This is a genomic window from Rahnella perminowiae (genome assembly GCF_019049695.1).
GTDB lineage: Bacteria > Pseudomonadota > Gammaproteobacteria > Enterobacterales > Enterobacteriaceae > Rahnella > Rahnella perminowiae.
In genome coordinates, this window is record NZ_JAFMOT010000188.1 from 229,692 (window position 1) to 287,362 (window position 57,671).

The following is a 57,671-nucleotide window of genomic DNA, read 5'->3' on the forward strand; positions in this document are numbered from 1 at the left end:
CTGCTGGGTATCAGCTTCCAGCCTGAGCAGTTCCAGGCGCTGAATCCATTCTGGATCATGGTGGCCAGCCCGGTTCTCGCAGCTATCTACACCAAGGTCGGCGACCGCATGCCAATGCCACACAAGTTTGCGATGGGTATGGTGTTATGTTCCGGTGCGTTCCTGGTGCTGCCGTGGGGTGCGAGCCTGGCGAATGAGCAAGGCATCGTGTCAGTAAACTGGCTGGTACTGAGCTACGCGCTGCAAAGTATTGGCGAGCTGATGATTTCCGGCCTGGGTCTGGCGATGGTGGCTCAGCTGGTTCCACAGCGTCTGATGGGTTTCATCATGGGTGCCTGGTTCCTGACCACCGCAGCCGCGGCGATTATCGCAGGATATGTTGCCAACCTGACAGCCGTGCCTTCTGACATTGATGACGCCCATGCCTCACTGGCCATTTACAGTCACGTCTTCCTGCAGATTGGTATTGCAACAGCTGTGATTGCTGTGCTGATGCTGGTGACTGCATCTAAACTGCACCGCATGACGCTGGATCGCGAAACTGACGAGAAGCAACCTGAACTGGCTTCTGCTCAGTAAACACAGAAGCCTCTGCCGATAGTTTATCAACGCCTCCTCCGGGAGGCGTTTTTGCAACATAATCATCCAAACCTAAGAAACGCCGATCTGTACAGACTTTTACCCTAAATAATATCGCCCTTTCCCACTTTGTTTTGCGCGGTACATCGCGGCATCGGCCCGCGCCATCAGCGTATCCGGCAGCAAAGGCCGGCGTGCGCGGCCTATCGCCACACCGATACTGGCAGACAATGCCACCGGGACGCCTGCGACATGCTCGATTGAGTGCAATGCATTCATCAGACTGACGCAAATGCGGCTGACGTCATTTTCAGTATTGTTCAACTGACTCAGCAAAACGGTAAATTCATCTCCCGCCAGACGTGCCACAATATCTTGCGAACGCAGATTATCGCGTAAGGTATGACCGAAAAACTTCAGGATCAAATCACCAAATTCGTGCCCGTAGGTGTCGTTATAGACTTTAAAATTATCAATATCCAAAAAGAGCAATGCGATGTCGGTTTCTGCTTTTTCCTGATGTCCGGCGGTATAACTCAATGATTGCTGGAAGGCGCGCCGGTTCGGTAATCCGGTCAGCGGGTCGTGATTTGCTTCAAATTCCAGCTGAGCCTGCAGCGCTTTTATTTCGCTGATATCGGTTGAAAGGCCGTAATAACCATTACGGATATCGTCGCAAGGGATCAGCGTGGTATGCAAAACGCCGCCTTTGCCATGGCGGTAATAATCCGGCAATTCGATTTCGTAACTCACCGTCATGCCCTGCAACACCTGATGAATATAGGGTTTAATCTTGTCATAACTGTGCTCCCCCACGACCTCCCTGACCTGCTTCCCGCAGACCTGTGTCTCTTCGACGCCATACCAGTTGGCGTGGAAATGATTCACAAACGTGTATTGCTCATTCGCATCAACATGGCAAATCAGCGCGGGGATATTATCAGTGATGGCCCTGAGGCGTTTTTTGCTTTCCGTCAGCTCCTGTTCACGGGTCAGACGCCGCGCAATTTCCTGATGGAGCTGTTCCATTGTCACCTGTAACTCATGCGTGCGGTCAGCCACACGGCGTTCCAGATCCTCCTGCAGCGAATACAGCGCCTGTTCGATATGTTTACGCTCAGTAATGTCACTGATAACAACAATGTAGTGATGGGCTTCGCCGGTCACATTACGCACCAGTGAGGCCGTCAGCGTCACCCAGAGCGTACTGCCGTTCGCCCGCTGTAAAAGTTTTTCTACGCTGAAGCTGTTGATTTCACCGGAAAGCAGACGGGGAATCAGCACGTTTTCGGCATAAAGATCATCGCAATGGGTCACGTCCTGCAACAGACAATCACGCAACTGATGTTCGGCATATCCCAGCATATTACATACCTGCGGATTGATGCGCAGCCAGCGCCAGTCGAGTCCGACTAAGGAGAACCCGACGGCAGCGTGAGCAAATGTCTGTTCAAACAAAGCTTCACTTTTCGCCAGATTGTCTTCTACCCGCGCCGTATACTGCCGGTTTTCGAGGTGCAAAATATAACTTTGAACCAGCGCTGTCATATCCAGCAAAGTTTGCTGATCTTCCTCACACCATTCCCTGGGGCGGTCATCAACCAGACATAATGCCCCCAGCGCCACCCCTTCTTTCGAATGCAGGGCGCAACCGGCATAAAACACGATATGGGGATTACCGGTGACCAGCGGATTATCGTGGAAGCGCAAATCGAGCCGGGCATCCCTGACAATCAGCGGGCCGGATTCGAGAATGGTATGACCGCAAAATGAGATATCACGGTGAGACTGTTTAATGTCAACGCCGGTGTGTGAAAGGAACCACTGCCGGTCCGCGTCAATCAATGAAACAACAACAGCCTTGGCCTGAAACTGCCGGGCAGCCATCCGGGTAATACGGTCAATCTCCTCAATTCCGGGAGAATCCAGAATGCCCAGGGAAGCCAGTATGGCAAGACGAGCCGGTTCATCAACTGCCGGTTGAGGGAATAACATAATGCACTCTCAAAGATTATTGATGACTATTCCACCGAGTCTACGCGTTTGGCTGGAAAAACGGCTCTGATTCCGCCCTGCGGAGGAAAAAATCAGAATAGTGACAGATCACTAAACACGTAAATATTTAACACTTTCTGAGCAATTATTGGCAAATCAGATCATTAAAGCGAAGCCACCCAATTCACATGGGTGGCATCTATCTGCCCGAGTTGTTCAGCATCACGGCGGAATTTCTCCCGCATTTCGGAAGGCGTTGCGCCATAGAATTCATGGAAATAGCGACGTAAGGCGCTGAGTTCCAGGCCACACTGTCTCGCAATAGCAGCCAGACTTTGATCAGACATAGAAGAGGTACGCAGGAGTCGCTTCGCCAGCAATAACCGACGGCTGCGAATAAACTGCGCGATACCACCAAGCGGTTCAAACAGGCGATATAACCCGGAGCGCGAAATAGCAAAATTTTTGCACAGAATATCAATACTGATCGGTTTGCCGAGATGCTTTTCGATATACAGACAAATGCGCTCAAGACGTGCACTTTGCTCAAACGGATGTTCCACCTTTTTCCCCGCCACCAGGTGCAGGGTTTGCAGGAATACCGACGCCGCACCCTCACCGGTGCTCAGCACTTCCTGTTCGGTCATCTGATCAAAAACCTGCACCATCGTCGCAAAATGGTTGCGCAGAATAATGTTCACCGGAGAGGCAGCAGGAATGCGCTTCCCGTGTAACGAGGCGATATCAACATTAAAATGCAGGCTGTGCTTGGGCATAATAATGTATTGATATGAACCGAGACGCGGTTTCTGATCGCCCGGATACACATGGATTTTAATCGGCTGGGACATATCCTGGATCAGAATATCCCCCTGATTCAGCATGAACCGCTCGCCGAAGCACTGACACGCCATCCCGCCGACGATCACAATGAAAATGACGATATGATCAGGCATTGAGAACAGATTGCCGTACTGACGGTTGATATCATGCTCACTGACAGTCAGCACACCGCCAATCACCCGACCGAAATTGTAGCCGGTGACGCCCCAGTCAAACTCTTCCCGGTGGCGATCGGGCAGTTCAAGTTTGAAACCTGCGCTGGACATTCCGTCTTCCCATTCGTAAAAACGGGTATCGAAATCCTGATAAATGTTCGCACTATCAACGATCTTTCGTGATGATGAATCGCCCATTTTCTCACCGAAAATTAAGATAATTCCGAAACGATAATCCACTACAGGCTGTGAAATCAATCCTCAGCAGCAATTGGTAATACTTTTACACCAAAAAAATCTATTTTTGAGTGGGTGCTGGCGTTCTAAAAGTGTGCAAAAACAGCCAGTAAACCGTGCTATTTGACAAATCAGACTGACATGTTGTTCGCGATAATAATTCCGGGATCAGTTAATATTACGCAGCAGAAACCCGTTTTCTGTTTGCTATTCTTAATTAATTGTCAGTCACATTATTGGCTCAACTCAAACCGGGGGCGTGCGATGGTAAAAAGAAAAGTCCTGGATGAGGGACGCCAGCTAAAAAGAATGAATGCAGAAACCCGCAGGCAGTCGCACATGCATAAATGGTTCGCGATTGTGGCGGCTCTCGACTGTGTGCTGGTTATTTTTTATGATCAGGATATGCGTAACATTGTTTTCTCAGCGGGCGTCTGTGTAGTGTGTACTTTCCTCTGGCTGAAAGGTCGTAAACAATCCCGCAGTTACCGACGCGAATGGGATGAAAAATTTGGGACTAAAAAGCATCTCTGATACTTCATTCCAGGCTGTTTTTATTTCTCCGTTTCACCGTTTATAAAGTCGTTCCTCAATAGGATAAAAGTGCCTCTGTCCGGTCCCCATGATTGTTCAGAATAACCGCCTGCATACCTGTAATATTCTTTCATTGCTTATTTCTGACACACTTGCTCAGCGAATTTTTGCGGGATCTTAACTGACGACATTTTCGCCTGCTTCTGTCAGCGTTGGTTAGCCCTGAATTCGCAGCATAATATGCTGGTAACGCTCAGTATCAGTATGGCATCCGGTGATACCTGATCAGGATGCGAGCCCGCACTTATTCATTCAGGCAGATCATGCTTTGTAACTGCTAAAATTCGTCGCTAAAAAACGCATTGAACTAAGTTGATCGTTATTCACCCGAATAATATATCGAATACCTTACTTAGTGCGTGATAACCAATTGAATTTTAAAATTTAAAAACAACGGTAATATTCTCATCCAATTGTGAGTAATAATTGGAAAAAACAATCTTATGAGTTTACTGGTTAACATACAGTGCCACATCACACTCATTTTCTGCCCGGGGTATTTAACTCATGCTTACAGATATTGCGATATGCCAGGCAGTTCTTGATGCGCTTCCCGAAGCAACAGTCCTTAAAGATAATGAGCGTAAACTGGTATTCCTTAATCAGAAAGCCAGCGAATTTTATGGGCGTTCACGGGAAGAATTGATTGGTCAGGAGGTTTCTTTTTTTACGGATCCTGAACAAGCGGCACGGCAGCGTGAACGCGATATCGAAGTTCTGGAAACCGGCGAAAAAACGGTCAACGAAGAAACGCTGGTTGACCCATCAGGTAACCGCCGCAATGTGCTGGTGCGTAAATCGCGCGTTACGCTGGAGGCACGGCATTTCATTCTGACCTCCATTATGGATATTTCGCTTTTGCGCAATTCAGAAGCGCAGATCCGCTACCTTGCCCGTCATGACGTATTGACCGGCCTGCCCAACCGGACGGCGCTCAGTGAGGAGCTTAGCCAGATTGCCGCCCAGCGCATGTATCGCCCTGAACCTCACGCCCTCTTCCTGCTCAATCTCAACGACTTCAATTACATCAACGACACATATGGCTATCAGGCAGGTGACGCCATTCTCTGTGAATTCGGCCAACGTCTGCGTAATGAAGTCGGCAGCAGCGGAACGGTTTCGCGCATTGGTGGCGATGAATTCTCGATTATTCTGCGCAATAGTCCGACCAGTGAAATGGCCAATAATCTGGCGCTGGAAATACTGGTGATGATGCGCCAGCCGTTTACGCTGACGCGGGCCAATCCGATGATGACAATTTCATTCGGCATTGTGATGTTTGGCGCAGAGAATATTACCGCCGGCGAGATCATGCGCCGCGGCAATACGGCGCTGCTGGAAGCCAAGCAGCGCGGCAAAAATATGTTTTCGTTTTATTCTGAATTACTTGATGCCAGCAGCGTCAGTAAACGCATTATGGTGAAAGCGCTGGCGGAGTCGCTGGCCAGAGAAGGCGATCTGACCTGCGTTTATCAGCCTATTTTGCGCAGCCGTGATGAGAAGGTCGTTTGCGTTGAGGCGCTGGCACGCTGGAACCACGGCGTGCTCGGACAGGTCTCGCCGGTACAGTTTATCGCTCTGGCCGAAGAAACCGGGCTGGTAATTCAGCTCGGTGAAATCGTTTTGCGTCAGGCATGTCGCGATATCAGAAATTTTGAGCGGCTTAATCTGGCGATCAATGTTTCAGCCGTTCAGCTCGGTGAACAGGATTTCGGGCCGCGTATTCTGGCGGTTTTGGCTGAGGAAGATTTCCCGCCTTCTCGACTCGAACTTGAACTGACCGAAACGTCCGTCATGAATGCCAACGAGACCAGCCTCAGCCATCTCGCTAAATTACGTAAGGTTGGGGTTAAGGTTTCGCTGGATGATTTCGGTACGGGTTATTCCAGCCTCAGTTTGCTGAAAGATATTTCGGTAGACAGCGTGAAAATTGACCGTTCATTTGTGCAATATGTCACAGAAGTGAATGATACCGCCGCGATCGTTTCTGCCGTATCCCAGCTTGGTAATAAAATGCATCTCAACGTCATTGCCGAAGGCGTCGAAAATCAGTTGCAGAAATCCTTTTTAGTATCAGCAGGTTGCTCACATCTCCAGGGCTATCTGTTCTCCCGCCCCGTGCCGGTTGATGTGTTAAAAACTTTACTGAGCGATGAAATGAACATGTTATCCCGTATCTGGCTCAACGATTTATAAGCACCATAGATAACTCAAAACACCTTATTAATTCATTCAATTGGCGCTCGTCCCTGTTTTACTGACATGATCCGAGGCTGATAAACCACGCCGTTTAAGGAATCACATCATGTCATCGTTTTCAGGTATCTGGGTCCCGCTGGTCACGCCTTTTCATCAGGGTGAGATTGATTTTACTGCGCTGAAATCATTGTGCACCCGGCTGCTCAAACGGGGCGTTGACGGCGTCGTGGTGTGTGGTACAACCGGTGAGGCCCCTATGCTCACCAAAGAAGAACAACTGCAGGTTCTGGATGCGGTGCTGGAGGTGGTGCCAGCCCGTCAGGTGATCATGGGACTATCAGGCACGCATATGCCCGTTATCCGTGAAATGCAGGAGGCGATTTTACGCCGTCCGGTTGCCGGTTTACTGATCCCCGCGCCCTATTATATTCGTCCCTCTCAGGCCGCGCTGGTCGCCTGGTTTACAGAAATTGCAGATCACGCCACAGTGCCGGTGGTGCTTTACAATATTCCTTATCGTACCGGCGTACAGATGGAGCTGGACACATTCCGCCAGCTGGCCAAACATCCCCGTATTACAGCCGTCAAAGATTGCGGCGGGAGCATAGATCTGACGCTTTCACTGATTGCTGACGGAGAACTTGACGTGCTGTGTGGCGAAGACGTACAGATATTTTCCACCCTGAGCCTGGGCGGTACAGGGGCGATTGCCGCGTCGTCGCATATCTTCCCGGAAGAGTTTGTTCAGCTGATAAAGCAGTTCAAAGAGCAGGATATGGCTGCGGCGCGTAAAACCTTCTTTAGCTTACTGCCGATGATCCGGCTGATGTTTTCTGCTCCCAATCCGGCTGCCATCAAATACGCGTTATCACTGGACGGGTTAATGGATAACGAACTGCGTTCTCCTATGCTGCCTGCACCGGAAAATGTTGAACGGGCGGTGCGGGACTTTCTGAATCAGCACTCGCGCTGAGAACTGACGGTTGAGTTCATCAGAAGATGAATCACCGGACGCACTGTCACAATTAAAACACTGACTTTTGCTCCCGCCGGTTCTAGGATAGAAGCAGTTTTTATATAGCCCTGTTGCGTCCCTATGAAACTGCGGGGTGAGATGTGTTGCCCATTCAATGGAGTGTTTATGAAACTGTATTATAAATCCGGTGCGTGTTCCCTTTCCCCCCATATCGTCTTGCGTGAAGCGGGTCTGGACTTCAGCATTGAGAAAGTGGACCTGGCAACCCGGAAAACCGAAACCGGTGATGATTTTCTGGCAGTGAATCCAAAGGGGCAGGTCCCCACTCTGTTGCTCAATGATGGCAGTATTCTGACCGAAGGTGTGGCTATCGTGCAGTATCTGGCAGACCAGAAACCAGACCGCCAGCTGATGCCGGAAGCCGGCACACTGGCCCGTTATCACGCGCTGGAATGGCTGAACTACATTGCAACTGAGCTGCATAAAGGTTTCTCGCCATTGTTTAATCCCAAAACGCCGGAAGAGTTCAAGACATTAACCCGCGAAGCACTGAGTAAAAAATTTGCTTACGTGAATGCCTGCCTGAAAGACAATCATTTCCTGCTGGGTGCGCGTTTCAGCGTGGCAGATGCTTACCTGTTTACCGTGATGGGCTGGGCCAAAGCGCTGAAATTTGATCTGAGCGCACTGACTGAACTGAATGCTTATCTCGAACGCGTTGCCGCACGTCCGGCTGTTGATGCCGCGCTGTCGGCTGAAGGCCTGAAATAATCGCTTTCGCGATGTGATCACAAAAAACGCCCCGGCTGCAACAGCACGGGGCGTTTTTGTGTATTCAGGAAAAGAGGTGTTCAGGCAGTGCTTACAGTTTTACCGCCGGGAAGTGATGCTCAGGTTTAACCATTTTGTCCTGCGCCGCCACGATTTGCAGCTCGTATTCACCCATTGCATGCGTGGCAAGCATGACTTCATAAACAGCAGCGGTCACATGCTCCAGCGCTTTATCTGGTGCTTCACCTTTGAGCAGATTCACCAGCAATAAACCACTGGTCAGATCGCCCACGCCAACCGGCTGACGGACACCGAAATCAACCAGCGGACGGTCGATATGCCAGGCTTCATCTGCAGTCACCAACAGCATTTCAAAGCGGTCACTGTGATAGCCTGCACGACTCAGGTGTTTCACCAGCACAATTTTCGGGCCCTTGCTGATCAGCTCCCGCGCTGTGGCGACGGCTTCGTCAACGCTTGCCACCGCGTGGCCGCTTAGCAGTTCAAGTTCCAGCAGATTTGGGGCGATTATGTCGCAGTTAACCAGCGCCTGGTTGCAGTGGAACTCAGCAACGCCCGGCGCCACAATACAGCCCTTTTCAGGATGTCCCATCACCGGATCGCAAAAATACCAGGCGTCCGGATTCGCAGCCTTCACCCGACGGACAATCTCAAGAATGCTTTGTCCTTGCTCCGGTGAACCGATATAGCCGCTCAGTACCGCATCACAATCCTTCAGACGGTCAATTTCTGCAATCCCCTGCGCGATTTCGGTCAGATGGGCGGCCGGCATCACGCAGCCGGTCCAGTGTCCGTACTGCGTATGATTAGAAAACTGCACTGTATTCAGCGGCCAAACGTTTGCGCCCATACGGCGCATAGGGAACTCCGCCGCGCTGTTACCTGCGTGTCCGAAAACCGTATGTGACTGGATAGAAAGAATGCTTTTCATGAAGAACTTCCGATTGTAACGTCATCGGGGAGATGGCGGGATTACTGATATCAGTGAACGAAAGCGGGAGGCCTCACAGCCCCCCGTTCTACCGACCGGAGGCTTATGCCCAGAGCAACAGTGTGTAGTTCTTTTTACCGCGACGCAGCAAAGTATAGCGACCAAACAGGCGGTCACTGTCAGCGAAGCTGTATTCTGTATCCGTCTGCTTTTCGCCGTTTACAGAAACCGCGTTAGACGAAATCAGGGTACGTGCCTGGCCTTTCGACGGTGCCATACCGGCGATGACCAGCGCCTGTTGCAGATCCGTATCGCGTGGCACTTCAAACAGCTCCAGACCATCCTGCGCCAGCTGGCCGAAGTCGACCTCTGTCATTTCGCTCAGGGAGCCGGAGAACAGGCTTTGCGTGATGCGTTTTGCAGCCGCCAGACCTTCTGCACCGTGGACCATACCGGTCACTTCTTCGGCCAGAACGTACTGCGCGCGTGGCGCTTTGCCGCTGGTTTTGTCTTCTTCTTCCAGCGCATTGATGTCTTCAATGCTCATGAAGGTGAAGAACTTCAGGAAGCGGTAAACGTCGGCATCTGCGGTGTTGATCCAGAACTGGTAGAATTTGTACGGGCTGGTTTTCTTCGGATCCAGCCAGACTGCGCCGCCCTCGGTCTTACCGAATTTGGTGCCATCAGATTTAGTGATCAGCGGAACGGTCAGGCCGAACACTTGTTTCTGGTGCAGACGACGGGTCAGATCGATACCTGACGTGATGTTGCCCCACTGGTCTGAACCGCCGATTTGCAGCTCAACTTTGTGCAGATCGTAAAGGGATGCAAAATCGTAACCCTGCAACAGGTTGTACGAGAATTCGGTGAAGGAGATACCGCTGTCATCGCGGTTCAGACGCTGTTTCACCGCTTCTTTGTTGATCATCTGGTTAACAGAGAAGTGTTTGCCGATGTCACGCAGGAAAGTCAGCACGTTCATGCCGCCGAACCAGTCGTAGTTATTGGCAGTGATAGCGCTGTTATCGCCACAGCTGAAATCCAGGAACGGCGAAACCTGCTGACGGATTTTTTCCACCCACTCGTTCACGGTTTCATTGGTGTTCAGCTTACGCTCGGTGGCTTTGAAGCTCGGGTCGCCAATCAGACCGGTGGCGCCACCCACCAGCGCCACAGGCTTGTGGCCGTTCAGCTGGAAGCGTTTCAGGCAAAGCAAAGGCACCAGATGTCCCAAATGCAAGCTGTCTGCGGTAGGATCGAAACCGCAATAGAGTGCAATTGGCCCTTGCGCCAGTCGCTCTGCTAACGCTTCTTCATCCGTCACCTGGGCAATGAGGCCCCGCTCTTGCAATTGTTTAATCAGGTTGCTGCTCGCCATCAAAGACTCCGTTTGTTTGTACTCAGAAATAGGTACTGAATGTGTGCAGATTCATGTCTGACATCATGCCGCGCATGTGCCCTTTCTCTCACCTTTACGGGAAACGACATAGAATAAAGCGCTCGTCGCCCGAGCGCTAGGGAATCGCGTGTTTTTTCGTGGTTAAGGTGCGAGGCGGTCTATTTTCCAGCCAGTTTCTGTCTCAGCTTCATCACGCTGATAAATGAACCGGTCGTGCAGACGATGTTCACCGCCCTGCCAGAACTCCATCGAATCCACTTTGACGCGAAAACCACCCCAGAAACTTGGCAGTGGCACTTCCCCATTGCTGAATTTCTGTTTCAGTTCGAGGAATTTGCTTTCGAGTACACCGCGCGCCGAAATACGACTGGACTGCTGCGATACCCACGCGCCGATCTGGCTATCTTTCGGCCGGCTGGTGAAATACTTCATCACTTCCAGCGTCGACAGACGTTCGGCCTGACCGAGCACAATGACCTGACGGTCCAGCATGTGCCACGGGAATAACAGGCTGATGCGCGAGTTATTCGCGAGTTGCTGCGCCTTACGGCTGCCCAGATTGGTGTAAAATACCAGTCCTTTTTCGTCGTAGTGCTTGAGCAGCACAATGCGCTGGAAAGGTTGTCCGCGCTCATCAACCGTCGCTACCACCATCGCCGTCGGGTCAGCGAGACGGGCATCGCAGGCCTGTTTCAGCCAGTGTTCAAATAAAGGCAGGGGTTCAGGGGTTAAATCAGCACGACGCAGCCCGCCACGGGTGTATTCGCGGCGCGAGTCCGCAATATCAAACTCTTTGTTATCAGGCATATGGATTCAGTTGCGTATCTTAGGAAGGTAAACGCATTGTGCACCCGCCGCGTCAGGATCTCAATGTTCCTGATGCAGCGAAGAGAAAGGAAGGCTATCAAAAATGACGCTGCCCACGATAATGCAGCATGGCGGCAAAGTGGGGATCCCCGGGAGCATAGATAACTATGTGACCGGGGTGAGCAAATGCGGCTAACGCATCTGCAGTCTGAAATATAACGGAGAGGTTTATTTTTGAACGCAATCGTCGATGATGACGTTCTCACCGCGCTGCACAAAAGCCTGATCACCTTTAGACCAGAATGTGTAACGGCCATCGCTGTATTGCGTGCCGGAAGCGGCGTCAATCTGTTTCAGTTTCAGCTGTTCACCATCGAGAACCATATTGACCTGCTTAGCCGGTTTATCCAGCGTAACCGTTAACGGTAAGGTGCCGCACTGGTAGTGTAATTCTTCAGTGGGACTTTCGGTCTGGTGGCTGAACTGGCTGCATCCTGCCAGGGTCAGACCTGCTAACGTCGCGATAATTGCCTTTTTCATTCGGTGCTCCCGGGTGCTCTTGATTTATCCCTTTTATTTACCATGCCAGCGCACGCAACACATTGAGATAAAACCGAGAACGCATCAGGGACGGGTTGAAACAACCGGATAAATCGCACCAAGCAGGGTTTCACGACTTGCGCCAGTGACCGATGGCAGATTCCCCGGCTGACCCGATAACGTACGGAATGCCAGCCAGGCAAAGGCCAGCGCTTCCATGTCATCACCGCTGATACCACAGGCATCGGTGGTGCAAACTTCCGTGCCCGGCAACATGGCGGAGAGCCGCGCCATCAGTAACGGGTTACGCGCCCCGCCGCCGCACACCATCAGCCGGTCACATCCACCGGCCAGTTGCACCTGCTCGGCGATACTTACCGCAGTCAGTTCAGCCAGCGTCGCCTGCACATCCGCCGGGGAGATTTCACAAGCACGCGCCAGTTGTTTTTCCAGCCATCCCATATTGAAGTATTCACGACCGGTACTTTTCGGTGCCGGTTCGGCAAAGTAAGGATCAGACAGCATCTGCTGAAGCAAACGTAAATTCACCCGCCCCTGATGTGCCCATTCAGCCCCTTTATCATAGGGCTGGGCGAGATGGCGCCAGATCCACGCGTCCATCAGCATATTGCCGGGGCCGGTGTCATAACCCCGCACCGGCTGGCCCGGCAGTAACATTGAAAGGTTGGCGATGCCACCGATATTGAGGATCATACGGCGCTCGGCCGGGTCGGCCAGCAATGCCTGATGGAAAGCAGGCACCAGAGGCGCGCCCTGCCCGCCCCATGCCATATCCCTGCGACGAAAATCGCCCACGGTAGTAATGCCGGTCATGGCTGCAATACGGTTATTATCCCCCAGCTGCATGGAAAAGGTCGCCTCCCCTTTTGGCTGATGCCAGACCGTTTGCCCATGGCAACCAATGGCAGTCACTTCTTCCGGCGAGACTTTGGCGCTTTTCAGCAGACCTAAAACCGCTTCACCGAACAAAATTCCCAACTGGGTATCCAGCGTCCCGACCTGCTCAAGCGTGACCTGTTGCCCCTGACACATGCCAAGGATGGCGTTTTTCAACGTAAGAGGAATAGGATGTGAATAGCTGGCCTGCTGCGCGACCATGTGCTCATCTATGGCGGCCAGCACCACGTCAACACCGTCCAGACTGGTGCCGGACATCACACCGATATAACGACCTGACTTCATAGATAACATCCTCAACTCTCCGGGAAAAATGTCAGACAAAGTAATCACCACAGAGTAATCGGTATTTGAAGGGCAGCGCCATGTGTAACTGAATTTTTATTACAGCGTGTGATGACTTCGTGTTTTTCTTGTTACGTTTTTTATCACTGAAAATATCCGTGTACTAAAAGCCACCAATAACAACATGACATGCCGGTATTTTGATTGAGCCATTCGCTGTCTAAAACGTAAACCTGCGTTTATTATTAGTTGAACAGGCCTTCTGTATACTAGGTGAAAGTGAAACAAATATGTTATATGACACCTTCGACACTGATGTTGAACTTGTGTACTGTTTTTTCTCTGTTGGTGCCGCTACTCTGAAACGTGTGCAGCAGCATAATAAAGGAGCTATTTATGATTAAGCGTTTACTCGTCATCGGACTTGCCGGCGTTTCCCTTGCTGGCTGCGTCAGTGATAACTCTCTGTCCGGCGATGTTTACTCCGCATCCCAGGCGAAGCAAATTCAACAAGTGACCTACGGTACCATCGTGTCCACCCGTGCAGTGCAAATCCAGGGAGGAGATGATTCAAATATCGTTGGTGCGCTCGGAGGGGCTGTATTAGGCGGGTTCCTGGGCAATACCGTCGGTGGTGGTACCGGCCGTAGTCTGGCAACTGCGGCAGGAGCCGTCGCCGGTGGTGTAGCAGGTCAGGGGGTGCAAAGTTCGCTTAACCGTTCTAACGGTGTAGAACTGCAAATTCGTCGTGATGACGGTACAACCATTCAGGTGGTTCAGAAAGCCGGTCCAACCAAATTCAGCGTCGGCCAGCGTGTGAGCATGGCCAGCAGCGGCAGCACCATTACGGTGTCCCCTGGCGCCTGATTTTTACAGCCTCAATGCAAAAACCGAAGCCACTGGCTTCGGTTTTTTTATGGGTAATTCTTTTCAGTCCGATCAAAAACAACGCTGTGTGACGTAATAAAAAATCGATTTTTATGATTTGCTTTGCAGGGAAGCAATATTTTTTTCCAGCCGTGACAACATTCCGCCCAGCAGTTCGATTTCGGAAGAAGACATGCCGGATAAAATTTCTTTACGTGTGGAATCAATAACGGATTCCATTTCATTGATGATCGGCGCGGCTTCTTCAGTCAGCCTGATACGCTTGGCACGGCGATCACTCGCACAAGTCTGACGGGTAATCAGCTTCTTTTCTTCCAGCTGATCGAGTGTACGGACCAGAGACGGTTGCTCAATTCCAATGGCTTTCGCCAGCTGAATCTGAGACTGCTCCGGAGGTAACATATTGATATTATGAAGTGTTACCCAATGTGTTTGCGTGAGTTCCAACGGTTTTAGCCGATCGTCAATCAACGCACGCCAGGCACGAACTAATCGTGCGAGATCTGATCCCAGATTCGATTCCAATTATCCCCTCCTTATAATTAGCATGCTAAGATAACTCCCCAGAGTTTAGCTTAGTTTTAGGAACATTAATCGAGAAATTACAATTCTATATATAATGATAGGTACTATTGCATCCGGAAGCAGCGTCTTTGCTTCCAAAGGTAAGCTTGTTTATAACACAATCACCGGCAGAGATTAATATTGTGAATGCGCAAATGTTTCACTCAGGCTTCCCGCTACCGGATCTGGTCCTGGGTGCCTCACTTTATTTCCCCCCGATGTTCAAAGCATTTTTACTGGGGTTAGTGTTCTGGCTTTTGATACATCGCCTGCTGCGTGACTGGATTTATTCCGGTGAAGTCTGGCATCCCACTCTGATGGATTTATCTCTTTTTGTGATCTCTATTTGTGCCGCCCTGATGCTGATGGTGACCCTCTGAAATGAAATTTAAGACACTGAAATACTTCTCTACCGTACTGGTTTTCGCGGTCGCCATTTGCGCAGGCTGGTGGATGTGGAATTATTATATGCAATCGCCCTGGACGCGTGACGGCAAAGTCCGTGCAGAGATTGTCAATATCACGCCGGAAGTGTCCGGGCGCATTATTGAAATAAATATCCATGATAACCAGTTTGTTAAAAGTGGAGATCCGCTGTTCAGTCTGGATCCTGTGCCTTTTAAAATCGCGGTAGATAATGCCGAAGCTGCGGTAGCTAAAGCCGCGGCCGACCTGGCCAAAGCCAGTCACGAAGCCCGGCGTCGCAGAGGGCTTGGCACCAATGTTATTTCCGCCGAATCGCTTGATGAATCCAATATCAACGCCAAAGCCATGCAGGCGGCTTATCAGGCGGCGCAGGCGTCATTAGAACAGGCCAAATGGAACCTGAGTAAAACCACTCTTGTTGCACCGGCCGACGGTTATATCACCAATCTGCAAACCCGCCGCGGAGACTATGCCACGTCCGGAACGCCTCTGGTCGGGCTGGTGGATATTCATTCTTTCTACATTCTGGGATATTTCGAAGAAACAAAACTCAAAAATATTCGCGAAGGCAACGTGGCGGATATCACGTTATTTAACGGTAATATTCCTTTGCAGGGGCGGGTCGAAAGTATTGGGCGGGCTATTTATGACCAGAGTCTCGATACCCCTGAAGATTTACTGATGAATGTGAAACCGAACGTGCCATGGGTACGTCTGGCACAGCGTGTGCCCGTTCGGATTAAACTTGAAAATGTGCCGGAACATGAAGTGCTGGTTGCCGGTACGACCTGTACCATTTCGATTCGCAATTAAGGCTGCGCAGTGAATCTTTCCTGGCTGGAATGGAAAAATACCCCGTGGGGAAAAGCCACATGGGGACAATGGCGCTACGCCCTGCGTAACTCCATCGCAATGATACTTGCGCTTTATATCGCTTTTGAATTTCAGATGGACGAGCCTTACTGGGCCCTGACCTCGGCGGCGGTGGTGAGTTTCCCAACCGTGGGTGGCGTTATCAGTAAAAGTATCGGGCGGATCATTGGCAGCCTGCTGGGCGCGGCGGGCGCGGTGTTTATTGCCGGACATTGTCTGAATGAACCCTGGCTCTTCACGTTTTCCATTGCCGCATGGCTGGGGATTTGTACGTATGTCTCCAATCATTATCAGAACAATGTCTCATATGCTTTTGCGCTGGCGGGTTACACGGCAGCCATCATCGCGTTCTCCACCGTAGACGTCACCGATACGACACAAATTTTTGATATCGCACAGGCGCGTGTCGGTGAAGTTATCACCGGTATTTTGTGCGGTGGTTTTATGATGATGGTGCTGCCCAGCACCTCCGACGGCGACGCCCTGCTCACCTCGCTGCGCAAAATGCATACTCAGTTGCTTGAGCATGCGCAATTGCTGTGGCGGACAGAAATTTCTGATCAGATCAGAACATCCCATGAAGGGGTGATCGGACAAATCCTGACCATGAATCTTTTACGTATTCAGGCATTCTGGAGCCATTACCGCCTGCGCCGCCAAAATAATGTGCTCAATTATCTGCTGCATCAGCAATTACGCATGACCAGCTACATTTCCAGCCTGCGCCGGATGCTGCTGAACTGGCCCCATCCTCCTGAAAACTTACAGGAGGTACTGGCCGTTTTGCTTAATGAACTGCGTAAACCGGATACGGATAAGTACCAGCTGTCCAGAATTTTGCTGCATATTCAGCCGCATGATACTGCTGACTTCCGCCATCAGGCTTTCTGGCTACGTTTACGCGATTTTTGCTGGTTGTATCTTCGCAGCGAACGTTGGTTACAGCGGGTAGAACATGCCAACGTGGCAGAAGCCGAAACACTACAGACACCGAAAATCAGCCGCCTTGCCCAACACACCGATACCCTCGAGGCTGCGTATAACGGGCTGCGGACGTTTTTGTGTATTGTGACCGGTTGCGCATTCTGGATGACGACACAATGGGATGCCGGTGCCGGTGCGGTGGCGCTGACTGCCGTCAGCTGCGTACTTTATTCCTCTACGGCCTCACCGATCAGCAGCATCACGCTGTTAATAAAATCACTGGGATTATTATTTGCTGGCTGTTTCCTGCTGAAGTTCGGGCTGATGGTACAAATCGACAATTTTTGGGTGTTCTGCGCCTTCTTCCTGCCGATGTTGGTGACGATGCAGATGATGAAACTTCAATACAAACAATATGCAGGTTTATGGGGGCAGATGATTGTATTTATGGGATCATTTTTAGCGGTCACGAACCCGCCGGAGTATGACTATCAGTCCTTTATGAATGACGGCGTGGCAAAAATTGCCGGTGTCATGCTGGCAGGGATTGCCTTCCAGGTGTTAAGGCCAAGCTCTGATAAGCGTAAAAGCCGCCGCATTATTCGCGCCCTGCGTCGTGATTTTATGGATCAGCTTAGCCGCAGACCCTCGCTGAGCCATTTTCAGTTCGAATCCCTGATTTATCACCGGATGAACCAGCTCAATCAAAGTAAAGATCACATCTCGCGAACCTGGTTATTACGCTGGGGTGTGGTGCTGCTCAATTGCAGCCACATTGTCTGGCAGTTGCGCGAATGGGAAACCCGTTCAGATCCCCTGTCTGCGGTACGGGACGTGTGTATTCATTGTCTGAAAGGGGTGATGACGGAGCGCGGCGTCAGCCATGAAAATCTTGACGCCACACTGGCTGAACTCATGCGGATGAGCAATTCACTGGCGCACCATCCGGAACCTGCGGCGCGTGAACTGGCGGGCGTGATCTGGCGTTTATACTGCTCGCTTTCACAATTACAACAGGCCATCTCAACAGAAGACGGCCCGGCGGTCAGTACCACAAAACCCGCGTAAAGGCGTTAAGGAACATCAAATCCTAATGCTGCTTTACGAATGCGGAACCATTGCTGACGGGTCATTTCCAGAGACAATGATTTCAGCGCTGACTGAACACGCTCAATTTTACCCGAGCCGATGATCGGCAGCGGCTGAGACGGCAGGCGCATGACCCAGGCGTAAACCACCTGTTCAATGGTGTCTGCACCCATTTCATTCGCAACAGCCTGAAGTTCCTCACGCAGCGGCTGGAATTGCGTCTCGCTAAACAAACGCCCGCCCCCCAGACAGGACCAGGCCATCGGTCTGATACGCAGCTGCTGGCAAAGATCCAACGTGCCGTCAAGGATGGCCGGCTGATGGATTGGGGAAATTTCTATCTGATTAGTCACCAGCGAAAAGGGCAGACGCGACTGCAACAGGCTGAACTGCGCCGGGGTGAAGTTAGACACACCGAAATGTTTTACTTTGCCGCTTTTGTGCAACTGCGTAAACGCTCCGGCGACTTCATCCGCATCCATCAGCGGATCCGGACGGTGGATCAGTAATAAATCCAGATAATCGGTACGCAGATTGCGCAATGATTTCTCCGCCTGCCCCACGATGTACTGCGTATCCGTAATGTAATGGCCAATTTTGTTGTCGGGGTCTGCCGTGGTGGCGATACCGCATTTACTGACCAGTTGCATTTGTTCCCGCAAAGAGGGTTTAAGGCGCAATGCCTCACCGAATGCCGCTTCGCACTGATAGCCGCCATAAATGTCTGCATGATCGGCCGTTGTAATGCCCATCTCAATGTGCTGTTCCATGAACGCCAGAACCTGCTGCGGCGTCATGTTCCATTCCATCAGTCGCCAGTAACCACAAATCAGCGTGGAGAATACCGGCCCTTGCGGAGAAATCGGGGTACGTGCTTGCATTATAAATCCCTTATGTTTTTGATTTTCGACCCACAGAATACACAACGCCTGTGGCGCTGTATTGATGCGATGCGCAAGAATAGTAAAGAAGCGGACCGCCGTCACGACAACGGTAAAAGACAGGTGAAATCAGAACAACTCTGGTTGCTCCGGTGAGGGTTCGTCCGGTTGTTTTCCTGTGCGTTGCTGGCGCAGCAGGCGTTGCTGACATAACCGCAGCACATGGCGTTTTTCTGCGTCAGTCATTTTCATCCAGCCGAAACGCTCCTCGCGGCTGCGCAGACAGCCACGGCAATATCCGCGTTCATCCGCCTGACAAATGCCACGGCATGGACTGGGGATGTCAAAAAATTCGAGTTGCTGAGCCACATGCCCTCCGCAAATAACGGTGAATATTTATTCAAGACGCTTTCCTGCTATCCCGCAAGGTGATTTGCGCCTCAATGTTTCATCCTTCAAATATCTGCAACACAGACCTGTTACCCTTCCTTTCGCCATTTTCACCTGTCGGAAAATGGCCCTACTGTTTCGCAAGCCTTCACCAAGAAAACAGATGTTTGCCCTCACCTCAGCCGGCACCCGCCGGCTCTTTTTCAATTTTTTCTGTCCGTTAAGTATGGATGCAAAGCTGAAATCAGACTGTGTTTCGCGAAAAAGCACCGTGCGCGTAGTCACAGGCAGGTCAGATGCGATAGAAAGGTGGCATTAAGAAAAGGTCGTCTGACGTGAATATAATCCCTGAACGTCTTACCGATCAGTCCATTAACTTCGGAGTTACTGAAATGACCAAGCTTTTCACCCCTATTGTTGTCGGTAAAAACACGCTACCTAACCGTGTTTTTATGGCTCCGCTTACCCGTCTGCGCAGCATCGAACCCGGTGACATCCCGACACCGCTCATGGGCGAATATTATGCACAGCGCCACAGTTCTGGCCTGATCATTACTGAAGCCACTCAGGTTTCATTCCAGGCGAAAGGGTATGCCGGTGCACCGGGCCTGCACACGCCGGAACAAGTTGCTGCATGGAAAAAAATCGTGGACGGCGTTCATCATAAAGACGGACGCATTGCGGTTCAGCTGTGGCATACCGGACGCATTTCACATAACAGCGTTCAGCCCGACAACCAGACACCCGTTGCGCCTTCCGCCGTCAATCCGAACACCCGCACCAGCTTGCGTGATGAACAGGGGCACGCCATCCGTGTCGATTGTCCGACACCGCGTGCCTTAGCGCTCAGCGAAATTCCGGGGATCGTGAACGATTTTCGTCATGCCGCCGCCTGCTCCGCTGAAGCCGGTTTCGATTACATTGAACTGCATGCCGCGCACGGCTATCTGCTGCACCAGTTCATGTCTCCGGCATCAAACCTGCGTGAAGATGAATACGGCGGCAGCATTGAAAACCGTACCCGTCTGACGCTGGAAGTCGTGGATGCCGCCATTGACGCTATCGGCGCTGATCGTGTGGGCATACGTATTTCACCTATGGGACCCTTCAACGGGCTGGATAATGGTGAAGACCAGGAACAGGCTGCGATTTATCTGCTCGATGAACTGAACAAACGCAAACTGGCGTACCTGCATATTTCCGAACCGGACTGGGCGGGCGGCAAACCTTACAGCACAGAATTCCGTGCAGTGATCCGTGCGCATTATCAGGGCGTGATTGTCGGTGCTGGTGCTTACACCGCAGAGAAAGGCGAAGAGCTGATCGAAAAAGGTTATATCGATGCCGTGGCATTTGGCCGCAGCTATATTGCAAACCCTGACCTGGTTGAGCGACTGAAATCTCACGCGCCGCTTAACGAACCCAAACCGGAAACCTTTTATGGCGGCGGTGCTCAGGGTTACACCGATTATCCGACACTGTAATAATTAAAAAAGAGTCATTGACTCCTTGCAGCAGAAGTGGCCCTCCTTCTGCTGTTTTTTTTGGGTCAGTCATTCAACAATCGGTTGCCCTTTTACAGACAAAGTGGCTGCTATCAGTTAGTCTTGACCCGTTAATTCTCATCCTGCAAATAAAGAGGAACCTATGCGTTTACTCCACACCATGCTTCGCGTTGGCGATCTGCAACGTGCTATCAGCTTCTATACCGATGTTTTAGGTATGCGTTTGCTGCGTACCAGCGAAAACACTGAATATAAATATTCTCTGGCTTTCGTCGGTTACACCGAAGAAAGTGAAGGTGCAGTGATCGAACTGACCTATAACTGGGGCGTCGACAGCTACGACATCGGCACCGCTTACGGTCATATCGCATTGGGCGTTGATAACGTTGCGCAAACATGTGATGACATCCGTAATGCGGGTGGGAAAGTGACCCGTGAAGCGGGCCCGGTCAAAGGCGGCTCCACTATTATCGCGTTTGTTGAAGATCCGGACGGTTACAAAATCGAACTGATCGAATCCAGACACGCAGGACAGGGGCTGGGTAATTAAATTTCCCCGACCACCGACTGGGGCGCAATCGCGCCCTTTTTTATTGCCTGATTTTTGCCACAACCCTGCAAGCGGCGGCAAAATTTGTCATAATGCGCGCTGAATTCGATGAAGATAAGAAACTAATGGCCGAGAATAGTGACATTAACGCCCTGAGAGGCCGTTTTCGTGGTTTTTATCCCGTGGTTATCGATGTAGAAACCGCCGGATTTAATGCCAGAACCGATGCGCTGCTGGAAATTGCAGCGATCACGCTGAAGATGGATCAGGACGGCTGGCTGCAAAGCGATGAGACCGTGCATTTCCACGTCGAGCCTTTTGAAGGTGCGATACTGGTGCCGGAAGCGCTGGCATTTAACGGTATCGATCCGACCAATCCGTTACGCGGCGCAGTCAGTGAATATGAAGCTCTGCATGAGATTTTCAAAGTCATCCGCAAAGGAATGAAAGAGCAGAACTGTAACCGTGCGATCATTGTGGCGCACAACGCGAATTTTGATCACAGTTTCCTCATGGCAGCGGCCGAACGTGCCGGGCTGAAACGTAATCCGTTCCACCCTTTTGCTACGTTTGATACTGCCGCGCTAAGCGGGCTGGTACTCGGGCAAACGGTGCTGGCAAAAGCCTGTATCAGTGCGGGTATCGATTTTGACAGCAGCCAGGCACATTCTGCGTTGTATGATACCGAGCGCACGGCCGAGTTGTTCTGCGAACTGGTAAACCGATGGAAACGCCTTGGCGGCTGGCCTCTGGTGCTTTCAGACGAACAAGCCGAAGACGAAACGGCGTCTGAAGAAAATCAGTAATGACGACTTTCCGGCGGACTGAAAACAAAAAAGAGCGACATCATGTCGCTCTTCATATTTTCCGGTCGAAAAGCCGGTGATCTTCCGTAGTATTACTCTTCAGAAGATTTGTATTTCTCAGCAGTTTCTTTGATCAACTGCTGCAGCTCGCCGCGCTGGAACATCTCAACCACGATGTCGCAGCCGCCAACCAGTTCGCCGTCCACCCACAATTGTGGGAACGTTGGCCAGTTAGCAAACTTTGGCATCTCAGCACGGATGTCCGGGTTCTGCAGGATATCCACGTAAGCAAAACGTTCGCCACAGGCAGAAAGCGCCTGAACAGCCTGAGCAGAGAAACCGCAGCTTGGCAGTTTTGGCGAACCTTTCATGTACAGCAGAATCGGGTTTTCAGAAACTTGCTTCTGAATCTTTTCAATAGTTGGAGTAGTCATTTCTTGCTTCCTCAAGCCGGTACAGGCTGTCACGATCATTGCTCTTCACGCGCAGCACAAAGAGACGGTGTACAATCACAATACCTTCTATTGTAACGACGGCAGCCATCAGATAAAAACGCCATTTTTTGTGGGGTCTTTCTCAGTGCTGACAATTTATTTAACCATTTTTAGCGGGTGCGCTCAGGCTCACATATTTAAACATTCATCGGGAATAACATTTCCGGCGTTCATCAATCCGATCTAATTTGCAGAATTCCACTGATTAACTCAAATATTAACATCATGAAAAACGGTCATTTTTTTGACTAAAAATGGCGGTTATTTCGACATAAAAAAAGCTATTAACTTTTTCTCACAATATGATCTAGAATCGAGGCAATTCGTGCTTTTTTGTCGGGTTCTTTTAGGCAATACTCTGACATCCCTGATGTTTAACCTACCACTCATGGTAACGAAGCTATGCGCTTACTGTTCACGCTTTTTGTGCTGCTCTTTACCCAGCTGTTTTTAAATATGGCACATGCGTCGCCACAGACTCGTGTCTCTGCCGATCAGCGTAAAAGTCATGTTAATCAGGCTGCGCCGGAAGAACGACGAAAGCGAAAAACGGTTGCTGCGAAAAACAGTAAAAAAACGAAAACCGCGCCCGTCACAGAACAAAAAACTCAGGATAAGAATTCGAAGAAGAAAGTGAAAAGCACCGAACTGGTTAAACGAAAGACCACGACGGAGAGAAGCGCCAAAACGCGGGCCGAAAGTAAAAAAGAAAAGACACTCAAGACCACGCGGGCCGAGAGCAAAACAGAGAGACATAGCAAAACCCGTACCCTCGCGAAAAACAGCACGGAAAAGGCCGGTAAAAAAGAAGCCTATGGCCGGCACCGTAAAGGTAAGAAATTCGAAGAAGACAGCAAACCGATTACGCTAAGTGCAACACATAAAAAACGCTATCAGCATGCTCAGCAAACGGCCATGACCAAACTGATGCACCAGGTAGGAAAACCGTATCGCTGGGGCGGAACCTCGCCGAATACCGGTTTTGATTGCAGCGGCTTAGTTTATTATGCCTACAAAGATTTGATCCGTATAAAAATGCCACGTACAGCAAATGAAATGTATCACCTGCGCGATGCCGCTCCGGTCAAACGCGGCGAACTTGAAAGCGGTGATCTGGTGTTCTTCAGAATCAATAACCGCGGCGCGGCAGACCATGTTGGGGTTTACGTTGGCAACGGCAAGTTTATTCAGTCTCCAAGAACGGGCGAAGACATTAAAATTACTTCTCTTGGCGATGATTACTGGCAAGACCACTATGTAGGCGCACGTCGGGTAATGACCCCTAAAACGATCCGATAATAAACAATTCGTTAAGTCTGAAGGTTCGCTAATCAGCCATTGAATAGCATTTAACGAAGCGTTTCTGCAGGGAAGAACATCGGCGGTAACGGTCACTGCGTAACATTGAAAAGGGCGACGCCTGTGACAGGCGTCGCCCTTTTTTATGGCGGATCACTTATTGAATCAGTTCATTATTGCAGTGAAGCTGAAAGCGATAATCATAAGCAAAGCGCATACCGTGGTGATCAACGATAATTTCAGGTTGCTGTCCATCAAACCCCCTTTCGGATCAAATTGTGGCATTTCTTAATACCACACTCATTGTGTGCCAACGCATTTTCTCATAATTAACCTTTAAAATCTTGTGTTGAATGACAATGCGTTCCTGAGAATTTTGCTTCCACTTTCCTGCATTATAAGAGAAAATTGTCGGTTAACACGTCTGTGTGCCGGTCGATTTCACCCGAGAGCATTTCGCGCCTCATTCTGAAGAATCCACCCAATGATTTCACTGCCCTTTGAGAAGCCAGCAGTTAAATCCTCGCAGGCAAACGATTAACATAATGCTAACGTGCTGAAGCACGTGAGTTCAGGAGTCATTGTTTACATGGCAACGATTAAAGATGTCGCAAAGCGCGCTGGCGTTTCCACTACAACCGTGTCGCACGTCATCAATAAAACACGTTTCGTCGCCGAAGAAACCAAAGAAGCGGTTCTCCTTGCAATCAAAGAGTTACATTACTCTCCGAGTGCTGTAGCCCGCAGTCTGAAGGTCAATAACACTAAAACCATCGGCCTGCTGGCCACCTCAAGCGAAGCGCCCTATTTTGCCGAAGTGATTGAAGCCGTGGAAAACAGCTGCTTCTCCAAAGGCTATACGCTGATTTTGTGTAACTCGCATAATAACCTGGAGAAACAACAGGCCTACCTGCAAATGCTGGCGCAAAAACGCGTCGACGGCTTGCTGGTGATGTGCGCGGAATACCCTGATGAATTGCTCAATATGCTCGAAGAGTACCGCTCGATTCCCATGGTGGTCATGGACTGGGGTGAAGCACGCAAGAACTTTACCGACAGCATTATCGATAACGCTTTCGAAGGTGGTTACATGGCCGGTCGTTATCTGATTGAACGCGGTCATCGTGATATTGGCGTGATCCCCGGGCAACTGGCGCGTAATACCGGCGGCGGCCGCTTCCAGGGTTTTGTGAAAGCACTGACTGAAGCCAATATTCCTCTTCGTGACGAATGGGTAGTTCAGGGTGATTTCGAACCAGAGTCTGGCTACCAGGCAATGCATAAGATTCTGATGCAAAAGCATCGTCCGACTGCCGTGTTTTGCGGCGGCGATGTGATGGCAATGGGTGCAATTTGTGCCGCAGACGAACTCGGCCTTCGCGTTCCTCAGGATATTTCCGTGATCGGGTACGACAATGTGCGTAACGCCCGTTACTTCTCCCCGGCGCTGACAACCGTGCATCAGCCGAAAGAACGTCTGGGTGAAATGGCCTTTACGATGTTACTGGACAGAATTGTCAGTAAGCGTGAAGAGTCCCAGACCATCGAAGTGCATCCGAAACTGGTCGAGCGCCGTTCAGTCGCCGACGGCCCGTACCGTGATTACCGTCGTTAACAAATCACAAACGCCTGCCTGTGCAGGCGTTTTTTCTAATCGCGCAGCCATTCCTGATTCATGGTGTCTGTATCGCCCATGTATTCCAACAGCCAGCTCAGTGAAGGTGAAGGATTGCTTTGATCCCACGTCAGGCAGCACGGGCTGTCAGGGAATATATTCTCCAGTGCCAGCACCTGTAATTTTCCCTGTTCAATCCACGGCATGACCTGGTGAACCGGCATCATACCCACGCACAATCCTTCAGTCAGGCATTCCAGCGCACAGGTCCAGTCCGGCACGACCAGACGCCGCTGGTTATCGAGCGTCCAGGTATCACGCTTCGGCAATGTCCGGGAAGTATCTTCCAGGCACAATGCCGGATAAGGTCGCAGTTGATCATCGTTCAGCGCACCGGATAGCTGCGCCAGCGGATGTTGCGGGCTGACGACACAATGCCAGTCCATAAATCCCATATCACGAAAACTGAAGCGCCCGCCAACCGGTATCGCGCGCGTAGCGCCGATCGCCACGTCTGCACGCCCGTCGACCAACGCATCCCAGACACCGTTAAACACTTCCGAGTGAATAATGAGTTCGGTATCCGCAAAATGGCGATAAAAATCGAGCACCAGACGCCGTGTCCGTGCGGGTTTGACAATCCGGTCGACCGCCACACGTAATTCGCCGCGCCAGCCGTTCGCCACCTGCTGACACTGCCGGCGGGTGGCTATCATTTTTTTTGTCATAACCCGTGCTTCATCGACAAAAACCTTTCCCGCTGGCGTCAGCACTACGTCACGATGTCGACGCTCAAACAACGGCACGGCCAGCCATTGTTCAAGCTGGCGGACGGTGTAACTGATGGCAGAAGGCACACGGTGTAAGTCCTGCGCAGCTGCACTAAAACTGCCGGTTCTTGCGACAGCATCAACCACTTCGAGAGCGTATTCTGACCACATAATCCAGCCTTCAATTTTTTTGATAGCAGAGTGCAAATATTAACGTTTCACAAGCCTGTTATCAAAGCGTTAAACTCCGCCCCCGGTATGAAATCTGCGTCACATCATCTGCAATAAATAAATTAACGAGACAATAATGAAACCCTCCTTTGGATTTATGCTCTATCTTGCGGGTCTGAGCATGCTGGGCTTTTTAGCCACCGATATGTATCTGCCTGCGTTCAGTGCCATGCAAACCAGTCTGATGACCAGCCCCGGGATGATCAGCGCAAGTCTGAGCATTTTTCTCGGTGGATTTGCTGTTGGTCAGTTGCTGTGGGGGCCACTGTCGGACAGAATCGGCCGTAAACCGGTATTGCTTCTTGGTCTGATACTTTTTGCGTTCGGCTGTCTGGGTGTTATCTGGGTTGAGAATGTACGCGCTCTTCTGGCTCTGCGTTTCTTACAGGCCATAGGCGTGTGTGCTGCCGCAGTCACCTGGCAGGCTATCGTTGTTGACCGTTTTTCTGCCGATGTGGCAAAAAAAACTTTTGCCAGCATTATGCCGTTAGTGGCGCTTTCTCCGGCTCTTGCACCGTTGCTGGGTGCCTGGGTGCTCAATCATTTTGACTGGGAAGCTATTTTTGCCCTGCTGACCGTCGTTGCCATCGCTTTAGTGCTGACGACGCTGACTCTGCGTGAAAACAAACCGGCAAAAGACGCAAAGGCAGATAAAACCGGCTTTACGACTTTATTGAAATCGCCTGTTTACAGCGGGAATGTCATGATTTATGCCGCCTGTTCAGCGGGTTTCTTTGCGTGGCTGACGGGCTCACCGTTTATCCTGAGCGATATGGGCTATTCACCCGGTGCCATCGGGCTGAGCTATGTTCCGCAGACTATCGCTTTCCTGCTCGGTGGTTTTGGTTGCCGTGTTCTGATCAACAGGCTGGACGGCAATAAAATTCTGCCATGGTTACTGACTGGTTACGGCATCAGTATGGTGGCCTTGTTCTGTGTGGCTATGTTCACAAATGCCGGGCTGACAAGTTTGCTGATCCCTTTCTGTCTGATGGCTTTGGTGAATGGTGCAACCTATCCAATTGTTGTCGCAAATGCATTAATGCCATTTCCTGCTAATACAGGTAAGGCGGCAGCGTTGCAGAATACCTTGCAGCTTGGGCTTTGCTTTCTTGCCAGCATGCTGGTTTCCGCATTTATTGTGCACCCGCTCATGGCGACAGTCACGATCATGCTGTCTACACTATTGTTGGTAGTTTTGGGCCGCTGGCTCTCTTTACAGCATAAAAATGTGCGAGACGATGAGCAGCCACCGGAGCAGGAAACTCAGACTCTGCATGCAAATCAACAGTGATAATACCCTAATGTAACAGTCACTTAGCGGGCATTTTCATTGATTACGATTTACTATTGAGAATGCCTGCCAGCGAGCCTATACTCAACAAAACTAAATAAAATAGCATTTTTACAAAACTTTTATTACATACTTAAGCCAGACGCGCGGACGGTGTCACACTTATTTTTTGAATACTTTTCACGGATGATTTTCCTGCCCGTCTTCCGGCGCGCAGGCGTTCTTCTTAATTTCCTCTGTTGGTGTCGAATATCGGGCGAGACGCTAGTCGTCTGTTCTCATAAAGACCTGCAAAAATAGCCTTTGCTTTTCCCGGCAGGTTAATAAGTCAGAAGAGAAAGTGATGGAGAAGCTATGAGTTCATCGTGTATAGAAGACCAAAGCATTCAGGACAATCAATGGTATCGGATCGCCAGTGAGATGCTGGCGATGGCAGATATTCAGGTAAACGGTAATCGTCCTTTCGACCTTAAAGTAAAAAACACTGACTTCTTTAAGCGTGTTTTACAGGAAGGTTCTCTGGGCCTCGGTGAAAGTTACATGGACGGTTGGTGGGAATGCGACCGTCTGGATATCTTTTTCCAGCGTGTTATCCGTGCCGGTTTGGAAAATAAACTGCCCCACCATTTCAAAGATACTTTACGTGTCGCCGCAGCACGCCTGACTAATTTGCAATCGCGCAAACGGGCGTGGATTGTCGGCAAAGAGCATTATGATCTGGGCAACGATTTATTTACGCTGATGCTCGACCCCTACATGCAATATTCCTGCGGCTACTGGAAAGAAGCCACTACGCTTGAAGAAGCGCAGGAAGCAAAACTCAAAATGATCTGCGACAAGCTGCAATTAAAACCGGGACAGCGCCTGCTGGATATCGGTTGCGGTTGGGGTGGGTTATCTGAGTACGCCGCCAAAAATTATGGCGTAAGCGTTGTAGGTGTCACGATTTCTGCTGAACAACAAAAACTGGCTCAAAAACGCTGTGAAGGGCTGGATGTCACTATCCTGCTGCAGGATTACCGTGACCTGAATGATCAGTTTGACCGTATTGTTTCTGTCGGGATGTTTGAACATGTGGGTCCGAAAAATTATCAGACCTATTTTAATGTCGCCAAACGCAATATTAAACCTGACGGTATTTTCCTGCTGCACACCATTGGTTCTAACAAAACAGACCTTAATGTCGACCCGTGGATTGATAAATACATCTTTCCCAACGGCTGTCTGCCCTCTGTTCAGCAAATTGCACATAACAGCGAGTCACTGTTTGTGATGGAAGACTGGCACAATATTGGCGCTGATTATGATCGCACACTGATGGCATGGAATGAACGCTTTCAGAAACACTGGCCGGAACTGGCGGAAAAATACGGTGAACGTTTCCACCGTATGTTTACCTACTACCTGAATGCCTGCGCCGGGGCTTTCCGCGCCAGGGATATTCAGTTGTGGCAGGTTGTCTTCAGCCCGGAAGGCGTTGATGGGGGCATCCGCGTACCACGCTGATGATCTTCGGTTTGCCAATAAAAAAAACCGGACATTTATCGTCCGGTTTTTTATGCACGCCATTTTTTATTCGAATAAAAAGCCTGAGATGCTATTGCGCTTTATCGATCATCGCCTGCGCCGTGGCGATAGCCGCTTCACGGCTGGCTAATACACGTTCTACCGTATCGACAATCGCCTGGGTTTGCGGGTCGATTTCGATATTAATTTTGTCACCCAGACGTTTTGTGCCCAACGTCGTGCGTTGCAATGTTTCCGGAATTAAATGCACACAAAAACGGGTGCGGGTCACTTCACCGATAGTGAGACTAATACCGTCAATACCGATATAACCTTTATGTAATACATATTTCATCAAATCTTCATGCGGCATACGAAACCAGATCTGACGGTTATTTTCTGAGGTCAGGATTTTTGCCACTTCTGCCGTGCAAATAATATGACCAGACATTAAATGCCCGCCAATTTCATCATTAAATCGCGCTGCACGTTCCAGATTAACCGGATCACCCTCTTTCAGTTCACCGAGATTCGTCAGACGCAAGGTTTCTTTCATCAGATCAAAACTGACCAGATCACCGTTAACCTCAGTGACGGTCAGGCAGCAACCATTGTGTGCCACCGATGCGCCAAGCTGCAGGTTATCCAGCATATTTTCAGGTAAACGAACCACATGGGTACGGAAGTTAGGTTTCTCGTCGATCGATACGACCGTGCCGGTTCCCTGTACAATTCCGGTAAACATAGCCTTTTCCTCAATGTTTAAAACTGCTGTATTAAAACGTCACTCCGGTCAGTTTGCCGCAGAATTAATTGAAAGCCAATTCTCTGCGATAAGAAATAGCACCGTCTGCTTCAATTTCATTATTTAACTGACCATTAACAGCTTTGTTTGCTTAAAAATACCGACAATGTACAATCTTCGGACTATTTCCCTCTGTTCCATGCCATCTGTCATGGCATTTTTTATTCAATATAATCAAATAAAAAGGTGTATCTGTGCAGAAGTACCTTGCAGAAGCGCGGGTTCTGTTAGCGCTTGCCATCCCGGTCATCCTTGCGCAAATTGCGCAGACATCCATGGGCGTAGTGGACACAATAATGGCGGGTTCGGTCAGTGCCACGGACATGGCTGCCGTGGCTGTCGGCACCTCAATCTGGTTGCCGGCGATTTTATTCGGACACGGTTTACTGTTGTCACTGACCCCCACTGTCGCGCATTTAAATGGTGCCGGGCGTCGCGATAAAATTGGTCATCAGGTTCAGCAAGGGTTCTGGCTGGCTTCGGGTGTTTCGGTGCTGATCATCGCGGTGCTGTATCAATGCGACCATATTCTTAGCCTGATGCATAACATTGATCCTGAGCTGAAAGCAAAAGCCGTCGGCTACCTGCATGCCATTATGTGGGGCGCGCCGGGCTATTTATTTTTCCAGGTGCTGCGTGACCAGTGTGAAGGTTTGTCAAAAACCAAACCAGGCATGGTATTCGGCTTTATCGGCCTGCTGGTCAATATTCCCGTTAATTACATTTTTATATACGGGAAGTTCGGCGCCCCCGCACTCGGGGGTGTCGGTTGTGGTGTCGCGACGGGCACAGTGTATTGGGTCATGTTCTTCATGATGCGGATTTATGTCCGCCGCAATCGTGCACTGCGTGATACTCAGCCACATTCACGGTTTGCGAAACCCGACTGGCCGACACTGCGTCGCCTTATCCAGCTGGGTATGCCTATCGCACTGGCATTATTTTTCGAAGTGACACTGTTTGCGATCGTTGCCCTGCTGGTCTCCCCGTTGGGGATTGTTGCCGTGGCCAGTCACCAGATTGCGCTGAACGTCGGTTCGCTTATGTTCGTTATACCGCTGTCTTTAGGTGTTGCAGCCACTATTCGCGTAGGGTCGCGTTTAGGTGAATCTTCGGTTGAAGGCGCAAAGGTTGCAGCCTATACCAGTATCGGAACGGGGATAATGATGGCCTGCTGCACAAGCGTGACGGCCATCATTTTTCGCGAGCATATCGCCTCACTTTATAATGACAGCCCGGAAGTCGTCACGCTGGCTTCCCATCTGCTGATCTTTGCTGCGTTGTTTCAGATTTCAGATGCGATTCAGGTTATCGGCAGTGGCATTTTGCGGGGCTATAAAGATACACGTTCGATCTTCTACATTACGTTCGTCGCTTACTGGGTGCTGGGTCTGCCGGTAGGGTACACCCTCGGACTGACGGATATTCTGGTTCCGCGAATGGGGCCAAGCGGTTTCTGGTGCGGGTTTATTTTGGGGCTGACTTTTGCCGCGCTGATGATGACATTGCGGATGCGCTGGTTACAAAAACAACCCTCTTATACTATTTTGCAAAAAGCGGGCCGTTAATCCCGCGGCTTTTCCGTGCGCTGTGCATATGTGTACCGGCGCACGGATTTTTCAGCCTTTGTGCTGGCTGTTATGTCTAAAAAAACAACGCAATGCACATAAGGTCGGCAGTCACACACATTATGACAGGAAAATGTCTTTTTTCCCTTGCCAGTACTCAGAGAGGTCGTTAATATTCGTCCCCGTCGCCAACACTGGCTGACGAAAAAGAAAAACGATGCGTCCGTAGCTCAGTTGGTTAGAGCACCACCTTGACATGGTGGGGGTCGGTGGTTCGAGTCCACTCGGACGCACCATCTTTCTTAGCAAGACCATTGCATATTGTGCGTCCGTAGCTCAGTTGGTTAGAGCACCACCTTGACATGGTGGGGGTCGGTGGTTCGAGTCCACTCGGACGCACCAAAGCAATCTTCTGAACCTTCCCTTCTGCCGTAAACTCCCTGAACAATCTGAAATCACTTCTGACGACACTTTAGATTCGTGCGTGAATTTATGTTAAGTCATCCGTTTGTATTATTTGAGATTATTTCCTGTCTGTTCCTTTTTTTGCAATAGCGTGAACAAACCGTTATCTCTTCCGCTTTCCACCCTGCCCGCATTGGATAATTTCAAAACAACGTTCCGAAATCTGCCCTAAGCTTGCGCCGCATCACGTTTTTTATTTGGTTTCCCACCCGGTTCCCCTCTATAATACGCATCGTCTCTTCGATTGAATGGTTTCAGCCCCTTGATCTGTCGATATCGCAATTACAAAAGCGTGATCACTCCGGTAGCGATGATAAATCGCACAAATCGCTATGCTTTGGCTGAACTTACTACACCATTCCTTTCACAGTCTTCTACGCTTAGTAATGATTTGATTCAACCAGGCAAGACCTCAATTCCGCGCGGGCAGCACCGCTGTCAGGCAAACGCTTTTCCAATCCATCACAACTTGTAGATAAAATCGTCATGAAAAAGACCAAAATTGTTTGTACCATCGGTCCGAAAACCGAATCCGAAGAAATGCTGACCAAACTGCTTGATGCAGGCATGAACGTAATGCGTCTGAACTTCTCTCACGGTGATTATGAAGAGCACGGCCAGCGCATTCAAAATATCCGCAACGTGATGGTGAAGACCGGTCACAAAGCGGCCATTTTGCTGGACACTAAAGGTCCGGAAATCCGCACCATGAAACTGGAAGGCGGCAAAGATGCTTCCCTGGTTGCGGGTCAGACTTATACTTTCACCACCGATCAAAGCGTTATCGGTAACACCGAACGCGTAGCGGTTACTTATCAGGGCTTTGCTGCTGACCTGAAAATCGGTAACACCATTCTGGTCGATGACGGCCTGATTGGTATGGAAGTGACAAATGTCACCGAAACCGAAGTGACCTGTAAGGTACTGAACAACGGCGATCTGGGTGAGAACAAAGGTGTCAACCTGCCAGGTGTTTCTATCGCACTGCCAGCGCTGGCTGAAAAAGATAAACGTGATCTGATCTTCGGCTGTGAGCAAGGCGTTGACTTTGTCGCGGCTTCTTTCATCCGTAAACGTTCTGACGTTCTGGAGATTCGTGAGCACCTGAAAGCACACGGTGGCGAACACATCCAGATCATCTCCAAAATCGAAAACCAGGAAGGTCTGAACAACTTCGACGAAATTCTCGAAGCCTCAGACGGCATCATGGTTGCACGTGGTGACCTGGGCGTTGAAATCCCGGTTGAAGAAGTGATCTTCGCGCAGAAGATGATGATTGAGAAATGTAACCGTGCACGCAAAGTGGTTATCACCGCAACGCAAATGCTCGATTCCATGATCAAAAACCCACGCCCTACCCGTGCAGAAGCTGGCGACGTAGCGAACGCCATCATTGACGGCACCGACGCAGTGATGCTGTCTGGCGAAAGTGCGAAAGGTAAATACCCGCTGGAAGCTGTCACTATCATGGCAACCATCTGTGACCGTACTGACCGCGTGATGCAGAGTCGCATTGATGGCCAGAATGACAACCGTAAGCTGCGTATCACAGAAGCTGTATGCCGTGGTGCTGTTGAAACTGCTGAGAAACTGGACGCGCCATTGATCGTCGTTGCCACCAGCGGCGGTAAATCAGCAAAAGCCGTGCGTAAATACTTCCCGCATGCGACTATCCTTGCCCTGACCACTAACGAAATCACTGCACGTCAGCTTATCCTGACCAAAGGCGTTGTGACTCAGCTGGTCAAAGAGATTGCTTCCACTGACGACTTCTACCGTATCGGTAAAGAAGCGGCTATCGAAAGCGGTCTGGCACAGAAAGGTGATATCGTAGTGATGGTTTCTGGCGCCCTGGTTCAGAGCGGCACAACCAATACTTCATCGGTGCATGTTGTTTAATTAAAAACGTGACCACGAGCATTAATAAACGCCACGAAATGTGGCGTTTATTTATTCAAAAAGTATCTTCTTTCATAAAAAGTGCTAAATGCAGTAGCAGCAAAATTGGGATAAGTCCCATGGAATACGGCTGTTTTCGCTGCAATTTTTAACTTTTTCGTAAAAAAAGATGTTTCTTTGAGCGAACGATCAAAATATAGCGTTAACCGGCAAAAAATTATTCTCATTAGAAAATAGTTTGTGTAATACTTGTAACGCTACATGGAGATTAACTTAATCTAGAGGGTTTTATAATGAATCGCACTAAACTGGTACTGGGCGCTGTAATCCTGGCTTCAACTATGCTGGCTGGTTGTTCAAGCAATGCTAAAATCGACCAACTGTCTTCAGACGTTTCTACTCTGAACTCTAAAGTTGACCAACTGAGCAACGACGTGAACGCAATCCGTTCTGACGTTCAAGCAGCTAAAGACGATGCAGCTCGCGCTAACCAACGTCTGGACAACCAAGCTCACGCTTACAAGAAGTAATATTTACTTCTCTAGTTCAATGGCGCACTCAGTGCGCCATTTTTTTTATCTGCTATTTGTGCTTTTCTCCTCCCCTGACGACTTTAAATCATCATCAAACCTCCCCTTTAAAACGCGCTCTATCGCTCAGGTGAATGTCAGACACAAAAAAGGGACCCTACAGGCCCCTGGAGTTTAAATCGTTTCTGCTGTGGTTCTGCGAACGTTTACTGGGTGCTGGCTGTATTAACCGCCGGTTCCCCCGAATTCGCCATTTGTGGCGGGTTGACAGCAGGTGGTGTGTTTCCTGCTTTAGCGCCGACACTGACCACAACCGGCATACCAGAACGCCGTGTAATCGCTTCTTTTACCATCGCGGCGTTGGTGTCATCGTGTTTAATGAATTTCTTCATTGCAGCGGTCAGTGGGATCGGTTTGGTTTGCGGATCATCTTTCTCTGTGTGAGACAACGGCTGATGTACCTCGATATAACGTTTACCATCCGGTTCGACATCAAACTTGATAGGCTGATTCACAATTTGTACACGCGTCCCTTTTGGCACCGAGTTAAACAGCGCTTCGATATCGTCTGGACGCAGACGGATACAACCGGAACTCACACGCATACCAATGCCGAAATTCGCATTGGTCCCGTGGATCAGATACTGTCCTGAGCCTGCCGACAGACGCATTGCAAACAAGCCCATCGGATTATCCGGCCCGGCCGGCACCATCCCCGGTAATGTAATCCCCTCTTTCAGATAGGCTTTACGAATATTGGCGGTGGGCGTCCAGGTAGGATTCGGGATCTTCTGGCTGACAGAGGTCACCATCTCCGGTGTGTTACGCCCTAACTGGCCGATACCGATCGGATAAACAATGACTTTATTCTCGCCCTTCGGATAGTAGTAAAGGCGCAGCTCCGCCAGGTTGACGACAATCCCTTCACGTTTGGTATCCGGTAACAGCATTTGCGATGGGATAGTCAGCACGGTGCCCGCTTTGGGCAAATAAGGGTCTGTTCCCGGATTCGCTTCCAGCATCGCGATCAGCCCAATTTGGTATTTGGCCGCCACATCTTCCAGCGGTTTACCGTCGTTGGGCACCACATATGTCGTATTTTCACCAATCAGGCGGCTATTATCCGGCGGCAGTGGATATTCTGCCGCACTTGCGGTCATGGAATGCGTTGCTACCAGTGTGCCAACTAACATTGCCAGAAGGGGTAATGCGCGTCTCATACTCAGTCCTTTTTCGGCCTGCACTCAGCGAATCTGAGGCAAGGCAATGATCTTGTCAGGTAATAGTAGCAGCGCAGAATTTCATGGCAATCAAACCACTGTAAATCAGAAAGTTACCTTACAGAAGTCAGGATAAAACCCAGAAGGATAGTGAATTGAAAAATCAGGAGTAAAAGGAAATAAACGGGGGGAAATAAGCGTTCTGCCTTGCTCATTAGCAGACAATTCCTAATGAGCAAGACAATGCAGCAGCACCAGTATTAAGAGAGCTCTGCTGCTTTAGCGCGGATAGAGCGAATCATCGCTTCCAGCCCTTGTGAGCGTGAAGGCGTCAGATGCTGACTCAGTTCAAGCTCAGTGAAAAAAGGACGTACATCCAGTTCCACCACATCGCGAGGCGTCAGGCCCTGATACAGGCTAAAGACAATCGCGACCAGGCCTTTAACAATGGCTGCATCACTGTCACCTTCGAAAGTCAGTGCCCCCTTCTCATCGGTACGCATGACAATCCATACCTGGCTCTGACAACCGGAAATCAGGTTTTGGTCCTGACGGTGTTCTTCCGCTAAGGCGGGTAACTGGCCACCCAGCTCAATCACGTACAGATACTTTTCTTCCCAATTCGGGCATCGGGAAAAATTTCTGACTAACTTGTTTTTATCTGGCAAAGCCATAAAGACATCCTGATCTGGGCTGTCAGGATTAACCCAACAACCGGTGAATACGTTGCAGCCCCGCGACCAAACGGTCGACTTCTTCACGGGTATTGTACATCGCGAGTGACGCACGGCACATAGCCGGAACACCGTAGAAGGACATTAATGGCATCGCACAATGGTGACCGGTGCGGATGGCAATACCGTATTGATCAAGGAAGCTGCCGACATCGTACGCATGGTGTTTACCCAGATTAAACGCGATAACGCCTGCACGGGTAGCCGGGCCGTAAATCTGAATATCTGGCACCTGTGCCATCGCATTGAGCGCATAGCTCATCAGGTCCTGTTCATAAGCATGGATATTTTCCAGCCCCAGAGCAGTGACATATTCCATTGCCGCACCCAGTCCCATAATACCGCCGGTATTGGGTGTGCCGGCTTCAAAGCGCCATGGAGCTGCCGTGAATGTGGTGCCTTCTGTCAGGCTGACATGCTTGATCATCGAGCCGCCACCTTCCCACGGCGGCATCTGATCCAGCAGGGCTTTGCGCCCGTACAGGATACCAATACCGGTCGGGCCGTAGAGTTTATGCCCTGACCAGACATAGAAATCACAGCCCAGCGCCTGCACATCAACCGCCTGATGCATGACCGCCTGCGCACCATCGACCAGAACGGTCAGGCCGGCAGCTTTAGCCTGCGGAATGATTTTTTCGATCGGGTTAACCGTGCCTAATACATTGGAAACATGCGCTAACGTCAGCAGTTTTGTGCGTGGCGTGATCAGTGATTCAAGCTGTGATAAATCCAGCTCACCTTCCGGTGTCAGGTGCCAGACATCAATATGAAGCTCACGTTCTTTCGCCAGCATCTGCCATGGCACGATGTTCGCGTGGTGTTCCATTTCAGTCAGAATGATGTGGTCGCCGGCGTGTAAAAACTCACGCCCCCAGGTATTGGCGACCAGGTTAATGGCTTCCGTGGAACCTTTGACGAAGACAATTTCTTCCGCTGATGCGGCATTCATGAAACGGGCGGCCTGAGTGCGGACGTTTTCCATCTGCTCCGTCGCTTCCGCGCTCATGGTATGAATGCCACGGTGAACCGCAGCATAACCTTGCTCGAAGAAAGCCATTTCACGTTGAATGACCTGATGCGGTTTCTGTGCGCTGGCCGCGCTGTCGAGATAGGCCAGCGGCTGGCCGTTAACTTCACGGCTCAGCACAGGGAAATCGCTACGTACTTTTTCCAGTGGAAAACTCATTACTTACCTCGATTTAGTCTGCCTGCAATACGGGCAATGACGACTTCACGCAGGGTTTCATTCTCAATGGCTTCCGTCAGTTCAGCGGCAAAAGCAAAGATGATCATTTGCTGAGCATCCTGCCCGCTAATCCCACGGGTACGCAGATAGAAAAGCTGTTCGTCATCAATACGACCCACTGTCGCACCGTGGCTGCACTTCACGTCATCGGCATAAATTTCCAGCTGAGGTTTGGTATCAACTTCAGTGTGTTTGCCCAGCAACAAGTTGTTGTTGGTCATTTTTCCGTCCGTTTTCAGTGCGTGCTGAGCCACTTTGATCATGCCGTTAAAAATCGCTTTAGCACGATCGTTGACAATCACTTTATGCAACTGGTTGCTGTTGCAATAACCTTTGTTGTGTTCGAGATATGTGCGTGTATCGGCAATTTCAGAATCAACCGGCAGAACCAGACTGTTGATATCCAGATTGCTGTTTTCGCCGTTCAGCTGCGCACTGGTATTATTACGGGTCAGACCCGCGCCCAGCAGGAAGCTGTGGCTGGAAACACGGGCATCGCGCCCGATGACCAGATCATTATGCGAAAAGTGAAAACTGGCCTGGCTTTCAAATGCGAGTTTGTAATGCGTGAAATCTGCATTATCGCCCACATTTACCGTCATACGTGCACCGGTGAAATGCCCCTGCTCATTCAGACTCAGGTAATGTTCAATCACTTCAGCATTCGCGCCATTTTCAATCGCCAGATGATAACGATGATGAACGGTATTCATTTCGCGTGACTGCTCACGACCACTGCTCAGATGCAGCAGATACAACGGCTTATCAGCCTGCTTGCCCACAGGCAAACGCACGGAGAAAGAATCCTGCGCCAGACTTTCTGTCAGATGTAAAAACACCTCTGACTGAATCGGATCCGGTAATGTTTGTTGCCCGGACGCGTTCAGTTTTTCAATTTCAAACGCACCGGTATCACTGTCGCTGAGGCTCGCATCGAAACGACCATCCACGAAAACCAGGCGGTAACAATCCAGCGGCAACGCCAGAGATTTGATTTTCTCAACCGTCAGCGCCTGCTGCTGAGGAGCGAAGAATTGATTACCCAGCAGTGAGGAAACCGGCGTGTATTTCCAGTCTTCCAGTTTTGCGTGCGGAAAACCAAGGCGCAACACCTGTTGCCAATGGGCATGCGCGTGGGGCGACTGCTCCCCCCCGCGGCTTTCAAAAAGGCGGTAAAGTTGCTGCATGGCGTGCGAACTGCCCGCCGCAGGGACATTACTCTTCGTCGGTAAGCCAGCCATAACCTTGCTCCTCTAACTGTTTAACCAAGGTGAAATCGCCGGATTTAACAATGCGGCCCTGATACAAAACGTGCACGTAGTCAGGCTTGATGTAGTCGAGGATACGCTGGTAGTGGGTGACAATAACGAATGAACGCTTGCCGTCACGCAGTGTGTTAACACCATCAGAAACAATCTTCAGCGCATCAATGTCCAGACCGGAGTCAGTTTCATCAAGGATGCACAGGTTTGGCTCAAGCGCCGCCATTTGCAGAATATCGTTACGCTTTTTCTCACCACCGGAGAAACCTACATTCACTGAACGGGTCAGCAAATCGGCAGGCATCTTCAGCATCGCAATTTTTTCTTCGATGAAATCTGCGAAGTCAAAGCGATCCATCGGTTCCTGGCCGCGATATTTACGCACCGCGTTCACTGCAGTTTGCAGGAAGAAATGGTTGGTTACGCCCGGGATTTCTACCGGATACTGGAAAGCCATAAACACACCTTCACCCGCGCGGTCTTCCGGGGCGAGTTCCAGCAAATCTTTACCGTTGAAGATCACGGAACCGTCAGTCACTTCGTAATCTTCACGGCCAGCCAGTGTCGCGGAGAGCGTACTTTTGCCTGAGCCGTTCGGCCCCATAATGGCGTGTACTTCACCCGGTTTAATCTCCAGATCAAGTCCTTTCAGAATTTCCTTTTCTTCGACACGGACCTTCAAATTCTTAATGCTTAACATACGTATCCTTGAGTTTGCGCCTGCGCGCCTTAATTCTGTTTATGCTGTGACTTTAATGAACTCAAACCTGTGCGTCGTGCATCTCACACCCTGCTGCGACGTCAGGAGAGCGTACGGCGAATTAACCGACGCTGTGTTCAAGGCTGATCGCCAGCAGTTTCTGTGCTTCGACAGCAAACTCTAGCGGCAGCTCAGAAAAGACATCTTTACAGAAACCATTTACAATCATGGAAATAGCATCATCTTCGCTGATACCACGTTGCAGACAGTAGAACAGCTGGTCATCGCCGATTTTTGACGTCGTGGCTTCATGTTCCAGCTGAGCCGTATTATTGCGCACTTCAACATACGGGAACGTATGCGCGGCACTGTCGGCACCAATCAGCATGGAATCGCACTGCGTAAAGTTGCGGGCGTTTTCTGCACTTGGCAGGATCTTCACCAGACCGCGGTAGCTGTTCTGGCTGTGACCGGCGGAAATACCTTTGGAGATAATGGTCGACTTGGTGTTTTTACCAATGTGGATCATTTTGGTACCGGTATCCGCCTGCTGTTTACCGCTGGTCAGCGCAACCGAGAAGAATTCACCAATTGAGTTATCCCCTTTGAGAATAACGCTCGGGTATTTCCAGGTGATGGCTGAGCCGGTTTCAGACTGGGTCCAGGACATCTTCGAGCCTGCGCCTTCGCACAATGCACGTTTAGTCACGAAGTTTAAAATACCGCCGCTGCTGTCTTTGCTACCGGAGAACCAGTTCTGCACTGTGGAATATTTCACTTCCGCGTCTTTGTGCAGGATCACTTCAACCACCGCAGCATGGAGCTGATAGGTGTCACGCACCGGTGCGGAACAGCCTTCGATGTAACTGACATAACTGCCTTCATCAGCAATCAGGATCGTACGTTCAAACTGACCGGTTTTCGCGGCATTTATGCGGAAGTAGGTCGACAACTCCATCGGGCAGCGCACACCTTTTGGCACATAAACAAACGTACCATCAGAAGCTACAGCCGCATTCAGTGCCGCAAAAAAGTTATCCTGAGCGGGAACAACGGTACCGAGGTATTTACGCACCAGATCAGGATATTCATGAATAGCTTCACCGAATGAGCAGAAAATGACGCCCGATTCAGCCAGCTTTTCGCGATACGTTGTGGAGACAGAAACGGAGTCAAAAATCGCATCGACAGCGACTTCTTTACCTTCACGAACCGGAACGCCCAGCTGTTCGAAAGCCTTTTCAACTTCGCTGGTCAGATAATTGTTTGCTTCGCCCGCAGGAACCCCCAGGGATTCGCCGCCAGATTGCTGCGTCGCCCCCGGTTGTGAGCCACAGCTATCATCGCAGCTGCCACAGGATGGCGCGGAATAGTAGCTGTAATCCTGGTAATCCAGAGGCGTATAGTACGCCTTCAGCCAGTGTGGCTCTTCCATTTTCAACCAGGCATGATAAGCCTGCAGACGGAACTCCAGCATCCACTCAGGCTCGTTGCGCTTTGCGGAAATCGCACGCACTACATCTTCGTTGATGCCTGATGCTAATTCATCGGTTGCCAGCTGGGTAAAGAACCCTTCCTTGTAATTCGTCCCCTCGCCGACCCAAGACTGCACATCATCTGGAATTTCTACGTTGCTTCGTGACATGTTGGTTACATCGCTTTGTTTACAATAATCTTAGAAACTGAAAGTTTTAAACGCCGAAACTTTCACCACACCCGCAGGCATGCTGAGCTTTAGGATTATTGAATTTAAATATCTGATTGAGTCCTTCGCGGACAAAATCCACCTCGGTTCCGTCGATGAAAGGCATGGCCTTCAGCGGAACAAACAGCAAAGCGCCGTCATGTTCAAACACCAGGTCATCGCTGGCCGGTTGTTTGGTTAAATCCAGAACGTAGCCAAAGCCGGCACACCCCGACTGTTTCACGGAGAGCTGAAGACCTTTAACTTCGGGATCCTGTGCCACCAGAGTATTAATCTGTTTCGCTGCAGAATCAGTCAGGCTAACACCTTGCCATACGTTGTCGTCTAAAGAGAAAGAGCCGACAGTTTCAGTTTGCATCTGTCTTACCTCATAATTTTACGGTCATAGACAAGACCTATTGTCTCTATTCTAGTGATAACGTTAATCACTTCAACCTCTTGTTTTAAGAGGGTATAGCGATGACACACGAGGAAAGACACTCAATGTGCGTCGTCTTTACATCCGGCCGCTGGCGGGTCTTGAACACCGCAACCATCAACTGATTGAATAAGTTGTCAATTTTTTGTTAAAAATTAAAATAAACCTTATAAAAGGTAAGGTTTAATAGCTTTCAATGTATCTATTATAAAACATTCATCGGAAATGCCTATTTATGAATTAGCCATATCCGAAGAATTAAAGCTCTTTTTGCTTACTGCCCTAAGCCCCACAAAAATAAAAAAAGCGCATGAAAACGTTGATCCGGCGATTTTTTGCCAATATGATGTTTATTATTTGATAATGATTATCATTCAGATAACCCGGAATATTGAGAATGACTCAATCGGTAAATGCGTGGTTGCAAGGCAAGATCGACGAATATAAATCAAGTGTCCGCGATGCCACCGTGGATTTTTATATGGCAGATGCTGCCTTACGACGCCCGGATGCGCATCTTTGTCAGCTCAAACGCTTCAACAGCCTTTGCCTCGATATGGCCAATCTGTGCCTGCAGAACGGAGATGATCACAGTTATCTTCATGCTTTATGCAAATTGCATAACCGCCTGATCCTGGAAATCAACAGCGTGGTACGTTGTGAACTCTTCCGTGTTCAGAGTTACCATTTTGCGCGGCACACGTTAAAACTCATTTGTCAGTATTATGCCATGATGGGCATCTGGGAAAAAGCAACGGCATTTCAAACTGACTTCGCCAAACGTGTTCCTTTTCAGCTTTAATTTATTTTCAATACGTTAGCCAGTTTTGTTCAGCCCAATAAAATAAGCGGATACATTCATCATGCATCCGCTTGTTACGTGTCTGACTCCGTGATCAGGATTGATTAATAACGCGTATCAATGATCGATCACCATGGTCGTCAGCCGCGATACACAGCACAGATTCCCTTTCTGATCAAAAATCTCAATCTGCCAGACCTGGCTGCGGCGACCGGTGCGCAATGCGCGGCAGACACCGCGCACGTGTCCTTCCCTTGCAGACTGCATATGGCTGGCATTAATTTCCACTCCCACCACGGTTTGATTCCCTTCACAGCATAAATAACCTGCCATCGACCCCATGGTTTCCGCCAGAACAACGGATGCGCCGCCGTGCAGCAAGCCAAATGGCTGGGTAGTGCGTGCATCTACCGGCATGGTTGCTTCAAGGAAATCTTCACCCAGTTGCGTGAACTCAATCCCCACATGCCCCACCATACATCCCTGACTGCGCTGATTCAGGGTTTCCAGCGTGGTACTCCGTTTCCAGAATGACATAATGCTTCCTTATGGTTAGGGAATGATTTCCAGCAAGGCCTGTAAAGGATGGCGAACGCCGTTGCCTTCGATGCGTTTTACCTGGCTGCGACAGGAATAGCCGGTTGCCAGACAGCGCTGGCGCGGTAACCGTTGCAAAGCGGTGTGCCAGGAAAGCTCATAAATCCCCAGAGAGTTTTCAAGATTTTTAGTTTCATGACCATACGTCCCTGCCATTCCACAGCACCCGACACTGACGTTTTCCAGCTTCGCACCGTAGCGGGCAAAGATATCGCCCCACTGTTTGCTACTGTTTGGCAGGGCAGTGCTTTCCGTACAATGTCCGAACAGATACCAGGCCTCGCCACTTTGCTGTTGCGCCGGACGCTCCGCCAGCCAGGTATCCAGCCATTCATGCACGAGTTGAACCTGGAAGGATCCGCGCGTATCCCCGAGAATTTCTTTATATTCATCGCGGTAACACAGTACCAGCGCAGGATCGACACCCACCATCGGCATTCCCAACTGTGATACACGGTTAAGGAACAGGGACGTTTTCTTCGCTGTTTTGGCAAAACGGGTCAGGAAACCTTTTATATGCTGCGCTTTGCCGTTAGGTGAAAAAGGCAGCAGAACGGGTTTAAGGCCCAGTTTTTCAATCAGACGGATAAAATCAGCAACGACCTGTGCGTCGTAAAAACTGGTAAAGGGATCCTGGACTACCAGCACGTATTCACCCCGTTGTGCCGGAGGAATGGCCTCCAGTTGTTCAAGTGTCATCTTACTGGCACGATGCCCTGATAACTGCTCCCGAAGGGTCGGAGAAGACAGTAAAGGCAAATCCACCATGCCGATGCTTTTCCGGCTCATCTCCCGTAACCAGGGCTGCCTGAGGAAAAAATTGAACACCTTAGGGGCTTTGGCCATCAGGGGAGCGTAGCTTTCAACGCCTGCGACAAAATGATCGCGGGCCGGGCGCAGGTAGCGGGTGTGGTAAAGCTGCAGGAAACGCGAGCGGAAGCCCGGCACATCAATTTTTATCGGGCACTGTGTCGAGCAGGCTTTACAGGCCAGGCAACCGGACATCGCCTCTTTCACTTCATGGGAGAAATCATATTCCCCTTTATTGGCATGCCAGGTATTACGTGTACGGTCAATCAGGCTGCGCAAGCTCATGCCTTTTTCCGGCAACGCATTCTCAAGCGCCAGCGGATCTACACCTTGTTCTGACAATAAACGCAACCATTCACGTACCAGACCCGCGCGACCTTTTGGAGAGTGGATACGGCTGCCCGTGATTTTCATTGACGGGCACATCGGACTTTTCACATCAAAGTTAAAGCACAGGCCGTTACCATTACATTCCATCGCGCCGCGGAATGACTGACGGACTTCCAGCGGAATACGGCGATCGAGGGTTCCGCGTTTTGGCGCATCAACTTTCATCATCGGCTCGTCACACTCAAGCGGTGCACAGATTTTGCCGGGATTGAGGCGGTTATCCGGATCGAATACGGTTTTGATCCGACGCAGTTCATGGAACAGCGCTTCACCAAAGAACGCCGGACTGTATTCCGCACGGAACCCTTTTCCGTGCTCTCCCCAGAGTAACCCCCCGTATTTCGCGGTCAGCGCGACAACTTCATCAGAGATTTGCCTGAGCAATATCTCCTGTTGCGGGTCGCACATGTCCAGCGCCGGACGCACGTGCAATACGCCCGCATCCACGTGCCCGAACATGCCATAACTGAGATGATGACTATCGAGTAACGCCCGAAATTCAACAATGTAATCCGCCAGATGCTGAGGGGGCACGCAGGTGTCTTCTGCAAACGGCAGGGGTTTAGCCTGCCCTTTTGCATTGCCCAACAGACCGACGGCTTTCTTACGCATATTATAAATACGCTCGATACCGGCCAGATCGGCGCAAATCTGATAACCGATAACACCGCCTTCTTTATCACTTATCAGGCTATCCAGACGTTCGCACAGCGCACTGACCTGGGTTTCAATCAGGTCGGCATCATCTCCGGCAAATTCAACAATATTCAGCCCCTGCATGTCGAAGCCTTCAACGTCCTTGATATAATCACGAACGCTGTGCCAGACAATATCTTCACGTGCCAGATTCAGCACTTTGGAGTCCACAGTTTCAACCGAGAGCGCCTTAGCCTCCACCATAAAAGGAGCATTACGTAGCGCTGAATTAAAGGAGTCGTATTTGATATTGACCAGGCGACGCACTTTGGGGATTGGCGTGATATTCAGGCGTGCTTCGGTGATAAAGGCCAGCGAGCCTTCTGAACCGGTCAGAATACGTGTCAGGTTGAAGGTCTGCAGATCGTCACTCAGTACATGGCGCAGATCGTAGCCTGTGAGGAAGCGGTTAAGTTTCGGGAATTTTTCGATCACCAGCGCACGGTTATCGCGACAACTGTCCAGCACAGTGCGGTAAATCCGCCCGATGACTGAATCCTCTTCGCCCAGCTTATCAGCCAGCGCCGTGGGAATAGCGGTGGTATCCAGCATCTCACCACCGAGCACAATCGCACGAACACCAAGAACGTGATCAGACGTTTTACCGTAAACCAGCGACCCCTGACCGGACGCATCCGTATTAATCATACCCCCCAGCGTCGCACGGTTACTGGTTGATAACTCAGGTGAAAAGAAAAAGCCGAACGGTCGCAGATAATCATTAAGCTGATCTTTAATCACACCGGCTTCAACCTTGACCCAGCCCTGTTCCAGGTTGATATCCAGGATGCGGTTCATATGACGGGACATATCAACCACAATGCCGCGGTTCAATGACTGCCCGTTGGTACCGGTACCGCCTCCGCGTGGAGTGAAAACGAGCGTTTTAAAACGTTCCTGCCCGGCAAGACGGGCAATCAATGCCACATCTGACGTTGCAATCGGGAATAAGACCGCATCCGGCAGCAACTGATAGACGCTGTTGTCCGTCGCCATCGTCAGTCTGTCGGCATAAGTTGTTGTAACATCACCCGTAAAACCGTTGCTTTTTAACGCTTCCAAAAAATCGAGCACCAGCTGGATGACACCCGGTGCCTGAGAAATCTGTGGGATCATTGAATTATGACTCTGTCTTTGTTGTATGCCTGGCGGGCCCGAGGCGTTCTACCGGATCTGCCCGGCAGATCCACCCTATTCTTTACCCGGAATAAAAACTAACATACTTCGTTTTTAAGCGCTCCGTCTGGTTCATCTTTGTTGCAGATGTTTCATGACGCGCCACAAAAAACACTTACAGCAATAACGTCTTGCAACTTATTGTGTGGAGGGCTATCCAAAAGCAGCCGTATGTTCCATGCTTATTTTTAGCATCCTGTTTATGAATAAAGTGTTTGGAGGCACAGGGTTCGTGCCTGACTTCGTTTATCACATTGAGAAACATGAATGAATCTCCCAATTAAACGTTATGACTTACCCCAGATCATGTTCGGGGTGCTGTTTATTGCCCTGATGACAATTGCCAGCATCTGGGTGGTTCAGCCTTTCATTTTGGGCTTCGCCTGGGCTGGTATGGTGGTTATCGCCACCTGGCCGCTGATGATCAAACTACAAAAGGTTCTGTGGGGACGCCGTTTTCTGGCTGTCATCATCATGACACTGCTGTTGATCCTTTTATTCGTTTTGCCTATTGCTTTACTGGTCAGCAGCGCCATTGAAAATGGCGCACCTTTGGTCGCCGTTGCGAGTAATCCTTCCATATTGCACATGCCCGATTTCCACTGGCTGAACTCCATTCCTCTGGTCGGTCATAAACTTTACATCGGCTGGCATGCGCTGATTAATGGTGGCGGGAATGCGCTGATGAGCAAAATGCAGCCTTATGTGGGGCAGACAGCGTCGTGGTTCGTCGTCCAGGCCGGACATCTTGGACGCTTTATCGTGCACTGTTCGCTGATGCTGTTATTCAGCGCCCTTCTTTATAGCCGTGGTGAACAAGTTGCGATGGGGATCCGCCATTTCGCAGTTCGTCTTGCTGCCGAACGCGGTGATGCCGCGGTTATTTTAGCCGGACAAGCCATCCGCGCCGTAGCGCTCGGTGTGGTTGTCACTGCAATTGTACAGTCTGTTCTTGGCGGCATCGGGCTGGCCATCGCGGGTATTCCTTACGCTACCGTGCTGACTGTCGTGATGTTCGTATGTTGTGTCGCACAAATCGGGCCACTGCTGGTATTGATTCCGGCCATCATCTGGCTGTATTGGTCCGGCGATAATACCTGGGGCACCGTCTTGCTGGTATGGAGTTGCGTGGTCGGATCCCTGGATAACGTACTGCGCCCGGTTCTGATCCGCATGGGTGCGGATTTACCCATGCTGCTTATCTTGTCCGGTGTTATTGGTGGCTTATTTGCTTTCGGTATGATTGGCCTGTTTATCGGACCGGTTGTACTGGCCGTCTCCTATCGGTTGATTTCGCTTTGGGTCAATGAGGCCCCGGAACCTGACATGGCACCTGAAGAAGCACTGAAAGCACTGGATGAATAATTTCATTTCACTTTAACGTGCCACAGGCGTTGTCCCCTGTTAATTCAAGCGGGCAGCGCCTTTTCTTTATTTGTGCTTCTTTCCTGAAATTACGCCTACTAAAAACTCCCTTCACATCAATTAGCATGAGAATAATACCTATTAGGAGAATTCTTACAGACTAAATACCTTGGGAAACTTAGTATTATTAACAGTTCGGATTTCAACCCACTGATTTATATACAAGCTTTCCCCTGAGCTGGTATATCCCAAATTGCTGTGTGTAGTCTTTGCCTGTCTGCTATGACGGGCTTTTTTTTTTACTTTTTTGCCTTACAGTTCTATTTCCCCCCATAGTCCTGCAACCTATATTTTTATTCCCGTCATTTACGCAACCCGTAAAAAAAGGCTGCCACCTGTAAGTGACAGCCCTAAATGTCAGGCATTAGGAATTTATTTACTTTCGGCTAACGCCAGCCAGGTTTGTACTACGGTATCCGGATTCAGTGATAAACTGTCGATCCCCTCTTCCATCAGCCACTGTGCGAAATCCTGATGATCTGAAGGCCCCTGTCCACAAATACCGACATATTTCCCCTGCTTCTTAGCGGCTTTGATTGCCATCGACAAAAGGGCTTTAACAGCTTCGTTTCGTTCATCAAAGAGTTCAGAGACAACGCCTGAATCACGATCCAGCCCAAGTGCAAGCTGAGTCATGTCGTTGGAGCCGATAGAGAAACCGTCGAAATGTTCAAGGAACTGATCCGCCAGTAAGGCATTGGATGGAATTTCACACATCATAATCACTTTCAGGCCATTTTCGCCCCGTTTCAGCCCCTGACTGGCCAGCTCTTTGACGACAGCTTCAGCCTGCGCCACAGTACGAACAAACGGAATCATCACTTCAACATTCGTCAGCCCCATATCATTACGGACACGCTTCATTGCCTCACATTCCAGTGCGAAACACTCGCGGAAGCTGTCAGAGACATAACGGCCTGCACCACGGAAACCCAGCATCGGATTTTCTTCATGAGGTTCGTATTTTTCGCCGCCCACCAGATTGGCATATTCATTTGATTTAAAATCTGACAAACGCACAATCACCCGTTTCGGCCAGAATGCTGCGCCGAGTGTTGCGATCCCCTCAGTCAGACGTGCCACATAATATTCACGCGGGCTGTCATAGCCCTGAATCATTTTATTGATGGTTTCCTGCAATTGGGCAGGTTGCTGATCAAACTCCAGCAATGCTTTCGGATGCACACCAATCATGCGGTTAATGATAAATTCTAAACGCGCCAGCCCGACACCTTCATTCGGCAGACAGGCAAAGTCGAAGGCGCGATCGGGATTGCCGATATTCATCATGATTTTCAGCGGTAAAGTTGGCAGTTCATCAATGGCAGAACTCTGGACGCTAAAGTCCAGCTCATCCTGATAGACATAACCGGTATCGCCTTCAGAACAGGAAACGGTCACTTTCTGATTTTCTGTCAATTTTTCAGTGGCATCACCACAACCGACTACCGCAGGAATACCCAGTTCACGCGCAATGATAGCGGCGTGACAGGTCCGTCCGCCACGGTTGGTGACAATGGCTGACGCCTTTTTCATGATGGGCTCCCAGTCAGGATCCGTCATGTCAGTCACCAGAATATCGCCTGCCTTAACGTGATGCATTTCGCTGATATTATGAATGATTTTTACCGGCCCGGCACCAATACGATGGCCTATAGCGCGGCCTTCTACCAATACTTTGCTGTTACCATTCAACTGATAGCGTTCCATCACCTGACCGTTGGAACGAACAGTCTCCGGACGCGCCTGCACGATATAAAGATTGCCGTTATGACCGTCTTTCGCCCATTCGATATCCATCGGACGGCCATAGTGTTTTTCAATCAATAATGCCTGGCGTGCCAGCGCCTGCACCTCGTCATCCGTCAGGGAGAAACGGGTGCTCTGTTCAGCCGGCACATCTTCAATCTGTACCTGTTTGCCGTGTTCCTGGCTTGGCGCATATACCATGCGAATTTTCTTCGAGCCCATCGTGCGGCGGACAATAGAGGGCTTATTTTTTTCCAGCGTAGGCTTATGTACGTAAAACTCATCAGGGTTAACCGCGCCCTGAACAACCATTTCACCCAGACCATAAGCCGAGGTAATAAAGACGACTTGATCAAAACCAGATTCGGTATCCAGAGTGAACATCACCCCCGCAGAAGCCAGATCAGAACGCACCATACGCTGTACACCGGCAGAAAGCGCCACACCGCGATGATCGTAACCCTGATGCACACGATAAGAAATGGCACGGTCATTAAATAAGGAAGCATAAACATGCTTCACTGCGGTCAGTACGGCATCGAATCCCTGAACATTAAGGAAGGTTTCCTGTTGCCCCGCAAATGACGCATCAGGCATATCTTCGGCTGTTGCGGAAGAACGAACCGCGAATGACGCATCAGGCTCACCTTCGCATAACTGCTGATAGGCCTCACGGATCGATTTCTCAAGTTCAGGCTGGAACGGTGTCTCAATGATCCACTGGCGGATTTGCGTACCCGCCTGGGTTAATTGCCCGATATCGTCAACATCTGTTTTATCCAGTAACTCATGGATTCGGTGGTTTACACCGCTCTGATCGAGAAAATCATTAAATGCCTGCGACGTCGTTGCAAAGCCATTGGGAACTGAAACACCCAGATCAGACAAGTTGGTGATCATTTCCCCGAGGGATGCGTTCTTGCCCCCGACTTTATCAACGTCCTTCATACCCAGTTGGTTGTACCAGATAACATTGCGTAAATCGGGATCGAGATGAGCCATGAAACAATCCTTTATTATTTATTTACAGTAAAAGTCAGTAGGCGTGCAACACCGGTTGTCCAGCCATTGTCGGCGACGCTTTTTCTGTCATTTAACAACGCTGTCATTTTGAGACTAGCATAATGCTCCATAAGACATGGACAGGTGAATCGATCCAGCAAAACAAACTATTTTTGTTTAGGAAAATTCCAGCGCAGCAAAATGACGCTTATGTGTGGAAACATCATTAACCCTTATGAATCAGCAGGAAGTCTCCATAAGTCCGTCGCTAAATCAATGCTAACAGAGCAGCTGAAGTTCTGCTGAAGCAAATCAAAAAGCTGCGATAAGTCGCGGAAAATTTAAAATGCCATTTCATTTATTACAGTCATTTTGCGCACTGTCTCGCAGCAATTAACAGAACATCGCCACGCAGATGAAATAGGCTTTTTATTTCATGCAATTCTGGTTATTACTAAATAAGGGATAATTTGAATATAAATGAAGTGCGATAAATCAGGAGTCGTTTGTGGACAGATGCGTGTTTTACATTTCTGACGGTACTGCCATTACAGCAGAGGTTTTAGGCCACGCTGTACTTTCACAATTTCCGGTCAACGCCACCACCTACTCTCTTCCCTTTGTTGAAAGTGAAGAGCGTGCCAAAGCAGTCTGCCGGCAAATCAATGACATTTTTGAAAAAACCGGCGCCCGTCCGCTGGTATTTTATTCTATTATTTCACCTCTCATCCGCGACATTATTCAAGGTAGTGAAGGTTTCTGTCAGGACATTGTCCAGTCGCTGGTCGCCCCTTTACAGAATGAGCTGGGCGTCGATCCTACCCCCATCGCCAACCGGACGCATGGTCTGACGGCCAGCAACATCACTAAATACGATGCGCGCATTGCCGCGATTGATTACACCCTGGCTCATGATGATGGCATTTCGCTGCGCAATCTCGATCAGGCCCAGGTGATTTTACTGGGCGTCTCGCGCTGCGGTAAAACGCCGACCAGCCTTTATCTGGCATTGCAGTTTGGTATCCGCGCAGCTAATTATCCGTTTACCGCCGACGACATGGACAATATTCAGTTACCTGCCGCGTTAAAACCGCATATGCATAAGCTGTTTGGCCTGACGATTGACCCTGAACGCCTGACGGCAATTCGCCAGGAACGCGTTGAAAACAGCCGCTATGCTTCCTTGCGCCAATGCCGTATGGAAGTCTCTGAAGTGGAAGCATTATTTAGAAAAAATCAGATCCGCTACCTCAACAGTACAAACTATTCTGTTGAGGAGATATCAGCGAAGATCATGGACAGCTTCGGCATGAGCCGCCGTATGTTCTGAATACTTTTACTGATGTGGATGGCATATCCTGCTGACAGTGGTTGAATTCATCGGTTTTTGGGTTATTGTGATCGGCATCACTTCCCGGTATCCCTGCCGCAGAGAAGAAACACATTTTTCGAGAATACGATGTCACAAACAGATGAACTGCGTACGACGCGCATCGACAGCCTGATTACGCCTCAGGCACTGGCAGAAAAATTGCCAATTTCCCCGTCGGTCGCCCAACACGTGATGGAATCACGTAAACGAATTGAAAAGATTATCAGTGGGGAAGATCAACGGTTACTGGTTGTTATCGGTCCCTGCTCAATTCACGATATTGAAGCGGCTATTGATTACGCGGGCAAGCTTAGTGTATTGCGTGCAAAATATCAGGATCGCCTGGAAATCGTCATGCGTACGTACTTTGAAAAACCACGTACCGTTGTCGGCTGGAAAGGGCTGATTTCAGATCCTGAGTTGAACGGTTCCTGCCGGGTTAATGACGGTATTGAGCTGGCGCGGAAGGTATTACTGACTGTCAACCAACTGGGCATCCCGACCGCGACTGAATTCCTTGATATGGTGATTGGACAATATATTGCCGACCTGATCAGCTGGGGAGCCATCGGCGCACGGACCACCGAAAGTCAGATCCACCGCGAAATGGCTTCGGCGCTTTCCTGTCCTGTCGGTTTTAAAAATGGCACCGACGGGAATACCCGCATCGCCATCGACGCTATCCGTTCGTCGCGCACCAGCCATATGTTCCTGTCGCCGGATAAAAATGGTCAGATGACCATTTACCGTACCGCTGGCAACCCTTACGGACATGTGATTATGCGTGGCGGTAAAAAGCCCAATTACCATGCCGCTGACCTCGAACAAGCCTGCCTGAATCTGGCTGAATTCGATTTAACGCAACGTCTGGTGGTCGATTTCAGTCATGGCAACTGCCAGAAACAGCACCGCCGTCAGCTCGAGGTAGCCGACGATGTTTGTCAGCAAATCACACGCGGTTCAACCACCATTGCGGGCATCATGGCGGAAAGTTTTCTGGTTGAAGGTACACAGCCTATCGTTCCTGGCAAGCCCTTGGTTTACGGTCAGTCGATTACCGACCCTTGCCTGAGTTGGGCAGACACGGAGACATTACTGTCAATGCTCGCGCAAGCGACAAATAGCAGGTTCTGATCACTTTACTGTAACCTTTCTAAGGGCAGCGCAGGCTGCCCTTTTTTGTTTTCCTGGCATGTCCGGGTACGCGTAATAACCTGTCCGTTCTGATACTTTCCTCGCTTACCTCCCCTGTTCCCCTCTTAAATGAATGGGTTAACACCGCCGAATTCCCTGCTGAAGAGAAAAATTTTCTTGATGTGTCCAGACAATGATTTGATAATGATTATCAAAATGATATTAATTACCATTAGCAACAAAATCCAAAACAAGGTTTTCTGCTAAATATTTTTACAAATCATTCACATAACAGCGTAGGTTTTTACCCGCTATGTAACGGGTAACTTTGACAACGAGGAAACAGCAATGCATTCAGTTCACTATGAGGATTATTTACAAGCCAAAGAAGCTAATCCGGGTAAATATGCCCGCGATTTGGCGGAAATGTTGGGGATCAGCGAAGCGGAACTGACAGCTTTGCGTGTTTCACATGATGCCGCACGTCTGGATGTTGATGCACGGACCTTACTGGCTGCTCTGGAAAATGTCGGCAGCACTAAATCGATTACCCGCAACGACTTTGCCGTACATGAGCAGGAAGGTCGCTATGAAAATCAACATCTGAGTGGTCACGCCGGTCTGATCCTTAATCCCCGCGCGCTGGACCTGCGTCTGTTTCTGCAACACTGGTTGTATATTTTCAGCCTGTCAGAAAACACGGCCCGTGGTGTTCGCCACAGTATTCAGTTCTTCGATGCGCACGGCGATGCCGTTCATAAGGTGTATAACACCGATGAAACTGACATGGCGGCATGGAATGCGCTGATTGCGCAGTACAAAAGTGACGTCAATCCGCCGTTGCAGATAGAGGCAGTTCCTGAAACGCCGGCCCTGATGGCCGCAGATACCCGCACTCTCGATGCTGAATGGCGCGCAATGACCGACGTTCATCAGTTCTTCCAGTTGCTGAAACGCCACGACGTCACCCGCCAGCAAGCATTCCAAGCCGTCGGGGACGATCTGGCATGGCGTGTGGATAACGGCTCACTGACGCGTTTACTGAATATCGCCAAAGATGACCAAAACGAAATCATGATTTTTGTGGGCAACCGTGGCTGCGTGCAGATTTTCACCGGTCAGATCGAAAAGGTCATGCCACACGGAGAATGGATCAATGTCTTCAACAAACAGTTCACCCTGCATCTGGTGGAAAGTGCCATCGCGGAAAGCTGGATCACCCGTAAACCCACCAAAGATGGTTTTGTAACCAGCCTGGAATTGTTTGCCGCTGACGGTACGCAGATCGCACAACTGTATGGTCAGCGTAGCGAAGGCACGCCTGAACAAACTCAGTGGCGGGAACAGCTGGCGCAACTGTCCCAGCAAGGTGTGGCTGCATGAAAACAATGTTGAAAATGCTGGCCGCTGTTACAGCGTTGCTGGTGACGCCGGTGCTGCATGCCACTGAAAAACTGGTCAGTATTGGCGGTGACGTGACCGAAATTATCTACGCACTCGGTGCCGGCGACGAATTGGTCGCCCGCGACAGTACCAGCTTGCGTCCGCAGGCGGTACGTAGCCTGCCGGACGTCGGTTATATGCGCCAGCTCAGCGCTGAGGGAATTTTGTCTATGCATCCTTCGCTGGTGCTGAGCAGCGAACTGGCAGAGCCGTCATTGGTGTTGCGGCAGCTTGAGCAGAACGGTGTAAGAGTGGTTCGTGTGCCGGGTACACCTTCTGCGGATACCGTCCCGCGTAAAATCGTCGTAATTGCGGCGGCACTGAACCGGCAGTCAGAAGGTGAAAAACTCATCGCGACCTATCGTTCGCAGATTTCAGCGATTCGCCACGATGCCCTGCCGGTAAAAATGCTGTTTGTGATGAGCCATGGCGGCATGTCATCGATGGCAGCCGGTCAGGATACCGCGGCAGATGCGATGATTACCTCTGTCGGGGCGAAAAACGCTATGCAAGGTTTCAGCCGCTACCGTCCGCTGTCCCAGGAGGGCGTGATTGCCAGTGCGCCGGATATCCTTTTACTGACCGCTGACGGTGTTAAGACACTTGGCGGGATGGAACAGGTGTGGAAATTGCCTGGCGTTGCTATGACACCGGCCGGTAAGAATCAGCGCGTACTGGTCATTGATGATATGTCACTGCTGGGCTTTGGTTTGCAAACGCCAGAGGTGATGGCTCAGCTACGCCATGCTGCGGAACAGGTAAAATGAGCAGCATGAGCCCTCCGGTGTTATCGCGTCGCCGCGCGCCAGTCTGGGCGCTGACTGGCATCGGCTGCGCTCTGCTGGTGTTAGCCGTGATGGCGGTGAATACTGGTGCGATGTCACTGTCGCTAAGAACGCTTCTCGGGCGTCCTTTTGACGATAGCTTATGGCAGATCTGGCTGACCATTCGCCTTCCCCGCGTGCTGCTGGCTATGGTAGTCGGTTGTGCGCTGGCAAGTTCCGGTGCGGTTATGCAGGGATTGTTCCGCAACCCGCTGGCAGATCCCGGCCTGCTTGGGATCAGCAGCGGCGCAGCGCTGGCGGTTGCGCTAACCATAGTAATGCCGCTGGCTTTACCGCCATTACTGGCACTTTACAGTCACATGATCAGCGCATTCGCTGGCAGCCTAGCGATTTCTGTCATCGTCTTTACGCTGAGTCGTTTTGGTCATGGCGGATTGTCGCGCTTGCTGCTCGCCGGTATTGCCATTAATGCCTTATGCGGCGCGGCGGTCGGTGTACTGACCTATGTCAGTGACGATCAGCAATTACGCCAATTTTCATTGTGGAGCATGGGCAGTCTCGGGCAGGCGCAATGGCCGACGCTGGCCGTGGCGTCTTCGCTGATCCTGCCAGCCTGCATTGCGTCGTTTTTCATGGCACGACGCCTGAACATTCTGCAGTTAGGGGAAGAAGATGCACATTACCTCGGTGTGAATGTCCGCCGTACGCAATTGCAACTTTTGCTGCTTAGCGCTCTGCTGGCCGGGGCTGCCGTCGCAGTTTCTGGTGTGATTGGTTTTATCGGTTTAGTGATCCCGCATCTGTTGCGGATGCGTATTGGTGCTGACCACCGCTGGCTTCTACCGGGTTCGGCCCTGGCGGGCGCCTGCCTGCTTTTGCTCGCTGACACGCTGGCCCGCACGCTGGTCGCTCCGGCAGAAATGCCGGTAGGATTGCTGACCAGCCTGATTGGAGCGCCTTATTTTTTATGGTTGATCCTGCGCCCCGGAGTACCGCGTAATGCCTGATTTCGCTTCATCAATGGTGGCAGAAAACCTGACCTATTGCGTTAATGACCGCCGGTTAATTGACGATGTTTCACTGAGCTTGCAAAGCGGCGAGATGGTCGCGCTGATTGGGCCAAACGGTGCAGGAAAATCAACGCTGATGCGTATGCTGACCGGCTACCTGTTGCCACAAACGGGAAAGATTTCGATTCAGGGAAGACCTCTCAATGACTGGCCGGCACAGGAACTGGCGCGTACGCGGGCAGTTATGCGCCAGAATAGTACACTAGCGTTTGGCTTTAGCGTGCGCGAAGTCCTGACACTCGGGCGTTCGCCGCACGGCCAGCACAATATGCAACGGGCACTTACTGAGGTCATGACAAAAACCGGTTGTCTGAATCTGGCAGAAAGGGATTACCGCCATTTATCGGGCGGCGAACAACAGCGGGTTCAGCTGGCGCGGGTGCTTATCCAGCTCTGGCAACCCGAACCTTTCCCACACTGGTTATTTCTGGATGAGCCTACGTCGGCACTGGATTTATATCATCAGCAACACGCGTTGCGTTTGCTGCGACAGTTAACCCGGCAAACACCGCTGGCGGTGTGTTGCGTATTGCATGATCTCAATCTCGCGGCGTTGTATGCCGACCGGATTATTTTATTGCACAGCGGTAAATTGGTCGCCAGCGGGACGCCCGCTGAGGTACTGAGCGAAGCCACCCTGAGCCGCTGGTATCAGGCAGATTTGAACGTCTGTCTGCATCCGGAAACCGAATTGCCACAGATTTTCTTACGCCAGTAAAGACGACTCAATAAAAATGCCACACTGGAATGTGGCATTTTTTATGTCAGCTTGAACAGGAAATTTCGAGATGTTTCCCCCAGTCGGGCGGCAGTTTCGCCATCTCGTCATACTGAGGAGCATCACTGTAAGGGTCACGCAATGCCTGATGAAGTTGCTCCAGCGCACTGATATCATCCACTTCAGCCCTTTCGATGGCTTTCTGTGCCAGATAATTTCTCAATATAATACGCGGATTGCTTTGTTTCATGGCGTCCTGTCGCGTTGCATCATCAACATCTTCCGTTTGTAAGCGCTGGCGGTAGGCCTGGTACCAGCTGTCGAAAGCGTCACGGTCAATGAATTCATCCCGCAACGGCGATGTGGCTTGCCTTTGTTCTGTCTGGCTGAGCAACCTGAAGGTCTGGGTGAAATCCCTGCCCTCTTTTGCCATCAGGCTCAACAAACCGGTGAGCAGATCGTTATCCTGTTTATTCTCCGTAAAGAAGCCCAGTTTACCGCGCATCAGCGTGCCATAGGCTCTCATAAGCGCGGGTTCATATTCGCCAAGCGCAGTTTGTAGCTGTTCTGCAGACATCAGACCGGATAATGT

Annotated in this window: 53 protein-coding genes, 2 tRNA genes and 1 other RNA gene (2 of these 56 cut by a window edge); 30 read left to right on the plus strand and 26 right to left on the minus strand. The window is 50.3% G+C overall.

The annotated features are described in order from the left end of the window. Nucleotides 1–579: the end of a dipeptide/tripeptide permease DtpA gene (dtpA, locus tag J1781_RS24615; protein WP_129951676.1), read on the plus strand. The gene continues 933 nt to the left of window position 1, outside the view; the window shows 579 of its 1,512 coding nt (coding positions 934–1,512); its start codon lies beyond the left edge, outside the window; the stop codon is at nt 577–579. A gap of 99 nt (nt 580–678) precedes the next feature. Here the strand turns inward: dtpA and J1781_RS24620 are convergent, their stop codons facing one another. Then, nucleotides 679–2,574, minus strand: a complete 1,896-nt coding sequence (locus J1781_RS24620; RefSeq protein WP_217234325.1) for a diguanylate cyclase domain-containing protein — start codon at nt 2,572–2,574, stop codon at nt 679–681. 164 nt (nt 2,575–2,738) lie between these two features. Then, the gene (locus J1781_RS24625) at nt 2,739–3,770 is read right to left on the minus strand and encodes a helix-turn-helix domain-containing protein (RefSeq protein WP_217234326.1); all 1,032 of its coding nucleotides are present in this window, start codon (nt 3,768–3,770) and stop codon (nt 2,739–2,741) included. Between the two features lie 303 nt (nt 3,771–4,073). Between J1781_RS24625 and J1781_RS24630 the strand changes: the two genes are divergently transcribed. From J1781_RS24630 to gstA, 4 genes are all read left to right on the plus strand, one after another. Then, complete coding sequence (locus J1781_RS24630) at nt 4,074–4,343, plus strand: hypothetical protein (RefSeq protein ID WP_129951679.1); 270 nt, start codon at nt 4,074–4,076, stop codon at nt 4,341–4,343. Between the two features lie 567 nt (nt 4,344–4,910). Next, nucleotides 4,911–6,599: a putative bifunctional diguanylate cyclase/phosphodiesterase gene (locus J1781_RS24635; protein ID WP_217234327.1), complete on the plus strand. Its 1,689-nt coding sequence runs from the start codon at nt 4,911–4,913 to the stop codon at nt 6,597–6,599. A gap of 109 nt (nt 6,600–6,708) precedes the next feature. Beyond that, nucleotides 6,709–7,575: a 4-hydroxy-tetrahydrodipicolinate synthase gene (gene dapA / locus J1781_RS24640; protein ID WP_217234328.1), complete on the plus strand. Its 867-nt coding sequence runs from the start codon at nt 6,709–6,711 to the stop codon at nt 7,573–7,575. A gap of 168 nt (nt 7,576–7,743) precedes the next feature. Beyond that, nucleotides 7,744–8,349 (plus strand): glutathione transferase GstA, encoded by a 606-nt coding sequence (gene gstA, locus J1781_RS24645; protein WP_129951682.1) that lies wholly within the window; start codon nt 7,744–7,746, stop codon nt 8,347–8,349. Between the two features lie 91 nt (nt 8,350–8,440). On the opposite strand, the gene pdxY is transcribed toward gstA, so the two are convergent. The 5 genes from pdxY to anmK form a co-directional block, all read right to left on the minus strand. Continuing rightward, the gene (pdxY, locus tag J1781_RS24650) at nt 8,441–9,301 is read right to left on the minus strand and encodes a pyridoxal kinase PdxY (RefSeq protein ID WP_129951683.1); all 861 of its coding nucleotides are present in this window, start codon (nt 9,299–9,301) and stop codon (nt 8,441–8,443) included. Nucleotides 9,302–9,404: 103 nt separating this feature from the next. Continuing rightward, nucleotides 9,405–10,679 carry a tyrosine--tRNA ligase gene (tyrS, locus tag J1781_RS24655; protein WP_129951684.1) on the minus strand — a complete coding sequence of 425 codons (1,275 nt, stop codon included), beginning with the start codon at nt 10,677–10,679 and terminating at the stop codon, nt 9,405–9,407. 162 nt (nt 10,680–10,841) lie between these two features. Continuing rightward, complete coding sequence (gene pdxH / locus J1781_RS24660; RefSeq protein ID WP_129951685.1) at nt 10,842–11,507, minus strand: pyridoxamine 5'-phosphate oxidase; 666 nt, start codon at nt 11,505–11,507, stop codon at nt 10,842–10,844. Nucleotides 11,508–11,735: 228 nt separating this feature from the next. Beyond that, the gene (locus J1781_RS24665; RefSeq protein ID WP_129951686.1) at nt 11,736–12,047 is read right to left on the minus strand and encodes an MliC family protein; all 312 of its coding nucleotides are present in this window, start codon (nt 12,045–12,047) and stop codon (nt 11,736–11,738) included. Nucleotides 12,048–12,131: 84 nt separating this feature from the next. Continuing rightward, entirely contained in the window at nt 12,132–13,250 is a 1,119-nt protein-coding gene (gene anmK / locus J1781_RS24670; protein WP_129951687.1) for an anhydro-N-acetylmuramic acid kinase, read from the minus strand. 396 nt (nt 13,251–13,646) lie between these two features. On the opposite strand from anmK, the gene J1781_RS24675 reads away from it, so the two are divergent. Further along, nucleotides 13,647–14,117 (plus strand): outer membrane lipoprotein, encoded by a 471-nt coding sequence (locus tag J1781_RS24675; RefSeq protein ID WP_129951688.1) that lies wholly within the window; start codon nt 13,647–13,649, stop codon nt 14,115–14,117. A gap of 111 nt (nt 14,118–14,228) precedes the next feature. On the opposite strand, the gene slyA is transcribed toward J1781_RS24675, so the two are convergent. Beyond that, the gene (slyA, locus tag J1781_RS24680) at nt 14,229–14,663 is read right to left on the minus strand and encodes a transcriptional regulator SlyA (RefSeq protein ID WP_129951689.1); all 435 of its coding nucleotides are present in this window, start codon (nt 14,661–14,663) and stop codon (nt 14,229–14,231) included. 194 nt (nt 14,664–14,857) lie between these two features. On the opposite strand from slyA, the gene J1781_RS24685 reads away from it, so the two are divergent. From J1781_RS24685 to J1781_RS24695, 3 genes are read left to right on the plus strand one after another with little or no spacing between them, the layout of a single operon-like run. Continuing rightward, a complete protein-coding gene (locus J1781_RS24685) occupies nt 14,858–15,082 on the plus strand; it encodes a DUF1656 domain-containing protein (RefSeq protein WP_129952130.1) in 225 nt (74 codons plus the stop codon). 1 nt (nt 15,083) lies between these two features. Next, nucleotides 15,084–15,941 carry an efflux RND transporter periplasmic adaptor subunit gene (locus J1781_RS24690; protein ID WP_129951690.1) on the plus strand — a complete coding sequence of 286 codons (858 nt, stop codon included), beginning with the start codon at nt 15,084–15,086 and terminating at the stop codon, nt 15,939–15,941. 9 nt (nt 15,942–15,950) lie between these two features. Further along, complete coding sequence (locus tag J1781_RS24695) at nt 15,951–17,993, plus strand: FUSC family protein (protein ID WP_217234329.1); 2,043 nt, start codon at nt 15,951–15,953, stop codon at nt 17,991–17,993. Between the two features lie 5 nt (nt 17,994–17,998). On the opposite strand, the gene J1781_RS24700 is transcribed toward J1781_RS24695, so the two are convergent. Further along, the gene (locus J1781_RS24700) at nt 17,999–18,895 is read right to left on the minus strand and encodes an aldo/keto reductase (protein ID WP_129990429.1); all 897 of its coding nucleotides are present in this window, start codon (nt 18,893–18,895) and stop codon (nt 17,999–18,001) included. A gap of 129 nt (nt 18,896–19,024) precedes the next feature. Then, the gene (locus J1781_RS24705) at nt 19,025–19,264 is read right to left on the minus strand and encodes a DUF1289 domain-containing protein (RefSeq protein WP_217137664.1); all 240 of its coding nucleotides are present in this window, start codon (nt 19,262–19,264) and stop codon (nt 19,025–19,027) included. A 413-nt stretch (nt 19,265–19,677) separates the two neighbouring features. On the opposite strand from J1781_RS24705, the gene nemA reads away from it, so the two are divergent. The 3 genes from nemA to rnt all read left to right on the plus strand — a co-directional run bounded on the left by nemA (nt 19,678) and on the right by rnt (nt 22,146). Then, nucleotides 19,678–20,769, plus strand: a complete 1,092-nt coding sequence (gene nemA / locus J1781_RS24710) for an alkene reductase (protein ID WP_217137665.1) — start codon at nt 19,678–19,680, stop codon at nt 20,767–20,769. Nucleotides 20,770–20,932: 163 nt separating this feature from the next. Beyond that, nucleotides 20,933–21,340 (plus strand): lactoylglutathione lyase, encoded by a 408-nt coding sequence (gene gloA / locus J1781_RS24715; protein ID WP_015697791.1) that lies wholly within the window; start codon nt 20,933–20,935, stop codon nt 21,338–21,340. A gap of 92 nt (nt 21,341–21,432) precedes the next feature. Beyond that, entirely contained in the window at nt 21,433–22,146 is a 714-nt protein-coding gene (rnt, locus tag J1781_RS24720; RefSeq protein ID WP_129951695.1) for a ribonuclease T, read from the plus strand. A 92-nt stretch (nt 22,147–22,238) separates the two neighbouring features. Here the strand turns inward: rnt and J1781_RS24725 are convergent, their stop codons facing one another. Together J1781_RS24725 and J1781_RS26375 are read right to left on the minus strand one after the other, a co-directional pair. Then, on the minus strand, nt 22,239–22,580 hold the full coding sequence (locus J1781_RS24725; RefSeq protein ID WP_015697793.1) for a Grx4 family monothiol glutaredoxin: 342 nt from the start codon (nt 22,578–22,580) through the stop codon (nt 22,239–22,241). Further along, complete coding sequence (locus J1781_RS26375) at nt 22,561–22,689, minus strand: hypothetical protein (RefSeq protein ID WP_258453180.1); 129 nt, start codon at nt 22,687–22,689, stop codon at nt 22,561–22,563. Before J1781_RS26375 ends, J1781_RS24725 begins: the two co-directional genes overlap by 20 nt. Before the next feature lie 353 nt (nt 22,690–23,042). Here J1781_RS26375 and J1781_RS24730 point away from each other — a divergent pair, with 353 nt between their 5' ends. After that, nucleotides 23,043–23,939, plus strand: a complete 897-nt coding sequence (locus J1781_RS24730) for a C40 family peptidase (RefSeq protein ID WP_217234330.1) — start codon at nt 23,043–23,045, stop codon at nt 23,937–23,939. A 165-nt stretch (nt 23,940–24,104) separates the two neighbouring features. On the opposite strand, the gene cydH is transcribed toward J1781_RS24730, so the two are convergent. Further along, the gene (gene cydH / locus J1781_RS26545; protein WP_129951697.1) at nt 24,105–24,224 is read right to left on the minus strand and encodes a cytochrome bd-I oxidase subunit CydH; all 120 of its coding nucleotides are present in this window, start codon (nt 24,222–24,224) and stop codon (nt 24,105–24,107) included. A gap of 304 nt (nt 24,225–24,528) precedes the next feature. On the opposite strand from cydH, the gene purR reads away from it, so the two are divergent. Beyond that, a complete protein-coding gene (gene purR, locus J1781_RS24740) occupies nt 24,529–25,554 on the plus strand; it encodes an HTH-type transcriptional repressor PurR (RefSeq protein ID WP_129951698.1) in 1,026 nt (341 codons plus the stop codon). Between the two features lie 35 nt (nt 25,555–25,589). On the opposite strand, the gene punR is transcribed toward purR, so the two are convergent. Next, complete coding sequence (punR, locus tag J1781_RS24745) at nt 25,590–26,495, minus strand: DNA-binding transcriptional activator PunR (protein WP_217234331.1); 906 nt, start codon at nt 26,493–26,495, stop codon at nt 25,590–25,592. 136 nt (nt 26,496–26,631) lie between these two features. Here punR and punC point away from each other — a divergent pair, with 136 nt between their 5' ends. Beyond that, nucleotides 26,632–27,849: a purine nucleoside transporter PunC gene (gene punC / locus J1781_RS24750; RefSeq protein ID WP_217234332.1), complete on the plus strand. Its 1,218-nt coding sequence runs from the start codon at nt 26,632–26,634 to the stop codon at nt 27,847–27,849. A gap of 354 nt (nt 27,850–28,203) precedes the next feature. Continuing rightward, nucleotides 28,204–29,355: a cyclopropane fatty acyl phospholipid synthase gene (gene cfa / locus J1781_RS24755; protein ID WP_129951701.1), complete on the plus strand. Its 1,152-nt coding sequence runs from the start codon at nt 28,204–28,206 to the stop codon at nt 29,353–29,355. Between the two features lie 91 nt (nt 29,356–29,446). On the opposite strand, the gene J1781_RS24760 is transcribed toward cfa, so the two are convergent. After that, nucleotides 29,447–30,100, minus strand: a complete 654-nt coding sequence (locus J1781_RS24760; protein WP_129951702.1) for a riboflavin synthase subunit alpha — start codon at nt 30,098–30,100, stop codon at nt 29,447–29,449. A 254-nt stretch (nt 30,101–30,354) separates the two neighbouring features. Here J1781_RS24760 and J1781_RS24765 point away from each other — a divergent pair, with 254 nt between their 5' ends. The 5 genes from J1781_RS24765 (at nt 30,355) to J1781_RS24785 (ending at nt 34,622) form a co-directional block, all read left to right on the plus strand. Continuing rightward, nucleotides 30,355–31,728, plus strand: coding sequence for an MATE family efflux transporter (locus J1781_RS24765; RefSeq protein WP_129951703.1), 1,374 nt, complete (start codon nt 30,355–30,357; stop codon nt 31,726–31,728). Between the two features lie 219 nt (nt 31,729–31,947). Further along, a tRNA-Val gene (locus J1781_RS24770) sits at nt 31,948–32,024 on the plus strand. A gap of 29 nt (nt 32,025–32,053) precedes the next feature. After that, nucleotides 32,054–32,130, plus strand: a tRNA-Val gene (locus tag J1781_RS24775). 549 nt (nt 32,131–32,679) lie between these two features. After that, nucleotides 32,680–34,092 (plus strand): pyruvate kinase PykF, encoded by a 1,413-nt coding sequence (gene pykF, locus J1781_RS24780; protein ID WP_129951704.1) that lies wholly within the window; start codon nt 32,680–32,682, stop codon nt 34,090–34,092. Nucleotides 34,093–34,385: 293 nt separating this feature from the next. Continuing rightward, nucleotides 34,386–34,622, plus strand: a complete 237-nt coding sequence (locus tag J1781_RS24785) for a major outer membrane lipoprotein (RefSeq protein WP_013576093.1) — start codon at nt 34,386–34,388, stop codon at nt 34,620–34,622. A gap of 206 nt (nt 34,623–34,828) precedes the next feature. Here the strand turns inward: J1781_RS24785 and J1781_RS24790 are convergent, their stop codons facing one another. The 7 genes from J1781_RS24790 to sufA all read right to left on the minus strand — a co-directional run bounded on the left by J1781_RS24790 (nt 34,829) and on the right by sufA (nt 41,850). Continuing rightward, nucleotides 34,829–35,842 carry a L,D-transpeptidase family protein gene (locus J1781_RS24790; protein ID WP_129951705.1) on the minus strand — a complete coding sequence of 338 codons (1,014 nt, stop codon included), beginning with the start codon at nt 35,840–35,842 and terminating at the stop codon, nt 34,829–34,831. Between the two features lie 260 nt (nt 35,843–36,102). After that, entirely contained in the window at nt 36,103–36,516 is a 414-nt protein-coding gene (gene sufE / locus J1781_RS24795; RefSeq protein WP_129951706.1) for a cysteine desulfuration protein SufE, read from the minus strand. A 28-nt stretch (nt 36,517–36,544) separates the two neighbouring features. Then, nucleotides 36,545–37,765 carry a cysteine desulfurase SufS gene (sufS, locus tag J1781_RS24800; protein ID WP_129951707.1) on the minus strand — a complete coding sequence of 407 codons (1,221 nt, stop codon included), beginning with the start codon at nt 37,763–37,765 and terminating at the stop codon, nt 36,545–36,547. Continuing rightward, nucleotides 37,765–39,066: a Fe-S cluster assembly protein SufD gene (gene sufD, locus J1781_RS24805; protein ID WP_129990433.1), complete on the minus strand. Its 1,302-nt coding sequence runs from the start codon at nt 39,064–39,066 to the stop codon at nt 37,765–37,767. The genes sufS and sufD overlap by 1 nt, the downstream gene beginning before the upstream one ends. After that, nucleotides 39,041–39,787: a Fe-S cluster assembly ATPase SufC gene (sufC, locus tag J1781_RS24810; protein WP_013576099.1), complete on the minus strand. Its 747-nt coding sequence runs from the start codon at nt 39,785–39,787 to the stop codon at nt 39,041–39,043. The genes sufD and sufC overlap by 26 nt, the downstream gene beginning before the upstream one ends. 121 nt (nt 39,788–39,908) lie before the next feature. Further along, on the minus strand, nt 39,909–41,432 hold the full coding sequence (sufB, locus tag J1781_RS24815) for a Fe-S cluster assembly protein SufB (RefSeq protein WP_129951709.1): 1,524 nt from the start codon (nt 41,430–41,432) through the stop codon (nt 39,909–39,911). A 46-nt stretch (nt 41,433–41,478) separates the two neighbouring features. Next, a complete protein-coding gene (sufA, locus tag J1781_RS24820) occupies nt 41,479–41,850 on the minus strand; it encodes a Fe-S cluster assembly scaffold SufA (protein ID WP_013576101.1) in 372 nt (123 codons plus the stop codon). 457 nt (nt 41,851–42,307) lie between these two features. Between sufA and J1781_RS24825 the strand changes: the two genes are divergently transcribed. Next, nucleotides 42,308–42,712 (plus strand): hypothetical protein, encoded by a 405-nt coding sequence (locus J1781_RS24825; RefSeq protein ID WP_129951710.1) that lies wholly within the window; start codon nt 42,308–42,310, stop codon nt 42,710–42,712. A gap of 117 nt (nt 42,713–42,829) precedes the next feature. Here the strand turns inward: J1781_RS24825 and J1781_RS24830 are convergent, their stop codons facing one another. Together J1781_RS24830 and ydiJ are read right to left on the minus strand one after the other, a co-directional pair. Beyond that, nucleotides 42,830–43,249, minus strand: coding sequence for a hotdog fold thioesterase (locus J1781_RS24830; RefSeq protein ID WP_129951711.1), 420 nt, complete (start codon nt 43,247–43,249; stop codon nt 42,830–42,832). 15 nt (nt 43,250–43,264) lie between these two features. Further along, nucleotides 43,265–46,321: a D-2-hydroxyglutarate dehydrogenase YdiJ gene (gene ydiJ, locus J1781_RS24835; protein WP_129951712.1), complete on the minus strand. Its 3,057-nt coding sequence runs from the start codon at nt 46,319–46,321 to the stop codon at nt 43,265–43,267. A gap of 327 nt (nt 46,322–46,648) precedes the next feature. Here ydiJ and ydiK point away from each other — a divergent pair, with 327 nt between their 5' ends. Then, a complete protein-coding gene (gene ydiK / locus J1781_RS24840) occupies nt 46,649–47,746 on the plus strand; it encodes an AI-2E family transporter YdiK (RefSeq protein ID WP_129951713.1) in 1,098 nt (365 codons plus the stop codon). A gap of 190 nt (nt 47,747–47,936) precedes the next feature. Beyond that, nucleotides 47,937–48,047: antisense sRNA RprA (rprA, locus tag J1781_RS24845), an RNA gene on the plus strand. A 131-nt stretch (nt 48,048–48,178) separates the two neighbouring features. On the opposite strand, the gene ppsA is transcribed toward rprA, so the two are convergent. Then, nucleotides 48,179–50,557 (minus strand): phosphoenolpyruvate synthase, encoded by a 2,379-nt coding sequence (ppsA, locus tag J1781_RS24850; protein WP_129990435.1) that lies wholly within the window; start codon nt 50,555–50,557, stop codon nt 48,179–48,181. A 508-nt stretch (nt 50,558–51,065) separates the two neighbouring features. Between ppsA and ppsR the strand changes: the two genes are divergently transcribed. The 6 genes from ppsR to J1781_RS24880 all read left to right on the plus strand — a co-directional run bounded on the left by ppsR (nt 51,066) and on the right by J1781_RS24880 (nt 57,079). Beyond that, nucleotides 51,066–51,887 carry a posphoenolpyruvate synthetase regulatory kinase/phosphorylase PpsR gene (gene ppsR, locus J1781_RS24855; RefSeq protein ID WP_129951715.1) on the plus strand — a complete coding sequence of 274 codons (822 nt, stop codon included), beginning with the start codon at nt 51,066–51,068 and terminating at the stop codon, nt 51,885–51,887. A gap of 129 nt (nt 51,888–52,016) precedes the next feature. After that, nucleotides 52,017–53,063, plus strand: coding sequence for a 3-deoxy-7-phosphoheptulonate synthase (locus tag J1781_RS24860; RefSeq protein ID WP_217234333.1), 1,047 nt, complete (start codon nt 52,017–52,019; stop codon nt 53,061–53,063). Between the two features lie 348 nt (nt 53,064–53,411). Further along, a complete protein-coding gene (locus J1781_RS24865) occupies nt 53,412–54,446 on the plus strand; it encodes a hemin-degrading factor (RefSeq protein WP_217218981.1) in 1,035 nt (344 codons plus the stop codon). Further along, complete coding sequence (locus J1781_RS24870; protein ID WP_217218982.1) at nt 54,443–55,273, plus strand: heme/hemin ABC transporter substrate-binding protein; 831 nt, start codon at nt 54,443–54,445, stop codon at nt 55,271–55,273. The genes J1781_RS24865 and J1781_RS24870 overlap by 4 nt, the downstream gene beginning before the upstream one ends. Continuing rightward, nucleotides 55,270–56,298: a FecCD family ABC transporter permease gene (locus J1781_RS24875; protein ID WP_165383691.1), complete on the plus strand. Its 1,029-nt coding sequence runs from the start codon at nt 55,270–55,272 to the stop codon at nt 56,296–56,298. The genes J1781_RS24870 and J1781_RS24875 overlap by 4 nt, the downstream gene beginning before the upstream one ends. Beyond that, nucleotides 56,291–57,079, plus strand: coding sequence for a heme ABC transporter ATP-binding protein (locus J1781_RS24880; RefSeq protein ID WP_217234334.1), 789 nt, complete (start codon nt 56,291–56,293; stop codon nt 57,077–57,079). The genes J1781_RS24875 and J1781_RS24880 overlap by 8 nt, the downstream gene beginning before the upstream one ends. A gap of 46 nt (nt 57,080–57,125) precedes the next feature. On the opposite strand, the gene J1781_RS24885 is transcribed toward J1781_RS24880, so the two are convergent. Next, nucleotides 57,126–57,671 carry the 3' portion of a protein adenylyltransferase SelO gene (locus J1781_RS24885; RefSeq protein WP_129951720.1) on the minus strand. It continues 909 nt past the right edge of the window, so 546 of the gene's 1,455 nt are visible here — the last part of the coding sequence; the start codon falls outside the window, past its right edge; it ends in the stop codon at nt 57,126–57,128.

What these genes read in the sequence shown, in the direction of transcription:
- J1781_RS24860 (WP_217234333.1), top strand. Translation starts at nt 52,017, where the DNA reads ATGTCACAAACAGATGAACTGCGTACGACGCGCATCGACAGCCTGATT.
- J1781_RS24725 (WP_015697793.1), bottom strand. Translation starts at nt 22,580, where the DNA reads ATGACTACTCCAACTATTGAAAAGATTCAGAAGCAAGTTTCTGAAAAC.
- dapA (WP_217234328.1), top strand. Translation starts at nt 6,709, where the DNA reads ATGTCATCGTTTTCAGGTATCTGGGTCCCGCTGGTCACGCCTTTTCAT.
- J1781_RS24675 (WP_129951688.1), top strand. Translation starts at nt 13,647, where the DNA reads ATGATTAAGCGTTTACTCGTCATCGGACTTGCCGGCGTTTCCCTTGCT.
- sufD (WP_129990433.1), bottom strand. Translation starts at nt 39,066, where the DNA reads ATGGCTGGCTTACCGACGAAGAGTAATGTCCCTGCGGCGGGCAGTTCG.
- J1781_RS24685 (WP_129952130.1), top strand. Translation starts at nt 14,858, where the DNA reads ATGTTTCACTCAGGCTTCCCGCTACCGGATCTGGTCCTGGGTGCCTCA.
- J1781_RS24690 (WP_129951690.1), top strand. Translation starts at nt 15,084, where the DNA reads ATGAAATTTAAGACACTGAAATACTTCTCTACCGTACTGGTTTTCGCG.
- rnt (WP_129951695.1), top strand. Translation starts at nt 21,433, where the DNA reads ATGCGCGCTGAATTCGATGAAGATAAGAAACTAATGGCCGAGAATAGT.
- sufC (WP_013576099.1), bottom strand. Translation starts at nt 39,787, where the DNA reads ATGTTAAGCATTAAGAATTTGAAGGTCCGTGTCGAAGAAAAGGAAATT.
- gstA (WP_129951682.1), top strand. Translation starts at nt 7,744, where the DNA reads ATGAAACTGTATTATAAATCCGGTGCGTGTTCCCTTTCCCCCCATATC.
- J1781_RS24635 (WP_217234327.1), top strand. Translation starts at nt 4,911, where the DNA reads ATGCTTACAGATATTGCGATATGCCAGGCAGTTCTTGATGCGCTTCCC.
- J1781_RS24785 (WP_013576093.1), top strand. Translation starts at nt 34,386, where the DNA reads ATGAATCGCACTAAACTGGTACTGGGCGCTGTAATCCTGGCTTCAACT.
- J1781_RS24700 (WP_129990429.1), bottom strand. Translation starts at nt 18,895, where the DNA reads ATGCAAGCACGTACCCCGATTTCTCCGCAAGGGCCGGTATTCTCCACG.
- pykF (WP_129951704.1), top strand. Translation starts at nt 32,680, where the DNA reads ATGAAAAAGACCAAAATTGTTTGTACCATCGGTCCGAAAACCGAATCC.
- ppsA (WP_129990435.1), bottom strand. Translation starts at nt 50,557, where the DNA reads ATGGCTCATCTCGATCCCGATTTACGCAATGTTATCTGGTACAACCAA.
- tyrS (WP_129951684.1), bottom strand. Translation starts at nt 10,679, where the DNA reads ATGGCGAGCAGCAACCTGATTAAACAATTGCAAGAGCGGGGCCTCATT.
- J1781_RS24665 (WP_129951686.1), bottom strand. Translation starts at nt 12,047, where the DNA reads ATGAAAAAGGCAATTATCGCGACGTTAGCAGGTCTGACCCTGGCAGGA.
- sufB (WP_129951709.1), bottom strand. Translation starts at nt 41,432, where the DNA reads ATGTCACGAAGCAACGTAGAAATTCCAGATGATGTGCAGTCTTGGGTC.
- J1781_RS24870 (WP_217218982.1), top strand. Translation starts at nt 54,443, where the DNA reads ATGAAAACAATGTTGAAAATGCTGGCCGCTGTTACAGCGTTGCTGGTG.
- punC (WP_217234332.1), top strand. Translation starts at nt 26,632, where the DNA reads ATGAAACCCTCCTTTGGATTTATGCTCTATCTTGCGGGTCTGAGCATG.
- J1781_RS24625 (WP_217234326.1), bottom strand. Translation starts at nt 3,770, where the DNA reads ATGGGCGATTCATCATCACGAAAGATCGTTGATAGTGCGAACATTTAT.
- J1781_RS24825 (WP_129951710.1), top strand. Translation starts at nt 42,308, where the DNA reads ATGACTCAATCGGTAAATGCGTGGTTGCAAGGCAAGATCGACGAATAT.
- sufE (WP_129951706.1), bottom strand. Translation starts at nt 36,516, where the DNA reads ATGGCTTTGCCAGATAAAAACAAGTTAGTCAGAAATTTTTCCCGATGC.
- cfa (WP_129951701.1), top strand. Translation starts at nt 28,204, where the DNA reads ATGAGTTCATCGTGTATAGAAGACCAAAGCATTCAGGACAATCAATGG.
- J1781_RS26375 (WP_258453180.1), bottom strand. Translation starts at nt 22,689, where the DNA reads ATGGCTGCCGTCGTTACAATAGAAGGTATTGTGATTGTACACCGTCTC.
- sufS (WP_129951707.1), bottom strand. Translation starts at nt 37,765, where the DNA reads ATGAGTTTTCCACTGGAAAAAGTACGTAGCGATTTCCCTGTGCTGAGC.
- J1781_RS24865 (WP_217218981.1), top strand. Translation starts at nt 53,412, where the DNA reads ATGCATTCAGTTCACTATGAGGATTATTTACAAGCCAAAGAAGCTAAT.
- sufA (WP_013576101.1), bottom strand. Translation starts at nt 41,850, where the DNA reads ATGCAAACTGAAACTGTCGGCTCTTTCTCTTTAGACGACAACGTATGG.
- nemA (WP_217137665.1), top strand. Translation starts at nt 19,678, where the DNA reads ATGACCAAGCTTTTCACCCCTATTGTTGTCGGTAAAAACACGCTACCT.
- J1781_RS24790 (WP_129951705.1), bottom strand. Translation starts at nt 35,842, where the DNA reads ATGAGACGCGCATTACCCCTTCTGGCAATGTTAGTTGGCACACTGGTA.
- ydiK (WP_129951713.1), top strand. Translation starts at nt 46,649, where the DNA reads ATGAATCTCCCAATTAAACGTTATGACTTACCCCAGATCATGTTCGGG.
- gloA (WP_015697791.1), top strand. Translation starts at nt 20,933, where the DNA reads ATGCGTTTACTCCACACCATGCTTCGCGTTGGCGATCTGCAACGTGCT.
- J1781_RS24730 (WP_217234330.1), top strand. Translation starts at nt 23,043, where the DNA reads ATGCGCTTACTGTTCACGCTTTTTGTGCTGCTCTTTACCCAGCTGTTT.
- pdxY (WP_129951683.1), bottom strand. Translation starts at nt 9,301, where the DNA reads ATGAAAAGCATTCTTTCTATCCAGTCACATACGGTTTTCGGACACGCA.
- J1781_RS24830 (WP_129951711.1), bottom strand. Translation starts at nt 43,249, where the DNA reads ATGTCATTCTGGAAACGGAGTACCACGCTGGAAACCCTGAATCAGCGC.
- punR (WP_217234331.1), bottom strand. Translation starts at nt 26,495, where the DNA reads ATGTGGTCAGAATACGCTCTCGAAGTGGTTGATGCTGTCGCAAGAACC.
- J1781_RS24630 (WP_129951679.1), top strand. Translation starts at nt 4,074, where the DNA reads ATGGTAAAAAGAAAAGTCCTGGATGAGGGACGCCAGCTAAAAAGAATG.
- pdxH (WP_129951685.1), bottom strand. Translation starts at nt 11,507, where the DNA reads ATGCCTGATAACAAAGAGTTTGATATTGCGGACTCGCGCCGCGAATAC.
- anmK (WP_129951687.1), bottom strand. Translation starts at nt 13,250, where the DNA reads ATGAAGTCAGGTCGTTATATCGGTGTGATGTCCGGCACCAGTCTGGAC.
- J1781_RS24760 (WP_129951702.1), bottom strand. Translation starts at nt 30,100, where the DNA reads ATGTTTACCGGAATTGTACAGGGAACCGGCACGGTCGTATCGATCGAC.
- J1781_RS24880 (WP_217234334.1), top strand. Translation starts at nt 56,291, where the DNA reads ATGCCTGATTTCGCTTCATCAATGGTGGCAGAAAACCTGACCTATTGC.
- ydiJ (WP_129951712.1), bottom strand. Translation starts at nt 46,321, where the DNA reads ATGATCCCACAGATTTCTCAGGCACCGGGTGTCATCCAGCTGGTGCTC.
- J1781_RS24620 (WP_217234325.1), bottom strand. Translation starts at nt 2,574, where the DNA reads ATGTTATTCCCTCAACCGGCAGTTGATGAACCGGCTCGTCTTGCCATA.
- J1781_RS24875 (WP_165383691.1), top strand. Translation starts at nt 55,270, where the DNA reads ATGAGCAGCATGAGCCCTCCGGTGTTATCGCGTCGCCGCGCGCCAGTC.
- cydH (WP_129951697.1), bottom strand. Translation starts at nt 24,224, where the DNA reads ATGCCACAATTTGATCCGAAAGGGGGTTTGATGGACAGCAACCTGAAA.
- purR (WP_129951698.1), top strand. Translation starts at nt 24,529, where the DNA reads ATGGCAACGATTAAAGATGTCGCAAAGCGCGCTGGCGTTTCCACTACA.